This is a genomic window from Microcoleus sp. PH2017_34_RAT_O_A, assembly GCF_020737885.1.
Lineage (GTDB): Bacteria > Cyanobacteriota > Cyanobacteriia > Cyanobacteriales > Microcoleaceae > Microcoleus.
Map to the genome: position 1 here is coordinate 1 of NZ_JAEQDD010000030.1, position 57671 is coordinate 57671.

General features: G+C 44.9%; 43 protein-coding genes and 1 pseudogene (1 of these 44 running past the window's edge). 20 read left to right on the top strand and 24 right to left on the bottom strand.

Annotated elements, in window-relative coordinates:
• Positions 1–287: 287 nt before the first annotated feature.
• Positions 288–866, bottom strand: a complete 579-nt coding sequence (locus JGK11_RS12320) for a TetR/AcrR family transcriptional regulator (protein WP_293187024.1) — start codon at positions 864–866, stop codon at positions 288–290.
• Positions 867–1044: 178 nt separating this feature from the next.
• On the opposite strand from JGK11_RS12320, the gene JGK11_RS12325 reads away from it, so the two are divergent.
• Positions 1045–1635, top strand: a complete 591-nt coding sequence (locus tag JGK11_RS12325; protein WP_293187025.1) for a carboxymuconolactone decarboxylase family protein — start codon at positions 1045–1047, stop codon at positions 1633–1635.
• 126 nt (positions 1636–1761) lie between these two features.
• Here the strand turns inward: JGK11_RS12325 and JGK11_RS12330 are convergent, their stop codons facing one another.
• The 3 genes from JGK11_RS12330 to JGK11_RS12340 all read right to left on the bottom strand — a co-directional run bounded on the left by JGK11_RS12330 (position 1762) and on the right by JGK11_RS12340 (position 3565).
• Positions 1762–2025 carry a winged helix-turn-helix transcriptional regulator gene (locus JGK11_RS12330; RefSeq protein ID WP_293187032.1) on the bottom strand — a complete coding sequence of 88 codons (264 nt, stop codon included), beginning with the start codon at positions 2023–2025 and terminating at the stop codon, positions 1762–1764.
• 65 nt (positions 2026–2090) lie between these two features.
• The gene (locus JGK11_RS12335) at positions 2091–2768 is read right to left on the bottom strand and encodes a response regulator transcription factor (protein WP_293187026.1); all 678 of its coding nucleotides are present in this window, start codon (positions 2766–2768) and stop codon (positions 2091–2093) included.
• A gap of 59 nt (positions 2769–2827) precedes the next feature.
• The gene (locus JGK11_RS12340; protein WP_293199288.1) at positions 2828–3565 is read right to left on the bottom strand and encodes an L-histidine N(alpha)-methyltransferase; all 738 of its coding nucleotides are present in this window, start codon (positions 3563–3565) and stop codon (positions 2828–2830) included.
• Between the two features lie 312 nt (positions 3566–3877).
• Between JGK11_RS12340 and JGK11_RS12345 the strand changes: the two genes are divergently transcribed.
• Both JGK11_RS12345 and JGK11_RS12350 read left to right on the top strand, forming a co-directional pair.
• Entirely contained in the window at positions 3878–4345 is a 468-nt protein-coding gene (locus JGK11_RS12345; RefSeq protein WP_293187028.1) for a MarR family transcriptional regulator, read from the top strand.
• A 78-nt stretch (positions 4346–4423) separates the two neighbouring features.
• On the top strand, positions 4424–5014 hold the full coding sequence (locus tag JGK11_RS12350; protein ID WP_293187029.1) for a hypothetical protein: 591 nt from the start codon (positions 4424–4426) through the stop codon (positions 5012–5014).
• Between the two features lie 160 nt (positions 5015–5174).
• On the opposite strand, the gene JGK11_RS12355 is transcribed toward JGK11_RS12350, so the two are convergent.
• The 4 genes from JGK11_RS12355 to JGK11_RS12370 all read right to left on the bottom strand — a co-directional run bounded on the left by JGK11_RS12355 (position 5175) and on the right by JGK11_RS12370 (position 8937).
• Positions 5175–5378, bottom strand: a complete 204-nt coding sequence (locus JGK11_RS12355) for a 4-oxalocrotonate tautomerase family protein (RefSeq protein ID WP_293199291.1) — start codon at positions 5376–5378, stop codon at positions 5175–5177.
• Positions 5379–5500: 122 nt separating this feature from the next.
• Positions 5501–6682 (bottom strand): hypothetical protein, encoded by a 1182-nt coding sequence (locus JGK11_RS12360; protein WP_325315433.1) that lies wholly within the window; start codon positions 6680–6682, stop codon positions 5501–5503.
• Positions 6683–6746: 64 nt separating this feature from the next.
• A complete protein-coding gene (mobV, locus tag JGK11_RS12365) occupies positions 6747–7547 on the bottom strand; it encodes a MobV family relaxase (protein WP_293211855.1) in 801 nt (266 codons plus the stop codon).
• Between the two features lie 1138 nt (positions 7548–8685).
• Positions 8686–8937: a hypothetical protein gene (locus JGK11_RS12370; RefSeq protein ID WP_293211857.1), complete on the bottom strand. Its 252-nt coding sequence runs from the start codon at positions 8935–8937 to the stop codon at positions 8686–8688.
• 157 nt (positions 8938–9094) lie between these two features.
• Here JGK11_RS12370 and JGK11_RS12375 point away from each other — a divergent pair, with 157 nt between their 5' ends.
• Positions 9095–10732 (top strand): PEP-CTERM sorting domain-containing protein, encoded by a 1638-nt coding sequence (locus JGK11_RS12375; protein ID WP_293211859.1) that lies wholly within the window; start codon positions 9095–9097, stop codon positions 10730–10732.
• Positions 10733–10778: 46 nt separating this feature from the next.
• Here JGK11_RS12375 and JGK11_RS12380 read toward each other — a convergent pair whose 3' ends face one another.
• Entirely contained in the window at positions 10779–10925 is a 147-nt protein-coding gene (locus JGK11_RS12380) for a hypothetical protein (protein WP_293182994.1), read from the bottom strand.
• A 781-nt stretch (positions 10926–11706) separates the two neighbouring features.
• Here JGK11_RS12380 and JGK11_RS12385 point away from each other — a divergent pair.
• The 4 genes from JGK11_RS12385 to JGK11_RS12400 all read left to right on the top strand — a co-directional run bounded on the left by JGK11_RS12385 (position 11707) and on the right by JGK11_RS12400 (position 27554).
• Entirely contained in the window at positions 11707–19449 is a 7743-nt protein-coding gene (locus JGK11_RS12385) for a S8 family serine peptidase (protein WP_293211861.1), read from the top strand.
• Positions 19450–19898: 449 nt separating this feature from the next.
• Complete coding sequence (locus JGK11_RS12390) at positions 19899–22640, top strand: filamentous hemagglutinin N-terminal domain-containing protein (RefSeq protein WP_293211863.1); 2742 nt, start codon at positions 19899–19901, stop codon at positions 22638–22640.
• Positions 22630–24579 (top strand): ShlB/FhaC/HecB family hemolysin secretion/activation protein, encoded by a 1950-nt coding sequence (locus tag JGK11_RS12395; protein WP_293211865.1) that lies wholly within the window; start codon positions 22630–22632, stop codon positions 24577–24579. The genes JGK11_RS12390 and JGK11_RS12395 overlap by 11 nt, the downstream gene beginning before the upstream one ends.
• Before the next feature lie 176 nt (positions 24580–24755).
• Positions 24756–27554: a CHAT domain-containing protein gene (locus tag JGK11_RS12400; RefSeq protein WP_293211868.1), complete on the top strand. Its 2799-nt coding sequence runs from the start codon at positions 24756–24758 to the stop codon at positions 27552–27554.
• A gap of 74 nt (positions 27555–27628) precedes the next feature.
• On the opposite strand, the gene JGK11_RS12405 is transcribed toward JGK11_RS12400, so the two are convergent.
• From JGK11_RS12405 to JGK11_RS12420, 4 genes are read right to left on the bottom strand one after another with little or no spacing between them, the layout of a single operon-like run.
• Positions 27629–28351, bottom strand: a complete 723-nt coding sequence (locus tag JGK11_RS12405) for a DUF928 domain-containing protein (RefSeq protein WP_293191351.1) — start codon at positions 28349–28351, stop codon at positions 27629–27631.
• A 21-nt stretch (positions 28352–28372) separates the two neighbouring features.
• Positions 28373–30706: a CHASE2 domain-containing protein gene (locus tag JGK11_RS12410; protein ID WP_293207477.1), complete on the bottom strand. Its 2334-nt coding sequence runs from the start codon at positions 30704–30706 to the stop codon at positions 28373–28375.
• A gap of 29 nt (positions 30707–30735) precedes the next feature.
• The gene (locus JGK11_RS12415; RefSeq protein WP_293211871.1) at positions 30736–32211 is read right to left on the bottom strand and encodes a DUF1822 family protein; all 1476 of its coding nucleotides are present in this window, start codon (positions 32209–32211) and stop codon (positions 30736–30738) included.
• Positions 32212–32214: 3 nt separating this feature from the next.
• The gene (locus JGK11_RS12420; protein ID WP_293211874.1) at positions 32215–33870 is read right to left on the bottom strand and encodes a hypothetical protein; all 1656 of its coding nucleotides are present in this window, start codon (positions 33868–33870) and stop codon (positions 32215–32217) included.
• 82 nt (positions 33871–33952) lie between these two features.
• Here JGK11_RS12420 and JGK11_RS12425 point away from each other — a divergent pair, with 82 nt between their 5' ends.
• On the top strand, positions 33953–34228 hold the full coding sequence (locus tag JGK11_RS12425) for a hypothetical protein (protein WP_293211877.1): 276 nt from the start codon (positions 33953–33955) through the stop codon (positions 34226–34228).
• A gap of 469 nt (positions 34229–34697) precedes the next feature.
• On the opposite strand, the gene JGK11_RS12430 is transcribed toward JGK11_RS12425, so the two are convergent.
• A complete protein-coding gene (locus JGK11_RS12430) occupies positions 34698–34838 on the bottom strand; it encodes a hypothetical protein (RefSeq protein WP_293211879.1) in 141 nt (46 codons plus the stop codon).
• 61 nt (positions 34839–34899) lie between these two features.
• Here JGK11_RS12430 and JGK11_RS12435 point away from each other — a divergent pair, with 61 nt between their 5' ends.
• Positions 34900–35316 carry a GNAT family N-acetyltransferase gene (locus JGK11_RS12435; protein WP_293182976.1) on the top strand — a complete coding sequence of 139 codons (417 nt, stop codon included), beginning with the start codon at positions 34900–34902 and terminating at the stop codon, positions 35314–35316.
• 28 nt (positions 35317–35344) lie between these two features.
• Here JGK11_RS12435 and JGK11_RS12440 read toward each other — a convergent pair.
• Positions 35345–36941 (bottom strand): annotated as a pseudogene (locus JGK11_RS12440) (IS1182 family transposase).
• 88 nt (positions 36942–37029) lie between these two features.
• Here JGK11_RS12440 and JGK11_RS12445 point away from each other — a divergent pair.
• Positions 37030–37548 carry an LD-carboxypeptidase gene (locus JGK11_RS12445; protein ID WP_293183002.1) on the top strand — a complete coding sequence of 173 codons (519 nt, stop codon included), beginning with the start codon at positions 37030–37032 and terminating at the stop codon, positions 37546–37548.
• A gap of 107 nt (positions 37549–37655) precedes the next feature.
• Positions 37656–37910 carry a transposase gene (locus JGK11_RS32875; protein ID WP_363319686.1) on the top strand — a complete coding sequence of 85 codons (255 nt, stop codon included), beginning with the start codon at positions 37656–37658 and terminating at the stop codon, positions 37908–37910.
• 230 nt (positions 37911–38140) lie between these two features.
• Here JGK11_RS32875 and JGK11_RS12450 read toward each other — a convergent pair whose 3' ends face one another.
• The 3 genes from JGK11_RS12450 to JGK11_RS12465 form a co-directional block, all read right to left on the bottom strand.
• Positions 38141–39331: a transposase gene (locus tag JGK11_RS12450; RefSeq protein ID WP_293182974.1), complete on the bottom strand. Its 1191-nt coding sequence runs from the start codon at positions 39329–39331 to the stop codon at positions 38141–38143.
• Positions 39332–40077: 746 nt separating this feature from the next.
• Positions 40078–41169, bottom strand: a complete 1092-nt coding sequence (locus JGK11_RS12460) for a hypothetical protein (protein WP_293182972.1) — start codon at positions 41167–41169, stop codon at positions 40078–40080.
• 1183 nt (positions 41170–42352) lie between these two features.
• Positions 42353–42520, bottom strand: coding sequence for a hypothetical protein (locus JGK11_RS12465; protein ID WP_293197277.1), 168 nt, complete (start codon positions 42518–42520; stop codon positions 42353–42355).
• A 285-nt stretch (positions 42521–42805) separates the two neighbouring features.
• On the opposite strand from JGK11_RS12465, the gene JGK11_RS12470 reads away from it, so the two are divergent.
• Positions 42806–43345: a cyclic nucleotide-binding domain-containing protein gene (locus JGK11_RS12470; RefSeq protein WP_293182970.1), complete on the top strand. Its 540-nt coding sequence runs from the start codon at positions 42806–42808 to the stop codon at positions 43343–43345.
• Positions 43346–43500: 155 nt separating this feature from the next.
• Here the strand turns inward: JGK11_RS12470 and JGK11_RS12475 are convergent, their stop codons facing one another.
• Positions 43501–43911 carry a hypothetical protein gene (locus JGK11_RS12475; RefSeq protein ID WP_293211881.1) on the bottom strand — a complete coding sequence of 137 codons (411 nt, stop codon included), beginning with the start codon at positions 43909–43911 and terminating at the stop codon, positions 43501–43503.
• Here JGK11_RS12475 and JGK11_RS12480 point away from each other — a divergent pair.
• The gene (locus JGK11_RS12480) at positions 43888–44067 is read left to right on the top strand and encodes a hypothetical protein (RefSeq protein WP_293211883.1); all 180 of its coding nucleotides are present in this window, start codon (positions 43888–43890) and stop codon (positions 44065–44067) included. The genes JGK11_RS12475 and JGK11_RS12480 overlap by 24 nt on opposite strands.
• 1 nt (position 44068) lies before the next feature.
• Here JGK11_RS12480 and JGK11_RS12485 read toward each other — a convergent pair whose 3' ends face one another.
• Entirely contained in the window at positions 44069–44929 is an 861-nt protein-coding gene (locus tag JGK11_RS12485) for an FAD-binding domain-containing protein (protein WP_293182964.1), read from the bottom strand.
• Positions 44930–45135: 206 nt separating this feature from the next.
• Here JGK11_RS12485 and JGK11_RS12490 point away from each other — a divergent pair, with 206 nt between their 5' ends.
• The 3 genes from JGK11_RS12490 to JGK11_RS12500 all read left to right on the top strand — a co-directional run bounded on the left by JGK11_RS12490 (position 45136) and on the right by JGK11_RS12500 (position 48361).
• The gene (locus JGK11_RS12490; protein ID WP_293179512.1) at positions 45136–46365 is read left to right on the top strand and encodes an RNA-guided endonuclease TnpB family protein; all 1230 of its coding nucleotides are present in this window, start codon (positions 45136–45138) and stop codon (positions 46363–46365) included.
• A 159-nt stretch (positions 46366–46524) separates the two neighbouring features.
• Complete coding sequence (gene ribD, locus JGK11_RS12495; protein ID WP_293211885.1) at positions 46525–47697, top strand: bifunctional diaminohydroxyphosphoribosylaminopyrimidine deaminase/5-amino-6-(5-phosphoribosylamino)uracil reductase RibD; 1173 nt, start codon at positions 46525–46527, stop codon at positions 47695–47697.
• Between the two features lie 52 nt (positions 47698–47749).
• Positions 47750–48361, top strand: coding sequence for a hypothetical protein (locus JGK11_RS12500; protein WP_293211887.1), 612 nt, complete (start codon positions 47750–47752; stop codon positions 48359–48361).
• Positions 48362–48744: 383 nt separating this feature from the next.
• Here JGK11_RS12500 and JGK11_RS12505 read toward each other — a convergent pair whose 3' ends face one another.
• Positions 48745–49656 carry a PPC domain-containing protein gene (locus JGK11_RS12505; protein ID WP_293211889.1) on the bottom strand — a complete coding sequence of 304 codons (912 nt, stop codon included), beginning with the start codon at positions 49654–49656 and terminating at the stop codon, positions 48745–48747.
• A 98-nt stretch (positions 49657–49754) separates the two neighbouring features.
• Here JGK11_RS12505 and JGK11_RS12510 point away from each other — a divergent pair, with 98 nt between their 5' ends.
• The 3 genes from JGK11_RS12510 to JGK11_RS12520 all read left to right on the top strand — a co-directional run bounded on the left by JGK11_RS12510 (position 49755) and on the right by JGK11_RS12520 (position 54293).
• A complete protein-coding gene (locus JGK11_RS12510; RefSeq protein WP_293211891.1) occupies positions 49755–51458 on the top strand; it encodes an NAD(P)/FAD-dependent oxidoreductase in 1704 nt (567 codons plus the stop codon).
• Positions 51459–51822: 364 nt separating this feature from the next.
• Positions 51823–52305, top strand: a complete 483-nt coding sequence (locus JGK11_RS12515; protein ID WP_293211893.1) for an FxLYD domain-containing protein — start codon at positions 51823–51825, stop codon at positions 52303–52305.
• Positions 52306–52535: 230 nt separating this feature from the next.
• Positions 52536–54293 (top strand): ABC transporter ATP-binding protein, encoded by a 1758-nt coding sequence (locus tag JGK11_RS12520; RefSeq protein ID WP_293193542.1) that lies wholly within the window; start codon positions 52536–52538, stop codon positions 54291–54293.
• 233 nt (positions 54294–54526) lie between these two features.
• On the opposite strand, the gene JGK11_RS12525 is transcribed toward JGK11_RS12520, so the two are convergent.
• The 3 genes in view from JGK11_RS12525 to JGK11_RS12535 are tightly spaced (at most 19 nt apart) and all read right to left on the bottom strand, a layout consistent with a single transcriptional unit that may run on beyond the window.
• Positions 54527–55678, bottom strand: coding sequence for a Fic family protein (locus JGK11_RS12525; protein ID WP_293211895.1), 1152 nt, complete (start codon positions 55676–55678; stop codon positions 54527–54529).
• Between the two features lie 3 nt (positions 55679–55681).
• The gene (locus tag JGK11_RS12530) at positions 55682–55903 is read right to left on the bottom strand and encodes a hypothetical protein (protein ID WP_293211897.1); all 222 of its coding nucleotides are present in this window, start codon (positions 55901–55903) and stop codon (positions 55682–55684) included.
• A 19-nt stretch (positions 55904–55922) separates the two neighbouring features.
• Positions 55923–57671 carry the 3' portion of a pentapeptide repeat-containing protein gene (locus JGK11_RS12535; protein ID WP_293211899.1) on the bottom strand. The gene runs 315 nt beyond the window's last position, so the window shows 1749 of its 2064 coding nt (coding positions 316–2064); its start codon lies off the right edge, out of view — the gene reads right to left on this strand; its stop codon occupies positions 55923–55925.

Here is a 57671-nt window from a genome sequence, read left to right on the forward strand (position 1 = left end):
ATTCCTGTAGTTTTAGGACTGTGGACTAAAATTACTAACGTAGATGTCTAACATTGACTACTTTTGGGTAGCTTTGTCCATGTTTTTACGAGCGGTTTCGCCTTCACTTTCAAAAGTGACACGGTTCATTACAGTTTTGAAGATGGGTTGAGTAGTCACGATCTTTGGCTCACTACTAGAAAAATTTCCATACCTCAATAGTAGAGAAAAGCCCCAGTAAGCTGAAGCCCGATTCTTGCGCTGTTTTGTTGAAATCTTGCTCTTTCGACAAGGTTGGAGGATCTCACCTACACCTTGAGAAACAATCCCCGAAAATTGTTCTTAACGAACTCTTGAATCATCATAGGCGTTGCTCTCATCCGCGCTAATGCGAAAACTCCGATCGTGGCACTAAACAACACATCGACTCCGGCTGAAATAGAAATTGGCGGCGGTAGTTGCCCATCTAGCCGAGCTAGTTCTAAATGTTTGTGAAAAAAGTCTTTGATAAAAATTACGTCTAGATCGATCGCTTGTTGAAGTTCGGGAGTGGGAATTTCGGCAGACATCAACAGATTCACCAAAAAGCAACCGCGCCCCATCCCTTTGGTAGACGCAATTTCGATCGCATTATGGAAATAATTGGCGATCGCGTTAACGCCACTTTTATCCGTCTCAAACGCCAGTTTAAACTTTTGCTCGTACCGCTCGAAAGCCGCATAAAATAACACTTCCTTCGAGCCAAAGGCATTAAATAAACTGCCCCGCTTGACTCCCAGCAGTTGCGCCAACTCATCCAAAGATGTCGCACTATAGCCATGCTCCCAGAAATAATCGCAGAGTTGTTCTATGACAGCATCGGTATCGAACGATCGAGGGCGCGGCATGGTTATCGGTAGTTAGCTAAAAATTATCGATGTTTATTCTTGACGGGTTCGACAAAAACCTGTATTCTTGTCTATATCGACAAAAACTATTGTTTCATCAGTATAGCCCATCCGCAAGGGTTTAAGCCTGAGCAATTGTCGATCGAGTAATTATGCAAACAAATCGCAGGAGACAACCATGCCCAGACTTGCACCCAAACCCATTGCCGAACTCGCCACATATGATGAAATGTTCGGGCAACTGGAGGAATTTTTCGGATTTCTGCCTAATGACTATCTGACGATGGGACATAAGCCTGCGGTGATGAAGGCAGTAGTCGAACTAACTGGCGCAGTGCTGCTGACAGCGGGAAAAACCTCGATGACGCTCAGATTGCTCGTGATGTATGTTTCATCCCGTGCGGCTGGTTGTATGTACTGTACGGCGCATTGTGCGGGGCTAGCTCTCAAATATGGGTTGTCGATGGACAAAGTTCAAAATATTCGCGATTACCAGACTCATCCCAGTTTCTCGGCTGCCGAACGCGCGGCGTTGACAGTTGCTGATAAGGCTAATAAAATGCCCAATGCAGTCACGGATGAGGATTTTGGAGAATTGGGTAAATACTTTGAGGATGAAGCGATCGCGGAGATTGTCAGTCTGATTGCGATGATGTCTTTTTACAATAAATGGAATGATACACTGGCAACAACTTTAGAAAAACCACCGCTGGATCTGGCGGCGAGTTCTTTGTCTTGGTGGAATGCTGGCAAACATATTGAGAGCTAGGAAGTCTGTTGCGTTGAAACGAAATAAAAGTCCAAATGTTTTAAATTTGAATTCGATCGAGGGTCGGCTGTTGGGTTACGTGTAGGGACAGCAGCCTAAAGGTTATCTGTTAGCATTCAGCAAAATCTAGACAGCCGTTTTTCCCTCCGTGCCATACCAACGCACAGCGAGTTTGTAGAGGTGGTCGAGTGTCCCAGACAACTCTTTTCCGCGTTCAGTCAAGCTGTAGGTAACTTGAGGTGGAATTGTAGATTCATGGTGACGATGAACTACTTCAATCGATTCCAGTAATCGCAATCTTTCGGTAAGCACCTTCGTTGAGATGCCATCAACTTTACGCCTCAGTTCACCAAAGCGTAATTCGCCGTTTGTGTCGAGAATCCACAAAATGTAGAGTGTCCATGGCTATCTGCTGCCGCTCAACTTTAACGTTATAATCGAAATCTTCATCGCTGCTATTGCTCCCGCAAAGCATACCCGACACCCCGCGCGGTATGAATCAATCTTGGCTCGTTGTTTTGCTCCAACTTCGTGCGGAGATAGCGAACGTAAACCTCGATAATATTTGAGTCGCCCAGAAAATCAAATCCCCAGACATTTTCGATAATTAACTCTCTAGTAAATACTTGGCGAGGATGACTCAATAGGTATTGTAATAACTCAAATTCTTTGGCAGTTAAATTGATCGATCTGCTACCGCGATGGACTTCGCGAGTCCGTCGATTTAAACTTAAATCTTCAAATTGCAACAGATCTTCGTCGGTTTTTTGGGTGCGTCGCAGATGAGAACGGATGCGCGCGAGTAGTTCTTCAATACTAAACGGTTTGACTACATAATCATCGGCTCCCGCATCCAAACCCGTCACGCGATCGCCGACTTCATCTTTAGCTGTCAGTAAAATTACGGGGATAGATATACCAGTCGATCGCAGTCGCCGACAGAGTTCCACGCCTGTAAGTCCTGGCAACATCCAATCCAAAATCGCTAGATCCGGTGCCGCCTCCCGCGCCAAACTCAGTCCCGCCATCCCATCGTGTGCCACACTGACGCGATAACCCTCACTATCTAATTCCAGTTCGATAAATCGGGCGAGTTTAATTTCATCTTCAACCAAGAGGATATGTGCTGTCATTTTGATTTTTGATTTTTCATTGTGGATTGATTTTTCGTTGGATAGCGATCGCTTGGAATTTAAGGATACTCCCCTACAGTACATTGACGTTGACATAGCAACAAGCCAAACCAATCTTGTGGATCTGTCCAAAATTGTAAAGGTTTAAAAGCATGAGCCGATAAATTATCTACTAATGTTGGTAAATGAAACTTGCGAGATATTTCGGTGTGAATCGTTTCTCCAGCCTCGAACTTAACTCGATAGTTTAGGTTTGCAAAAGCTATAGTTTGAGTTACCAAACTGCGGAGATGCATTTCAAGCTGATGTTGCTCCCGATTGTAGAATGCTAAATGCTCGAATCGATCGAGTGCAAAATCACCTCCAAAGCGATGATTGAGATGGCGGAGGATATTGAGGTTAAATTCAGCCGTCACACCTTGAGCATCATTATACGCAGCTTCAATCGTCTCGATCGATTTTTGTAAATCTACGCCTAAGAGGAAAAATTCTCCAGGCTGGAGTGCCTGTTGAATTTGGGTCAGGAAACTGCTACGCTCTCGATCGGTTAGATTCCCTAGCGTACTACCCAGGAAAATCACCATGCGGTTCCCCAGTTCTGCTGGTGGCAATTGAGCCAGAGCTTGCTCGTAAGTCCCCGCCAAGCCGCACAGTTTTAAGTTGGGGTAGCGTTCCAACAATGCTAGAGCCGTACTCTTGAGAATGCCAGCACTGACATCGATCGGATAATAGTGCAATCGATCCTGCGATGGTATTAAAATTAATCCACCGAAAACGGGGATGCTCGATCGATTCACTCCCGATCTGATTGACGTTCATCTGGTGAGGGGCTAGGGGATAAAGTTAGGTGATCGCGGAGCTAAATTTGCCTCGATAATAACTACGATCCCCGATCGATCTGAAACACTCCTGAAGAGAAAATGAGAATTTGTTGAGAAACGCGGCGATCGAAACCCAGCGCGATTTAGTCTGTAGAGACTCGATCGCACTCGAGCGACCTAAATTACCTTCGACAATTCCAACTCACGCTTGCGGTCGTTTATGTAATTGATTGTTATAGCATAATTAATACATTAACTATTTGGCTTAATCACCAATACCTCGATCGAATGCCTAGTTCATCGTCCAATGCTAATTTTCTCCAGCAATGGAAATATGCTCTCGCTCCTCACAACTTGGGGCATCAACTGAAACTGGCATCTCAACTGATGTACAGAGATTTTCTAGAGCGGCTCGAACCTTACGATCTGACTCCATTTCACTATCTAGTTCTGTGCTGTCTATGGGAAGAAGATGGGATTACTACAACAGGTATTGCTGACAGACTCAAACAGCTAGGCGCAACACTAACCGGAGTCGTCGATCGCATGGAAGAGCGCAACCTAGTTTACCGAGAACGAAACTCAGCAGATCGCCGTGTCGTCCGCATCTGGCTGACGGAAGAAGGCAAAAGACTCATGTATATTCTGCCACCGCTTGGTGCAGATACCGTTAAAAAGGCAACTGCAAATATTTCCGAAGCAGAGCAGGAAATCGTTCTCAAGCTCCTCGATCGAATCATTCAGAACTTTTCTTAGCGATCCCAGCCTGATGATGTTGACTTTTGGACAATTACTTAATATATTAACTATCAATATATTAAGCAATCGATCCGCATGACTAAAAGCATTGCTGTCTTGCGGTTGTGCTGTTCTCGATCGAAGTACCTTGGAGGAAAAATGCCAAAATTGAGTATCCGTCAGAGAAACTGGCTGCTATCAGCGCATATTGGTTTTGCTGCGCTCTGGACGGGAAGCGTCTTGAGTATGCTGCTACTGTCGCTTAGAAACACAACATCAGTTAATGCCGACGTACTGAATGCTCTAGATTCAGCAATTAATCTTCTAGATGACTGGATTGTCATTCCTTCAGCGATTGGTTCCGTCATCACAGCAACATTTCTGTGCTGGATGACAAATTATGGATTTATCAAGTTCTATTGGGTAATTACTAAGTGGATACTAACGACTGGTTTGGTTGTATTTGGCACATTCTGGCTATTTCCGTGGGGGAATACTGCTGAAAAATTGTCAGGGCAGGAGGGATTACAAGCCCTGAATAATTTGGTTTATAATTTCGATGCCAAAGGTGTATTAATTGGAACTTTCGTTCAAGTTATTTCTTTGGTTGTGATTATTGCGATCTCAGTTCTCAAACCTTGGGGAAGAAGACTAGATAAAGCGAAGAGTCAAGTCAGTGCAGATTAGTAGAGCAGTTACGGCAGCAGCGTCGGACTAGATGGTGGGTACTTTCCACCATCTAGGTTTGGGGTAATTAAACAGGTAAAATGTTTGACATAATTCGTCAACGAGGCTTATAAAATACCAACCCTACAAAACTATCTAATTTACTTCAGCATCACTCTTCTTATGAGTTTTGCTGCTGTTTCCAATCATCTGTCAGGAGTCCTGCAAATCCCCAATCTTCTTCTGCAATCTCCTGAATGACGATGTGTATATGTTCTGGATTTTTGCCAAGAATCCGAACGAGAGAATCAGTTACTTCTTTAACAAGTTGAGCTTTTTGTGTCCTTGTAGAACCTGTGGTAATCTGAATATTAATGTATGGCATATTAATTTTTGCTACACCCTAAACGTGGGGATTAACTTTGTACAATGTTAGGAAAAAACAAAGTAGGTTAGGCACCAATCGCAATCTATATTACTGGTAATTGAGTACCTTTATCATCCCACTTAAATAACGATCGATTCACTACCTGCTTCGATTTCCAGCACCGATTCCCCTACTCGATCTTCATCCCCATATTCCCCCAACTGTTGAATTAACTTCGCTACCAATCCCGTCCATCCCGTCTGGTGACTGGCTCCAATTCCCGCGCCATTATCGCCGTGGAAATATTCATAAAACAACACCAAATCGCGCCAATGCGGGTCGTTTTGAAACTTCTGGGTACCCCCATAAACTGGGCGTTGTCCCGCTGGGTTACGGAGGAAAATCTGGGTGAGTCGCTGGGATAGTTCGGTAGCGACTTCCCACAGAGTCAACATTTGCCCCGAACCTGTCGGACATTCAACTTTGAAATCATCGCCGAGATAGCGATGGAACTTTTGCAGCGATTCAATTAAAAGAAAGTTCACTGGAAACCAAACGGGGCCGCGCCAGTTGGAATTGCCACCAAATAAACCACTGGTAGACTCGGCTGGCTCGTAATCGACGCGAAACTCGGTACCGTTGGTATAGAAGCAATAGGGATGTTCGGCATGATAGCGAGAAACTGCCCGAATTCCGTAATCGCTGAAAAATTCTGATTCGTCGAGCATCTTTTGTAAAATGCGTTGGAGTTTGTCTTTAGAAACGATCGCCAGTAATCGGCGCGCGCCTTTACCTTTGGTTTCCATGCAAGCTACATTACGGCGTAAATCGTGCCGATTTTTGATGAACCATTCCAATCGCTTTTTGAAATTGGGTAATTGCTGTAATGTTTCTGGTTCTAATATTTCTACCGCAAATAGAGGAATTAAGCCGACTAGCGATCGCACTTTCATTTCAATTTGGCGATCGTCGGGAAAATGCAACACGTCGTAATAGAAGCCATCTTCCTCATTCCATAAGGAATCTTCCATTTCCCCAATGTGATTCATCGCATCGGCAATATAGAGATAATGTTCAAAAAATTTGGTAGCAATATCTTCATAAACTGGATTAGTTTTTGCCAATTCTAGCGCGATTTTTAACATATTCAAACAATACATCCCCATCCAACTAGTACCGTCAGATTGGTCGATATATCCGCCCGTCGGTAGTGGCGCACTGCGATCGAATACGCCGATATTATCTAAGCCCAAAAATCCGCCTTGAAAGACATTATTACCCTCGGCATCCTTGCGATTTACCCACCAGGTAAAATTGAGCATCAACTTTTGGAAAACGCGCTCTAGAAACTGGCGATCGGATTTCCCATATAGCTTCTGTTCGATCTTAATATTTTTGAGCGAGGATAGCTTTTTCTCGTTCGAGTTCTTGTTGTGTTACAGCCCTTTGCCGTTCTGCAAGCATCTGGTTGATGGCGTCGGAACCAGTCTGTAGCAAGGCAATTGACTTAGACCTGTAATTGGTGGCAGTTTCTTCTGGTTCTGGTTCGGGAAGCCATAAGTTTAAATCTAATACAGTTTCTTGGGAGTTGACAGCAGTGTAATACTGTCGGATTTTTTGATGCCGTGCCGGCGAGAATTTGATGCCACGTTCGATGCCCAAGTCGGCAACGGCTGCGGCATAGCTGTCTTGAAGTTTGCTCAAGCTACTTCTTGTTCCTCCAAACTCCGTACTCCTGTAGCTGAGTTTTCCCTCATTGTTGATAGGTACCCAGAGACAGTGGATGTGGGGAGTGGCTTCATCGAGGTGCAGGGCGGTTTGAAGAATGTTACTCCCTACGTGTTCTTCGAGCCAGTTAGTTGAAGCTTCTGTCCATAGAACCAGTTGCTTTTGCTGCCAGTACCCATAGTCTTCCGGGCAAGAGGGTCTGAAGTAGCTGGGGGAAGCCCCCAGGAGGATGTCTGCGGCAATGACTTCATCTTTTCGGACTTTTTGAGAGCCAATTTTTGCCCGTGCTAGTTTTACGACTTCTTCAGGCGAAGTCTGGCCTTGCAAGATTTCAACAGTCCTGTTTGGGTCAGCATTGGGTACGGCTTTGGTTCGGCTATTATGTCTGGCCGCTGTTCTCAAACATTCGATCGATTTAAGTTTTCCAACTCTCAAAATGGCTTGTGGTGTACGAAACATGGCGGTGTCCTCGCCTTCCAAGTTTTGCTCGCTTTCTTATGCTTTTGACTTATGCTTTTGAGACTCTGTGGTTAAATAATTGCCAAGAAGTCGATCGTAACTTGGGCTAATTTCTGTGTCACTAAATCTATCCAAGTCGGGTCATTTTGTGGATGGGGGCGAGTTCACGGGAGAAGTCCCTTAAAGTCGATCGTAACGGGCATCACTGGTATAGCCCTTTTCTGTTCGATGAGGTACCCTTGGGGATTGGGCATAGGGCATCCATAGATCGGTTTGTACCCCGCGCGTGGCTTGAGAACCGCTATACTCCTAACTCATAGCAGCAAAAATAACTGCACTATCCAACAGCAAGCTGAACAATTGCATCAGTTATGATCTGCAAATTAGGCTTTTTGAGATAGGTTTTTCGATTCTGCGCTTTTGTCAAAAAAACAGGTATTTCGATACCCCCAAGTATTCGGTGACTGAAATGGTAAAAAACGGCGCAATGCGGAGTAAGTAAAGACGCGCAATATTTGCTTCCATGCCCCCCTGTAGTATTTGCCTGAATCTCGGTTTTTGGCAATGCCTACCTGCTATTCTATGCAATTTTTGATGGTCTGAAAACACCTGTATTCCTTGTGCTATATGAATATTTGGGTGTGTGGATTAAAATGGATCTAAGTGTAACGTTCATAGACAAAAGTACAACGTTCGCGGACAAAAATGAGATGAAAGTGTACGAAAATAGATGAACTGCGAACGAGTGTTGTAACGTCAAGTTTAGTGTAGTTTTAGTATTGGTAAATCTAGTTTGGTAGCAGTTTGGTAGTGTTCGATCGTAGTAAACCCGAATTTGGTTGCTGCTACGAATCGGTATCATTAAGCACATTTTCTTTTTAATATTGTGCAAATTGTCGATCGAAAAACCGTAGTTTCTTGTGGTACCCAGTGATTCCATTATTTTGAAGCAAGCAGCTTTTCAAGTTCGCTAGCGGCTAAACGTTGCTCTCTCACCCGACTAACTCAAATAGCGTCAGTCAAGCTGAGTAAGGCATAAAGTTTTGGATCGTTCTTGGCAGCTTGGGGGACTGAACGGTACAGAGGCGCGATCGCCTGTCCTCTCACGATACCCTCAGGGTCGGGCCAGATATAAACCTCAGATGGTGAGACAAACCAGCTTGCTTTGCAAAGGTTCAGCAGAATGTGCTGTTGGCAGTCCCCGCGAGAGGGAACCTGGTTGGGCGTAGAATACGTAGCGCAGCCCGTGAACTAGGAATTCCAACACCGCTTGCTTCAAAATTTTTCGCCCTTGAGCCATACCCGCAATGTCTAGAAATGTAATTGAATAATAATGACGATCGAATAATCGCTGTCGGTGGGAGAGTTCGCCGTTGGTGGACTCTCCCACCGACAGCGATTATCATTCTGGAACCTAGTATTGTCGTAGAAAACTCGGTTTCTGGACGGCGAGGCGTAAGTTTTAGTAAATTTTTGTAACAAATTGTCGCGTCAGCGCATAAAATCTCGATCGACACCCTGATAGATATACAGGGAACTCGTTTTCTATGCAAACAAGCAATGCCAACCCAACCATCGACTCTGAGGTGCAAGTGAAAAAATTAAAAAAAATGTTTGAACAAACTTCCTCTTGCGGGTTTGTTCAAAGTTGTCTGTCGCTGACTGCTTTTACTTTATTGGGATTTACCGCAGTTGAACCAGTCAGCGCCGCCAGTATCCATACAGGTTTTGCCTCCTATGCCATTACAGACCTCGGCCCCGGCAACACTTACAGTATCAACAATCTCGGACAAGTGGTAATGGGTAAAAATGGTGTGGGTTGGATTTGGGAAAACGGTCAATTGACTGAAGTTACCGACAGCACTTGGGCTTACCAAATCAACACTTCCGGTCAAGTTGTGGGCCGCTATCTCAGCGAAAATTGGACGGATAATGCCTATTTGTGGGAAAACGGTCAAAGGACAGACCTCGGTTATTTTGGCGGCATTAGTAGTAGCGCTAGTGACATCAATGATGCTGGGCAAATAGTTGGTAAGTTTAACATTGCCCAAGATAAATTTAACCCCTTTTTATGGCAAAACGGTACAATGACCGATCTCGGTACTCTTGGTTTCAATGGTGGGGCTATGAGTATCAATAACAAAGGGCAAGTAGTTGGTTATTCCGGTCTTGTTTTCGGGATAACTCATGCTTTCCTGTGGGAAAACGGCAGGATGAGGGACTTGGGAACTCTGGACGGACACAACGACAGTATTGCTTACGATATCAACGATTTGGGACAGGCGATCGGCCATTCAGCAGATAAGAACACTCAGCAAAGTAAACCTGTTATCTGGTCAAACGGTAAACTTACAGAACTCAAAACTCTCGGTGGCAATGTCAATTACGGGGTTGCAATTAATAATAAAGGACAAGCAGTCGGTTTTGGTAACACAAGTGTCAATGGCAGCCTCAGTCACGGTTTAATCTGGGAAGACGGGGAAATGGCTAACCTTAACAGTTTGATTCCTGCTGATTCTGGGTGGTTTTTACAGCAAATCAGCGGCATTAACGATCGCGGTCAAATTGTCGGTCAAGGGATTAACAGCAAGACTGGTGCAAATCATGCTTTTCTGCTCGATCCCATCAGCGGTAGTTCTCAGCGCAATCCTGTATTACCCGATCGTTTTGAGGATGGTTGGCATATTTTTAATAATGTAGCAAATCGCCTGTGGTTTGACCCGCCAACCTCGGCGGGTTTTGCGTTCAAAATCGGCGAGGATATTGTTGGGTCAAGTCCGATCGCATTTAATCCCAAGCCAACCGAACCATCGCTATTTACGAAAATTCTCAGTTTGCCCAGCGGTATTGATGCTGACGAACTTTTTTCTATCGCAGTTGGCGGTCAAGAAATCGGTAAATTCAAGCCTAATGAAATAGTGGATTTTGTGGCTTTGCTCGGTTACGGCGTATCGGAGTTTAGCGTACTCGGTATCGATGCACCAATCGAGCCGACTAACCCTCTAGCATTCCCAATAAAATTAGAATCAAATCGGGATAAGTTCTCGTTTAAAATGCGGGCGATCGATGGTGCTGAACCTGTTCCCGAACCTTCAGAAATTGGAGGGATAGTAACTGCGGCTGCAATTTTCGGCGGCTTGTTATGGAAACGCAAACGCAGCGATCGAAAAGTGCAAGTCAAGTAATCTTTTGCGGGGGCGATCGATTATATTTAATTAAGCTGTTTTACATTTAAATCGATCGGGCTATCTCGGCAAGGCTTGCGGTTTCAGCACTCAAAAATCCCAGTTTAAATGCGAAACAGCTTAGGGTTTGCTGAATAATCGATCGCCCGCAAAGAACAAGTGCGATTTCTGGTATCCCCTTGACAACTGCCATACAGGCTTAACTTATTACCCATGGGTAGAGGCTGTGGGTACGGTGGCAGTTGCGGTTTGGCAAGGTTGAGGGTGCGCCACAACAACGAAACTTCGCCGTGTGGGGGGCGGTTCGGCAAGGTTGAGGGCGCGCCACAACAACGAAACTTCGCCGTGTGGGGGTAAGTTCCGGTTCGAGAATGTTTTGGCGAGATCCCTTGCTGACCCCACTTCTCCCGGCTCCATTCTCCAATTTATAAAGTTTTATGAAGATTAGGCAGCGTTCTGCATAAAACTAACGCCTGCTTCCAGATAGATAAGTAACGGCCGATTTTTGAGGGTGACGGGAACTCTACCTTTAACCCTCGCTGGCTGTGGGACTCGTGCATCAACAACAGAAACTGGGTTTTTTGCCCTGCGTGCGATCGCTAGAAATTGCCAGGATTGTTTTATAAAATGCCACTAAAAATTCTGTCTTACCAGTTGACAAATTGCAAATTACCAGCGTTCGATCGAACTTATACAAAACAGGAGTAAAAACTCAAATGGTTTGTCAAATCTTCATAAAGCCTTCATCAAGTCTTTATCAAAATATCGATTGACAGGAGAGAAAAAATGCCTAATAATATAGTTCGTCAAAAATATTTTCATGATTCATCCATTAAAGCCTCATATTATCATTCTGAGTGAGGCAAAGCATCTTAAACGACAGTTTAAGTATTAAAAATTCGCCATACCTGTATTTATTTCCGGGTCGTTGTTTTTTGATAAACCTAAGTTGATTAAGGAAAGGGGTGTATAAAATGTCCAATATTCAAATCGGTAGCCTCAACGATAACTATTTCTCGATCGGTTCTACGGATAACACCGATCCTAAAGATAGCTATTTTTTCAGTCTTCCCAGGATGGGTAGCGCCCGCATCTCCGCGATCGGTGTTAGTGGCGATATCAATATGGAACTGCGCGACAAAGAAGGGAAGGTAATCAAAAGTATTTCAACTAGCGACGTAAAAGCTGGAATTATTAACATCGATAATTTAGGGGCGGCGGATTATATTTTAAATATTTCTCCTGTTTCCGGCTACACAAATTATCAAGTCAGTTTAACTGCCGATGGTAGAATCGATCCGTTAAGCGGTTTGGGGGTTGATGCGGGATTTTTTGTCTCGCAAAAAAGTGAAGTAGGCTTCGATTTTCTCAACGATGGCGGCAGATATCAAGGGGAAATAGCTATTTTTAGTCTCGATGGTATGGAGCGATTTGCTTCAGATTATAAGGAATTTATGAAGGAAGCTGCCAGACGATCGCTGAGTAATTCTGTATTGGGTCATATCACGATTTCTGAATCCGTAGAGGGGGGAAATCCTCTATTTCGGGGCACTTTGGGAGAAGAAAATTATAATAATGAGCCGTATAAGGGCGTGAAGACATTCGCCACAATTCCCGGAAAGGCTTATGCTGTAATGTTGGTGCCAAATGGTAAGGTGCAAGAGATTTTTGACAATCCGGATCTTGGTGGAGATAAGCGCCCGCTGTTTTCGTTATCTAGTCTCAACCCAAATGATGCTTGGTTGTACGGTCAAATAGCGGACGTTGATGGTGGTGGCTTGGTATTTTCCCTAGAGGATCAGCGGGTTGATACGGGTTCGGATGGCGATTATCAGGATGTTATTTTTAAGTTGACAGGTGCGATCGGCAAAGCGGTATCGTTGAAAGAAGTAATTAATCCTGCTAAGGATTGGACTACTTCTGAGGGCGGGAAGAAATTTATCGATTTTCTCAAATCTAATCCCACAATAAATACGCCGCCGAAAAACTTACAGTTCGATTTAAAAGCCATTTATAAAATTGGTGAAACGATTGAGTTAACAAGTGGAAAAGTGGTCGATGGTAATGGGGCGATCGACCTAGACAGAATAAAATTATCATTGCGAAAAGCAGGCGATGAGTGGACTAATTTAGCAGATGCAACGAATTTTACAGCCGGCAGTCAGGGGTTGGCAACTTTTAGTTATTCTTTACCTGCTTTAGGGGCGGGGAATTATGAATTAAGGGCGATCGCCTATGACAAAGCAGGCGCTACCAGCGAGACGGTACTCAAAAGCTTTAGTGTCAAAGAAGCTACAGTTACGCCAACTCCGACACCGCCAACTCCGACACCTACGCCGCCAACTCCGACACCGCCAACAAATACAGCTCCTAAAAACTTGCAATTTGATGTTTTACCTGCTTACAAAGTGGGAGAACAAATCAGCTTTACAGGCGGTAAAGTTTACGACGCCGACGGTGTTGATAACCTGGAAAAAGTAGAGTTTTCTAGAAAGAAGGAAGGCGGAGAATGGATGAAGGTTATTAATGCTGAAAATTTCATCGCTGACAGTCAAGGCTGGGGAACTTTTAGCTATTATTTGTCGGATTTAAGTGCAGGGGAGTATGAGGTAAAGGCGATCGCCTATGACAAAGCAGGCGCTACCAGCGAGACGGTACTCAAAAGCTTTAGTGTCAAAGAAGCTACGGTTACGCCAACTCCGACACCGACACCGCCAACCCCGACACCTACGCCGCCAACTCCGACACCGCCAACAAATACAGCTCCTAAAAACTTGCAATTTGATGTTTTACCTGCTTACACAGTGGGAGAAACAATCAGCTTTACAGGCGGTAAAGTTTACGACGCCGACGGTGTTGATAACCTGGAAAAAGTAGAATTTTCTAGAAAGAAGGAAGGCGGAGAATGGCTCAAGGTTATTAATGCTGAAAATTTCATCGCTGATAGTCAAGGCTGGGGAACTTTTAGCTATTATTTGTCGGATTTAAGTGCAGGTGAGTATGAGGTAAAGGCGATCGCCTATGACAAAGCAGGCGCTACCAGCGAGACGGTACTCAAAAGCTTTATTGTCAAAGAAGCTACGGTTACGCCAACTCCGACACCTACACCGCCAACTCCTACACCGCCAACTCCAACTCCGGTTAACCGATCGCCAGAAAACTTGCAATTTAGCCTGCCAAATATTGCTAAACCCAATGAGGCAATTCCGCTAACAAATGGCAAAATTTTTGATGCTAATGGAGCTGATAATTTAGCCAAAGTAGATTTTTGGTTGCAGAAAGATGGGGGAGAATGGACGGATATTAATGATGTTACTACTTTTACTCCCGATAGTTCCGACAATCGTTGGGCAACTTTTAATTACACGTTGAGTGGGTTATCGGCGGGTAGATATCGCTTGAGGGCGATCGGCTACGACAAATCTGGTGCAGCTAGCAATGAAACGAGCAGCACTTTATTAGTCAATAGTGCGCCGGGGGATTTACAATTTAGAACTTTACCTCTCTATACCAAGGGTGAAAAAATTAGCTTTAGTGGCGCTAAGGTTTTTGATACAGAAGGAGTCAGCGATATTGCTAAAGTCGATTTCTGGTTTCAAAAAGAAGGCGGTGAGAAAATTGAAATCGCTAATGATGTTACTGAATTTACCACTGACAGTGATGGGTTCGGCCGATTTAACTTTAGTGATAATTTGAGCAGTTTAGCACCGGGGCGCTATCAATTATCGGCGATCGCCTATGATAAAGCAGGTGGTGCTAGCCCGGTTGCGAGTCAAAAGTTTGCGCTGATTAGCGATCCGGGTGAAGATGGGTTGTCTGATGAAGTCAGATTGGCGATCGTTGGTGCTGCAAATATCGACAGTTATCCGCCAGAAGCTTTAGCAGAAACAAAGGAATGGGTTGTATGGCTGACACCCGGACAGTCTTCCCAAGAATTAGCAGCTAGAATTGGGGCGATCGATCGGGGAGATACCGGCCACATTCCCAACACTTTTATCTGGGAATTTCCACAGGGAAGAAATCCGAAAGAGGTGGAGGCTCAGCTAGCAACAATCGGAGGAGTAGAATATGCTTACCCGCAGGTTCCTGTCAAATTAAATTTGTTGTACGAGCCGAAGGAAACTTTATACAAAGACCAGTGGAATTTAAAAAACGCGAATCTCCCCGCAGCTTGGGATGTAATTAATCCTGCAACTTCTCAAACAGTGCGGGGAAGGGGTACGACTATTGCAATTGTGGATGATGGCTTGGAATACAAGCACCCAGATTTAGCAAGCCGGTACAACCCTAATTTGAGTTGGGATTTTACTGATAAAGATAGCGATCCATCGCCAACATCCACAAAGGGCTTTACAGCCAATCTTTCACAACCAAAAGTAAATGGTTGGAATAGTATTAACTTCTCTCTTCCTGTAAATTTGACAGGGATGGTAAAAGATATTCAGGCTACCTTCGATTTCAGTCAATCTCTACCACCTAATTTACCAAAAATTGAAGAGTTGCAAGTGTCTCTCTACAGTCCTGACAAATCTGCGTTCAGCCTTTTCTATCGACGCCCTATTTCTCCTGCAAGATGGTGGTGGCCCGGTCTGGACGATCTGAAGTTTTCGCAAAAAGTTCCGCTAAAATTGACTGGAAGTAGCTCTCAAAGTTTCAATCTAAATCAAGGTCAATTTTATGGGAGTTATGCGGGCGGGAATTGGCAATTAGAAATTAAGAATCCCAACCCCGATGAGTATGATGCAGACGAAATGCGCCAGCTTAGCCAAGAACTTTTGAAACGCTGGACATTACAAATTAACACTGCTAACCCTCACGGAACTGCGGTTGCAGGAATTGCAGCAGCCAGTGAAAACAGTAAAGGGATTATGGGTGTAGCTCCTGAATCGAAATTAGCAGGGCTGCGACTATTTGGTAATACAGAGCCACTAAATTACGAGGCTGACCCTTTAGGAAAACAGATTGCTGATGCTTTATTCGATCCTCAGACACAACCGGGACAATCTAATCGCAATCAGTCGATCGATATTTTTAATAACAGTTGGGGTCCTGAATACATGAGGCGGCAACCTTTAGCTCTGCAAGCCTTGCAAACAGGAGTTACCAAAGGTCGAAATGGGTTGGGAAATACCTATGTATTTGCGGGTGGGAATGAAGGGAACTTTAACGGGAATGTCAATTATAATAGTTTTGGTAGTTCCCGTAATGCGATAGCGGTAGGTGCAATCGATCGAGCAGGAAATCACACCACTTACAGTACACCCGGCTCGGCAATTTTCATTTCAGCATCCTCCGACAATAACGATCCTAATAACGCACAAGGGATTACCACAACAGATATTTTTGAAAATGGCTCTGGTGGCTATGATGACGATTTTGGAGGAACTTCTGGGGCCGCGCCTGTGATTTCTGGAGCGATCGCTTTGATGCTGGAAGCTAATCCTAAACTAACTGTGCGTGATGAGCAACATATTTTAGCCAAGACGGCTCAGAAAAATGACCTCAATGGCAAAGATAGCGAAGGGAAACCCAAATGGGAGCAGAATAAAGCAGGATTTTGGGTGAGTTACGAACAAGGCTTTGGTGCGATTGATGCCGCCGCTGCGGTTAAAGCTGCGGTTAATTGGACACCTGTAGGAAAGCAAGTTTTAGTGACTTCTGACTTGGAGAATGTGATGAAAGCGATTCCTGATGGTAGTGTAGCAGGAATAGAAGCTAAGACTACAATTACCAAGAATATTATTATCGAAACAGCAGAAGTAATTCTTGCTGCTGAGCATCCCGAGTGGCGTGACTTTACAGTGAAACTAATTTCATCAGATGGCACTGAATCAGTATTGGCAAATACCATGCCTGATATCCCAAAATCAAACACTAGCGATAGATTATCGCCAGATTCAAAAGAGTGGAAATTTATTTCAGTCCGACACTGGGGTGAGTTATCAAAAGGTGAATGGAAGTTGCAAGTTATTGATAAAAGTGGCAACGAATTGAAAGGTAATTGGAATAGTTGGAAGCTCAATCTTTACGGATTGGAACTAGACGAGTCACCCAATGTTGTTACCAATACCAAAGACAGCGGGCCAGGAAGTTTGCGAGAAGTTTTAAATTGGGCTAATAGCAATCCGGGCAAGGATACAGTTATATTCAAAGTTCCTCCTACAGATCCTGGTTACAACACCAGCAACAACGCTTTTACCATTCGGCCGCTATCGCCACTGCCGCGGATTACCGATTCAGTGATTATTGATGGAACCAGTCAGCCGGGATATTCAACTCGACCAGTAATAGAATTAGATGGCAGTAATGTACCAGTGGATGGTTTGTATATCACTGCTGGCAACAGTACGGTTAGAGGATTAACAATTAACCGTTTTGGTGTTGATGCTATCAGATTGCGTGATAATGGCGGCAACATCATTGAAGGAAATTTCATCGGTACTGATGTAACTGGTACTCAAGATTTAGGTAACGGCTATAGTGGCATATCAGTTTGGTCTTCTAATAATATTATTGGCGGTCAAACGGTTAAAGCCCGAAACGTCATTTCTGGTAACGATAGCCTTGGCATTTACATTGAGGGAGCAAATGCTAGCAATAACCTCATTCAAGGCAACTATATCGGTAGCGATCTCACGGGTACTCAAAAATTGGGAAATACAAATGGTGGTATTGTTATTTTGGGTGCCTCTAACAACACTATTGGTGGGACAGCAGTTGGGGTATCAAACTTGATATTCGGTAACGGTAAAAACGGTGTCTATCTTAGAGGTGATGGCTCAACTGGCAATGCTATTCTATCTAATTCTATTTCTGGGAGCGATCGCTTAGGAATCGATCTGGGAGATAATGGATTGACCGTGAATGATTTAGGAGATAGCGATACAGGTTTTAACAACTTCCAGAATTTTCCTGAGCTGACTTCTGCTATCTCTAGCAATGGGAATACGGCTATTAAAGGTAAGATAAATAGCACTCCCAATACTACATTCAGAGTAGAGTTTTTCTCTAACAAGGTTTTAGATGACTCTGGTTTAGGTGGTGGTGGCTATGGAGAAGGAGAGAAGTTCCTTGGATTCCAAAATGTAACGACTGATAGCAGTGGTAATGCGGCTGTCGCCATTAATTTACCGTTGGCTGTTCCCATCGGTCAATTTATTACTGCTACTGCTACTGACGCAAATAATAACACTTCGGAGTTTTCTCAAGGAATTGCGATCGCAGCTAATCCAGCATCCACAGAACTATTTACCGACATTAATGCTACTTTGGAAGGAGTTTTCTACAGTTCGGCAGCTTGGGGAGATTACGATAACGATAGCGATCTAGATATTTTGGTGACAGGCACAAACGGTCCGAATTCTGTAGCCAAAGTTTACCGAAACGATAGCGGCAACTTTACAGATGTTAATGCTGCTTTGAGTGGAGTTAAGAATAGTTCGATTGATTGGGGAGATTATGACAGAGATGGCGATCTCGATATTCTGCTAACAGGTTTGGATAATGCCTCAAACCCAGTCTCGAAAGTTTATCGGAACGATGGCGGTAATTTTACGGATGTCAGTGCTAACTTGCAAGGAGTTTGGAATAGTTCAGCAAATTGGGGAGATTACGATAATGATGGCGATCTCGATATACTTCTGACAGGTGGTGCCATTATTTCTGGTTCCTCGGTTAAGATTGCGAAGGTCTACCGTAATGACAGCGGTAGTTTTACAGATACAGCCGCAAATTTACAGGGAGTTTGGCAGGGTTCAACAGATTGGGGTGACTACGACAAAGATGGAGATCTCGATATTCTCATAACTGGTAATTCTGATGGTTCAGTTTCAGCAGATATCTCTAAGATTTATCGCAACGATAATGGCAGTTTCACAGATATAGGTGCGCCATTAACGGGCGTTTTTTCGGGTGATGCAGCTTGGGGAGACTATGACAATGACGGCGATCTAGATGTACTTTTGACTGGTTTAACGCCGAGCAATTCATCTCCGGTTGCTAAGATTTATCGCAATGATGCTGGCAGTTTCACGGAGATTCAAGCGGGCTTGCAGGGAGCTTATTATAGCTCTGTAGATTGGGGAGATTACGATAATGACGGGGACTTAGATATTCTTTTGACAGGTGCTTCGCCATCCAGAATCTCAAAACTCTACCGCAATGATGGCGGCAGGTTTACCGATATTAGTACCAACTTACAAGGAGTTTTTGGCAGTTCAGTAAGTTGGGGAGACTATGACAACGATCGCGACTTGGATCTGCTTTTAGCTGGCAATCGCTTGGGTTCTCCCTCTGCTAGTACCAAAGTTTACAGAAACAACCTTTTAACTGTAAATAGTGTTCCGGTAACACCTGCTGGACTGATCTCTTCAGTTAATGGCAATTCTGTCAGCCTAAACTGGAGTCCTGCTACTGATGCTGAAACACCGCAAGCAGGTTTGACTTATAACCTGCGAGTAGGAACAACTCCTGGAGATTCAGATATTATGTCTCCGATGGCTAATAGCAATGGAACCCGTAAAGTAGTTCAAATGGGCAATGTCAATCAAAACACAAATTGGACGATGAAAAATCTTAAACCAGGTACTTATTACTGGAGCGTACAAGCAATTGATACTGCTTTTGCAGGTTCGACATTTGCTACGGAAGGGAGGTTTACAGTTTTAGGTGTAGGTGCAATTGGAAATATAAGCACTACAGTTACACCTATTTCTTAATAATATCCGTAGTTAGATCTGTAGGTTGGGTTGAACGAAGAGAACCCTCCGCTAAACGCTCCGCCCAACATCAACTAGAAGAAGGTGTTGGGCGAAGCGGAGGGCTCATTCTTAAACCCAACCTACTTATGTGAGCGTAGTCGAAGGGTCGAAATGCCTACTTCGACTACGCTCAGTGACCAAAGCACCTTAGCGACTGCTATATCTTCGGCTCTTTGTGTTGTAAGATAACTAGGACTTGCATATAAATACTAAAAAAACCTAGTTTTTTATGAGTATTCAAGGTCGGGAGTGCCTTATTTTTGTAAAAAAAATCGGTTTCTGCCTCCAGGACTAATCATCTTAATATTTTCATCGATCGCCCGTTTTTATATCCTGCATCCCCCGTGAAAAATAAAACAAAATTAAAAATATTCTGTATTCTTTTTTACATTTGTGGTTTTCCCACTTTGGCAACTGCCCAAATTGTCCGGGATGACACTTTACCGCTCAACTCCACCGTCACCCAAAACGATAACACCTTCACCATTGAAGGCGGCACAGCAGCGGGTCGCAACCTGTTCCATAGCTTTCAGGAATTTTCCGTCCCCACTGGTGGCACAGCATTTTTCAACAACGCTGATACGATTCAAAATATTTTCACTCGCGTCACTGGCGGGTCAATTTCTAACATTGATGGCATCCTCCAAACCAACGGTAGCGCTAACCTATTTCTCCTCAACCCCAACGGCATTATTTTTGGCCCGAATGCCAGCCTGAATATCGGTGGCTCGTTTCTAGGCACTACAGCCGATCGCATCAACTTCGCTGACGGCACATCATTCAGTGCTACCAATCCCCAAACAACTCCTCTGCTAACTATCAGCATTCCGACTAGCTTGCAATTTGGTCCGAATCCCGGTCAAATTGTCGATCGCTCTGTAGCCGTTTCTGCTGTTGAAGACAGTGGCGAAGGAAATCAGAACCCCGTAGGTTTAGAAGTTTCACTCGGTCAAACTTTAGCGCTAGTGGGCGGCGACATAGCGCTTCCAGGTGGACTTTTGACAGCATCGGGAGGCCGAATCGAACTTGGCAGTGTCGGTGCTAACAGTTTAGTTGGCCTGACTTTCAATGACTCAGGTTTCGCTTTGGGATATGCAGGTGTCCGGGACTTCCAAGATATTGAATTGTCACAGGGTGCTGTTGTAAGTGCTAGCGGTGAAGGTGGCGGTACTATTCAAGTACAGGGGCGGCGGGTGGTACTGACGGAGGACTCAGGAATTCTTTCTCAGACTCGCGGCAGCCAAGACGGGGGTACGGTTTCGATTCAAGCAACACAGTTGATCGCTGAAGGTGGTGGTTATGTAGATACGACTACCTACGGGGCTGGCAGAGGTGGGAATTTATCCGTCACAGCGACAGATTCCATAGAATTGAGTGGCACTAATGCTGATGGCAATGGGCCCAGTGGCTTATTTGCTCAAGTTGATGTTGAAGAGGGGCAAACTTTACCGGCAACAGGAAATGCCGGAGATTTAACGATCGCCACCGGTCGATTAATTTTACGAGATGGGGCACAGGTAGGCTCAACTACTTTTTCAGAGGGTTCCGGGGGAAGGTTAACTGTCACTGCTTCCGAGTCTATAGAAGTGACTGGGCGATCGGCAGATGGTCAATTTTTTAGCGTTTTGGCAACTCAAACTGAGCCTGGTTCTTCTGGCAATTCACAAGATTTGACCATTTCCACCAGAGAGTTGATTTTGCGAGATGGAGGTGAAATTTCATCTTCCACCAATGGTACGGGGAATGCAGGCAATATACTCATTCAAGCGTCCGGGCAGATTGTTAAAGATCGGTCTGGAATATCGGCTTTCAGTTCAGGTAGTGGGCGCGGTGGCAATATCAGCATTGAAACAGGGCGCTTAATTGCTCAAAATGGCGGTCAGGTATTAGCAACAACTCAAGGTAGCGGGCAAGCAGGGACTTTAACTATAAATGCCACAGAATATGTTGAACTCACTGGAACGGCTACAGACGGCTCTCCCAGTGGCTTGTTCACCCAGTCCACAGGGAGAGCAATGGACTCTAATGCTGGCAATGCAGATAACCTAACCGTAACAACGAGGCGCTTAACTGTTCGGGATGGAGCTGCAATATCAGCAGATACTTTCGCAGGTGGAAAGGGAGGTTCTCTTACAGTCAATGCCTCGGAGTCTATTGAAGTGACTGGAACTTCCGGCATCGTTCCAGAGATCGTACCAGGAAGAGCTTCTCCCTTAGTCAGGATAGTCAGGGCTGATGGGCGCTTGCCCAGCCGTTTGACAGCAGCGACAACGGACACCGGAGAAGCAGGGAGTGTAACGATTAATACGGGACTGCTGAGGGTACGGGATGGGGCAAGTGTTGCTGTAGATGGGAGCAGGGGTACGGGCTCTGCCGGCAACCTGAAGGTAACAGCCAGCAACATCCGACTAGACAGAGGAACCATTACGGCAGAAACTAGATCCGGTGACTTCGGCAATATCAACCTCCAAGCGTCCAACTACTTACTGATGCGCGACAACAGCAACATTACCGTTACCGCCACCGGCGATGCTAGGGGCGGCAATATCAACATCAATACCAGAGCCTTAATTGCCGGTATCAACAGCGACATCACCGCCAATGCCGTCAACCGCGAAGCCGGCCGCGTCGAAATTACAGCCCCAGAAGGCATTTTCGGAGCCCGATCGCGCCGCCTCACAGATCCCGCCTCCAATCTCACCAGCGACATCACCGCTACCTCCCTGGCCGGCCCGCAACTCGACGGCGAGATACTCCTCAACACCCCTGAAGCAGACCCCACCCAAGGCGTGGCTAAGCTACCAGAGACGATCGCCAATCCCGACGCGATCGCCCAAATTTGTCCCAATCAACGGAAGCCGGGAGAAGACAGAACCTTTACCAGAACCGGGCGCGGGTTGCCTGCCAATCCAGGGGAAACCCTCAGCGGCGGCTCTGCAACCGTCGGTTTAGCTGACGCCGTACCGCCTGTCGAAGGGCGATCGAGAACTGCCGCACCCCAGCAAGCGGTTCGCCCCGCTTCTCGCCCCATCCAGGCAGCCCGAGGTTTGGCGGTTAACAGCAAAGGAGAAGTCATCTTCACTGCTTATCCTGCTGCGGTGCCGCTGCAAAGTCCCGTTATTCCCCACCCAGCCTGCGATGTTCAATAACAGAAACCGGAACAGGGGCGATCGCTGGCTGCCGTTGAGTGCGGGCTTGTTAGCAAGCAGCTTGGCGGCTTGGCCGCTGAAAGCGGAAACTCTTCTGCTGCAACCAGCAGGAGACTTGAATGCGGGCGGCCCAGACTTGACGGTTCAAGTTCCCAATCCCGCAGAACCTCTAGAACCGCAAACCACTCCTTCCCGGCAAAACCCGCAAAACCTGCCACCTACAGAGCCCTCTCCCACGCTGGAAGAAAGAAAGACTGAACCCGATTCCGATACCGGTGAAGCTTACGAATGTTCTATCCCAGTGCCGCCAGCAGATCGTCGATCGCCCGCAACTCCAACGGCAACTCCAACGCCGGAAGATAGCAAAACTGATGAGGCGATCGAGGCAATCTCGATCGCTAATTTTCGCTTCGTTGGCAATACTGTTTTTAGTCAGGAAACTCTCGATCGAGAAATTACCCGACAATTTTTAGAATTAGACAGCACTACTAATCGATTTCGAGAAGGACAAATTACTTTCGCTCAATTGCAGCAAGTAATTTCTGAAGTCACTAAGTTTTACAACCAAAGAGGATATATTAACTCTTTTGCCTACATTCCTACTACCAGCGAAGAACCAAATCAAAGATTGCAAAATAGGGGCGTTCCTGGAGAAGTTATTATTAAAATTGTCGAAGGCGGATTAGAATCAATTCGAGTCAGGAGGCGGACGGGAAGGCAACGCCTCAACCTCGATTATGTATGCAGCCGTTTGGCGATCGCATCGCAACCTTTACAAGTTTCTCGCCTGCTAGATGCTCTGCGATTGCTCGAACTCGATCCATTAATTAAAAAGATTACCGCTGAATTGATACCCGGTTCGCAGGTACACAGAAGCAGTTTAGAAGTTAAATTCGAGGAGGAACAAACTTTTAGTGTCGAAGTAGCGATCGATAACCGCCGAGCTCCAAGCGTCGGTACTGTCCGCCGCCAAGTGCAACTGAACGAAGCAAATTTATTGGGCCGGGGAGATGATTTGAGCCTTGCTTACACGAATACCGACGGCAGCAATGCTTTCGATTTAAGTTATACATTGCCCTTAAATCCGAATAACGGTACGATTAAGGTAGCAGCAGGAACAACTGCAAATCGCGTCGTCGAACCGCCTTTTGAAGATGTCGATCTCAGAGCAGCGGCGCGATATTTAGATATTACGATGCGCCAACCTTTATTGAGGACTCCCAGACAAGAATTTGCCGTCGGTTTGACTGCAACTCGGCGGGAAAGTGGCACTTCAATTTTAGGCGAAGATTTCCCCCTCTCTCCGGGAGCCGATGAAAAAGGGCGATCGCGCATTTCGGCCCTGCGATTCTTTCAGGATTGGACGGTGCGAAGTAATGAAGAATTATTAGCGTTTCGATCGCAATTTAGCTTAGGATTGAGTGCTTTTAATGCTACTGTTAACAGTGAAGCTCCTGACAGCAGATTTTTGGCATGGCGGGGACAGGCGCAGTGGGTTCGCCGTTTGGCAAGAGACACTTTTGTCTTTGCCAGCAGCGACTTGCAATTAGCAAATAGAGCGCTTTTACCTCTGGAGCAATTTGGTCTTGGAGGTTTCAATAGCGTGAGAGGCTACCGGCAGGATCTACTTTTGGGCGATAACGGAATTTCCGCATCAGCCGAGTTGCGATTTCCGATTGTTGGTAGGTCCGATCGAGGGTTAGGAGTCGTTCAAATTGCTCCTTTTATTGATGCAGGCACGGTGTGGAACAGCTCCCGTAGAGAGGATTTTGACCCTCAAACTTTGGTATCTGTGGGGGCGGGACTGCGGTGGGAAATGAGCGATCGACTTGCAGCAAGTTTTTACTGGGGCATTCCTTTAGTTGACGTGAATTCGAGGCAGAGGACATGGCAAGAAAAAGGGTTACATTTTTCAGTGCGATCGAAGTTTTCTTTTTGAAACTTGCGCGCCAAATTACAAGAAAAAATTTCAGGTTATTTGTTCTCCTATTTTTAACAGTATTGTTCTCTTTTTTAGCAACAAATGTCCGAGCTAACCAAATATTTAATGGGGAAGTAGGAAAAACAGAAATTACTCAACAAGATCGTGCAAGGACGATACAAGATCGTGTAGGAATGATACAAGTTCCTGTAGGGTTGAGTGCTACTGCCCTCCAGCAGCGAGAGGGAAGTGAATCGGAAAAGTTAGCGAGGGAACGCTATGCGGCGGGAGAATTTGAGGAAGCAGCAAAATATTGGCAGCAAGCTGCGGCGGCTTTTGAAGTTAAGGGAGATTGGTTAAATCAAGCGATCGCCCTCAGCAATCTTTCGTTAACTTACCAACAGTTTGGACGCTGGCAAGAGGCAGAAAAAGCAATAGAAAAAAGTTTGAGTTTGTTGCCGCAGGAATCAAGAGCAAATTCGCCAGCAGAATTAAGGGCGATCGCTCAGACTCTTGATATCAAAGGCAACGGGCTATCGGCTCGGGGGCAAGTCAATATTGCTTTAAAAAGTTGGCAGCAAACTGCTAGTATTTATGTTAAATTAAAGGATGAGTTCGGGTGGAAGCGCAGTTTAATTTCTCAAGTCAAAGCCATGCAAGAGTTAGGGCTTTACGAACAGGCCTGTCAAACATTAATACCCGCGATCGAGGTGGATAACAAAGGAAAATTTGCCCTGCCCGATCGAACTTGCTCGCAGTTAACCGACAGCAAAAGTTTAGATCGATTACAAGGGCTTTTACAAAAACAATTAAATCCAAATTTTAAAAGCATCCAATTAACAGGAAGTCGCCTACTCGGCGATGTTTTGAGGCAGCTTGGATTTTTAGACAATTCACAGAAGTTTTTGGCAGCAGTCGATCGAGCCATTACTCAAGAAAAATCTCCTCAAGAAAAAGCTTTGGTTTGGCTGAGTTTAGGCAATACTTACGAAGCTTTGGGGAATAGAAATCGATTTCTAGCTGAGTCTGGAGACAACAATTATATAAATTATTACTCAACTGCTTTAGATTACTATCGAAGAGCGATCGAGGTTGCTGGAACTTCCTTTATTAAAATCCAGGCAAGGTTAGATTTATTCAGCCTTTTAGTAGATCCAAAAATTGGGAATAAGATAAATCTCCGAGAAGCAGAAGAGTTGCGGTTGGCAATTTTATCTCAGTTGAGTCAGCTACCGCCGAGCCGCCATAAAATATATGGTGAAGTTAGCTTGATGAATAGCTTAGCTAACCTGAAAAATGAAGAATTAAAAGCTGCAAATAACCCACCTAATTTCAGGGCTGAAAAGTCAGAATCACTCTCTAACTACTGTTTGCCCGATTCCTTAACTGTTTCTGAAAGCTTGTCTCAAAATACTCAAGATTTATCTTGGAGAGAAATTGTAAATCTGGGAGCCCAAGCTGTCAAATTAGGTAAGGATTTAGGCGATTTAAGGGCAACAGCCTATGCTTTGGGTAATTTGGGCGGAATTTACGAACAGAAACAGCAATGGTTAGAGGCCCAACAATGTACGGAACAAGCTTTACTTTTGTCGCAAAATGTTCAGCTAAATTCGCCGGATCTTGCCTATCAGTGGCAGTGGCAATTGGGGCGGATTCGTCGGGATGGGAAAGAGAGAGATATTAAAGGTGCGATCGCGGCTTATACGGCTGCATTTAATACTTTACAGTCGGTACGCAACGATTTGCTGCCGATCGGTCGGGACGGACAGTTCGATTTTCGCGATCGGGTAGAACCAGTGTATCGCGAATTGGTAGATTTGTTGTTGCGGCGCGAGGAACCGAGTCAGGAGAATTTGAAGCAAGCCCGAAATGTCATTGAAGCCCTTCAGGTAGCTGAATTGGATAACTTTTTTAGAGATGCTTGTCTTCAGGTTAAAACTAAACAAATTGATGGGCTCGATCGAACAGCGGCAGTGATTTATCCAATTATTTTAGAAGATAGGTTAGAAATTATTGTCTCCCTACCCGATCGACTATTGCACCATCGCCCATCCGATACACCTCGCAGAAAAGTTGAGACTCTTCTGAAAAACTTGCAAGGCGAATTGAGCGAAGCAGATGCACCTGCTGAAGTTACAAAAATTTCTAAAATAATTTATGGGTGGTTAATTAAACCTTTTAATAAATATCTCGAACAATACCCTGAGTTAAGAACATTAGTATTCGTCCTAGATAGCAGCTTCCGCAATATTCCAATGAGCGTCTTATCTCATTATGATGAAGTTACTAAAAAAGAAATTTATCTAATCGAAAAATATGCTATTGCCCTAGCACCAGGGTTGCAACTCATCAGTCCTCATTCTTGGCAACCAGAAAGGTTGAAAATTTTAATTGCAGGCTTGAGTGAAGAACGGATTTTTCCTGGGAGAAAAGCTTTCCCCGCTCTTAAATATGTAGATCGGGAGTTAGGAAATATCAAACAAGAGGTTTCTAACAGCGAAAAACCGCTGATTAACCAAGATTTTATCAAAAATAGCTTAAGAGAGCAAATTAACTCTTTTCCTTCCTCAGTGATTCATATAGCAACTCATGGTGAATTCAGTTCAGATCCAGAACAAACTTTTATTGTAGCTTATGATGGCGTGATCCAGAGTAAAGAGTTAAGTGATATACTCAGCAGCAAGCGCGATCGCAAAGATAATAATATTGAATTATTGGTTTTGAGTGCTTGTAGAACAGCCAAGGGCGATCCTAGAGCTTCATTAGGGCTAGCTGGAGTCGCCGTGCGATCGGGAGCGCGCAGTACATTAGCAACATTATGGTATGTTGACGATGAGTCTACGGCGGAACTAATGGTTAAGTTCTATAATGAACTAAAAAAACCTAATGTGAATAAAGCTGAAGCGCTCCGCCAAGCCCAATTATCACTTCTAGCAAAAAAATCCGATCCCTATTATTGGGCTCCTTTTGTTATGATTGGAAATTGGTTGTAAGAATAGTCTTTTTATACCGAGGCTACCAGACACTATATAACGAGGGTAAAAAACCCGGATTTGATATAAATCTTTTAGCGAGGCAGTACCGGGCCTAGTATCTTTTCTTCCTTCAACTTTTCCAAATCTATCGCTTTCAAGATGTTCGCCCAGTCATCAGGGCGACTGCGAATTTGTGCCAAGTCAGGCATATCATACCAAAGCTGGTTAGCAATATAGATTGCAGCACGATTTTCTCTTGTTGCAGCCTGCAACTGAGCGTCAAGATTTCCTCGATCGACCCGTTTTACTAAACCTGTATGAAAAACTGCATTAGACCCCGGTAATGTTTGAGATGAACAGTAAAGTCGGAAATACCAACGATAGGTTTTATTTACCTCTAAAGGTTGTCGATCTTTGGGAAGGTTAACACTAACAATTCCCGGAGTTTCAGGTAGTTTGAAATCGATTTTGTAGACGCGATTTCCTCCTGCATCTTCTAAAGAAAAAGTTCCATAGCTGACGCTTTGACTTCTGTAGGGAACATAAAACCACAAGGTAGGGCGATCGGTAATTGTCGAGACTAAAAAATCTGGACTGTTAGGAGGTAAAAAAGGGGTAAAAGGTAAACCTGCTGTCTCTTCACAAGGCCCGCGAGTTCCTGTGGGCTTTCGATCGGTAGCTCTATCACTTACGGGTGGTTGTTGGGTTTCAGAAACTACGATACCGTTTAAATTAAGTTGCACCTGTCCCAAAACTAAGCAGTTTGTCACGTTAATAACCGCCAGCGTCCAAGCGCAGGTGAACAGAGTTTTCATATAGGTATCCTGTAGGAGCTGCTATGAGTCTTTCCTAGCATTGTAGACTATTAAACATCCGCTAGCACCTAACAAAGCAAATCCTGATGGTACGAGGGGTAGCACGCATCCTGATTTCAGCAAGCTAAACCCGCAGCTCCCAGATAAAATAATGAGTAGCGCTCCTTGAGCTAATCCTAAATGCAGTCGTGATTGAAGGTGGATAGCACAAAAACCCCCCACCACAGACCAAAGCAAAATCAAAACAGTATCACCCCACTGAGGTAAAAACCACATCAGGGGTATGCGATCCTCAACGGCAGTAATAATTTGACTGACCCTCTGAGCTAAAAACATTAAGCTAGGAATCTCTTGGTTGTAAGGTGTGTTATGGTTTGCGTTGTTTCTAGTTGGATCTGTAACACCAATTAAAACAATTTTATCCTTGATATCAGATGGATTGACCTGCTCGTTGAGAATTTGCATCAGAGTTACTCGCTCAGCAATGTCAATGAGCGATCGGCGCGATCGATAATTCAAGATTATTTGAAATCCACCTAAGTTTTCTTTTTGATAAAAACCTCGATCTGTTTCTAAATTTTTGAAATCAGTTTTGCCGATTTTCCAATAATTTTCTCGAAACTCGACTGGCAGCTTGGAACTCCGATCGGCAGTATTATTCGGTTGGTTTTGCAAATAGTGTAAAGCTAGTTGAAAACTTAGCGAAGATGAGGTTTTGCACTGAGAAGACGGGTAGGGCTTCATAGCCAATAAATGTCTCCGGATCGCGCGATCGGAATCTTCTACAATATCCCCAAATCCAGGACGAGCGTCGGGCAGACCGGGAGGCGGTGCAACCCCTTCTAGAAATTTATCCCAAGGAAACATACATATAGGAATTACCCGCTCGTGCTGCTGTAAGTATTTAATTAAATCATCACGTCCTTGTGCTTGTGGAACATCTCTATAAATATCCAAGCCAATAGTTCGCGGTTGGTGCTTATTTAATTTTTCTAAAACCCGAACTATTGTTTTATCGTGTAAGGGATATTCATTATTTAATTGCTTAAAATCATCGGCAGTAACTTCAACAATTAATAAGCGGGAATCCAGCCCTTTATCCGGCATTATCTGTGCGATTCGATCGAAAGCTGTTTTTTCTAAAGGTTCTAACAATCCTAGCGATCGCACTCCCACGACTGTGCCTGTGACTAACACGCTAGCTACCAATACAGTCCGAAGGTTGCGCCAAATCGAAACACGCTGACGCTCTTCCTCATTTCCCTTCAGCAACTCATCCCAACTTGGAGGCTCAACAGCAGGGTGTTCGTAAACCATCGGCAGCCAACTAGCACAGGGATAATCACCATCCATCATCCCGTGTAGGCTTTCTCGCGCCTTCCTAACAGAGTCCCGCAAAGGCTTCTTTTCTCTAGCAAATGCCTCTAGAAAATATTCCAAAAACTTCTGAGCGACTTCATCCGGCACTCGCTCTCGCATGGCAATTACAGCAGGAATTTGCAGCGAAGCTAGTTCGTTGACTAATCCCATGCCGTCACAAGAATTAAAAATTGCTAATTTCAACCCGTGCTTAATCGCATTTTGTAAACCATACTTTAAATCTTCAATTGCTATGCTTTCAGTTTCACTGAGAGCAAGCTTGCCCTGGCTGTAATCTGAATTGCTAGAGCTATGACCTGCGAAAAATAAAATGTCCCAATTGCGCTTCCATAACTGTTCGTTGAGCTGGGTGCTGCGAATAGCTATTACAGCCTCTATCTCGGCATCCCTTTCAATTAACGATTTCCAATACTCTAAATCTGCCTGAAGGTTTATGTCTGTATGTCCTCCCAAAACTACCAGAATTCTGACCTTATTTTTAGAGTTAGTTGGTTGGTAATTACCAAGTGTATTAGTTAACCTGCTGAAACTAGGCTCAATTTTCAATTCGTCAAGTTTATCCCAGAGGTGCCAAGGCAAACCCCAGAAATAAATATCATCTGTTTGAATCATCAATCTGACATTGCCTTTCTCAGCACTCAATACTTGTAATAACTTATCCCTGACAGACTGAAAAAGACTGTCCCCAGAATTCAACCAAGTATTAATACGCGCCTTCACTTGAACCGCTAATTCTTGAACCGAACTTTTGGTAATTTGCCCTTTTTTATGTTCTAATTTGCGATAACAACCAAAACCGCGTACAGTCCGCTCTAATCGCAAATCCTCATAGGCTTTCAGAAAATCTTTAGCCGGTGGCAACCGCCCCCTACTTTCAGCCATAGCCGAGTGAATGCTATCGCCAATTCTTAGGGCGACAGGATAGCGCTGCTCGCTGTCAACATCCCCTATTTCCAAGATTACGAGTTTGCTCATAGCTTTTGACCTTCCAAATACCGATCGAGTTAAATAGTAAAATCTTCTGTGACGCTAACTTGCTGCAAAGCAACCTTCACCTGAAAATAATCGCCGAGATCCGCCGTAAATTCATATTCAAGGCTATCATTAACCATATCCGTGCGTTCTTCCCCGAAAATTTCGCCTCCTTCATCTAAGACAAGAAGTTCGAGATTTGGTGGCAGAGTTTGCGATCGCACGGGGCTTACTCGCAAGTGAACGTTCGTTTTATCGCTTCCTTCCGGAAACAGCGTCACTACCAGCACGACGCGCTCGGTATCAAGTCGCATTTCCAAATTAATAATCTTACCAACTCTCAAACCCGCACTGGCATTTTTAGGGTCAATTTTTCCCAAACTCACAGCCGCTTGACGGCGCAAGATATCATCTTGAGTTGTTTGTAACAAATCAGTCAATGCTGCGATCGCCTCCGCATTTCCCGGTTCGACGCGACCTAATAATTCGGCGACCCGCCATTGATTCCCTTTATTGCGCTTATCCTTCAACAGTTCAATCAGCGTGGGAATTTTATTATGGCTGCTAGAATAACCGTCCCGATACCTCTGATTTCCTTCTAGAGCATAAACCAAATTAGGCTCTAAAGTTCCTAATTTTTCTACTATTCCCTCCACTGTCTGCCATCCTTCGTGCAAATAACTCTTGACCCGGTGAACTAAATTTTCTCGATCTTGAGTGGAGAAAATTAATCCGCTTGCTACCTCCTTTTTCTCCAAAATCCCTAAACGCTTTCCATACAACAATTGTCTCAATTCATCATTTGCCAAAAATGCAGCCCACTGCTCAAATGTAACTCTCAGTCGGGGAGAATATATTGATGAATCGCTCAAAAGCTGTAATAATTTTGCAGCCTCTCCTTCAGATAAACTTGGCAATGGTGAAACTTCTTGTTGCAAGTTTAACCCAAAAGTAAGTTGCATCACCGTAAGGGATTCTGTTAACTCCTCGATCGCTAAACAATAAGTCCGATCGCCCGCATTGTATCTGCCGTCATTCTTTAGCTGGCGGTGCGTCGCAAAGCCGCATAACTCTATCCAACACTCACCATCATCCCCATCTAAATTCACTTGTACGGGGAGATAATAGTCAGCACTCCAGTTAGGAATATCCACCCATTCCTGCGGTACGCAAAACTCTTCTAACTCTCCCTCATCACTGGGAATTAACACCAACCTAGTCTCGCCAATTTGAAATGCAGTACCATTCACCACTTCCCAAATACTAGCAATATCCTGACCGTGCCAGACTGAAGGTTGAGGGAATGCTTCTTCTGCCAGCCATTCCGATAACCAGTTCAAGAATGTTTTTAAACAAACACCATTGAGATAAGCATTGTAGCGCGAAATCGGATTAGAATGATGTTGGGCTTGGTGCCATACAAATTCTCGATCGGCTTCGTTAATTGTCAATTGCAAACGGTCAGACTCATGAAAAGCAAGAGGTTGTAATTGGTTGAATTCAAACATTTTTTATTCTCCTTTTTTAAAAGTAGTTAAAGTTTCCAGGAATTGTTGAACGATCGCATCAATAACTTGAGAGCTAACTTCGCAATTTATCGATAAATTCAGAGCGCGACAAGCAGCTAAAAATCGAGGTTTATAAAACTGCACTAGCCATTTTTCGACATACTCCGTCTCCCAAACATTCAGCAATTTTATCAATTTTGCCAGTAATTTATGCTGGGCTTTAGAGATTGTAGCAGCTAGCTCTAATAAATTCATGCCCAGCCGATCGGCAATGTTTTCTTCTGCTAGCTCCTGGCCGTACCGCAGCCGCAAAACTTCTTGCTGTTGAGAGTCAAGTTCCCCGATCGCTTGAACTAATGCGGCTGGTATGTACTCGGATGTATGGGGCGCACGGAAGTCTTTCTTCAGCCATCCAACTACATACTCAGCAACCCATTGATGGGGTTCGGACAAGTTTCCCAATGTTTCTAATAGTTGAATTTTCATTCTTTTGACTTTTCTCGAAATAGATGTTTGGTCTACCCCTAGTCGAATTTCTAGTTCTTTTTGCTTGAATCCGGCACCGTAATAAAGTAATAGTATTTTATGCTGCTCTGGTTGAAAAGTTTCTAACTTTTCGCGAAAAGCCGAGTCAAGTAGGCGGTAATTTTTCCATGCTTGGTTATCCGTACTTTCTATTTCATAGATAGGTGGTTTTCCCACATCTGGTTCACCCAACAATTTGTCACGTTCTCCCTCTGGAAGCTCTTCTAAATATTGTGGATAATTGATGAAATTGGGGTAATTTTGTAACGCAAGAATGCACCTTTTCATCCAATCTTGCATTTTCTCTGCGCTGATGTTTCCTCCCGCCGAGACTTCATGTGGCGCTGAAGGCAGAAACTTTTCTGCATTGTAACATTTCGCTGCTGCCTGAAAATCTTCAATGTCAGCATCCAGCCATTTTTGCCCTCTTTGCCGAATTGCAGGATTATTAACCTTATTAAAGTAATAAACTTGTTTAAAGTATTTCCGTGCAAATTTAATTTGAGAAATATCGGGTTCTCGATATCCAGCTCTTTCCAGAGCTTGCTGAAGATCTGGATCGCTTTTTTTAGCTAGCAGCCGCCAGCGCGAGAACTTACCGATACCTAATTCAGATCTGATAAATTTTATTAAACTTTGCTTAACGTATGTATCTAAAGAGGTCTGATGAGAAATATTATAGGACTTTAAAAGCCTCAAAAGATTGTCAAAATTGTAAATAAAAACGCGAGGACAGTAGAGATATTCCTCCCAAGGGCGAACTTTTGACTGCGACCATACTTCAATAGCAGCATAGTAGCAGCTTTTTTCAAAGTAACTAGCTAAGTGTTCTAAAGCTAGTCTTTTCCTATTGTTTGGTTCCCAGTTTTCGGCAATCTGCGATGGAGCATCAATCGCTATCTGCCTCCAAAATTCGGCTATATTTTTACTTCGATCGGGCTGGCTGCACAACTGTGAAAGTTCCTGATTTCGTTCTTGGTATAACTCAAAGTTGCGTTTCAGTTCCGCAGAATTTTGCCACCGAATCGCAGAGCGACTGTTGTAGCTTGCCAGCACGAAATACGTAAAAAAACTCTCGCCGTTATCTCGACGATAGGGCAATTTGGGCATACTTTCCTGAGAAGGGTTGGGCATCTTAGCTGATTCTCGAATAACAACAAAGGAAAAATTGATCCGGGATTTTTTAGTTGAAACTTGACTTGCCTAGTTGGAAGCTATGCCTGAGCTCGGGCAGCTACTCCATCGCAGACTGTTCGCCGGTAAGGGGTTGGAGATGCTGCTGGGTGGCAGCAGGAAAGGTGCGATCGATTTGAGCATAGAGGCTGCAAGAGAACTGGGGTTGGAGATGTTGCTGGGTGGCAGCAGAAAAGGTGCGATCGATTTGAGCATAGAGGCTGCAAGAGAACTTTGGAAGCTTACTACTTACTTATTGGCACCGCCAGCCGACAATTATGCAGGTGGCTTTGAGTTGGAGACGCAGAATTGTTTCTGAGGAAGGCACTAGGACATCAGTCCAGTAGAACCTGCTGCATTAGGTCCCGACGAATTTTTTGTCGGGCGTCGAACGCTGAAACAACCTTTTTTCGTTGAGAATCATTCTACTGGACTGGCGTTCCAGCAGTGTATCTATTGCTTGCCCCCGTGCTGAGGCTGAAAGTGGGGCTGGTGTCTAACTCTTGAGACATAACTGCTTGAGTTGGAGTTACGACAGGCGAACTTCCCGACGCTTTTCTCCAAAAGTGGGGCGCTAGATCTCACAGGTAGTCCCAGAAGAGCTAGCTGATTGCCTCGGTTATTGCATTGTCCTGCGATCGACCGCGATCGCCCTTCGGTTCAGGAGCGCGATCGTCTCTAGCCGCCAGCTAGCTCGATCGCTCTTGCTTATTCGTCTCTTGCTTGTTCAATTGAACGACTATCGAGCAATTTGCAGAAATTTGCAGACATAATTTTGAACATTTTAGCTAAAAAATAGCCTCAACTTCAGAGATAAATTTACGCTGATTGTCTAAGATGTTGATAACTACGAAAATTGCCGATCGCACAAATTTATTTGCATATTTTTGAACTATGGCATTTCTTTTCTGTAGATTACTATCTGGCATTGCCCTATTCTGGAAACACAAATGTCAGGACGTGAAATCTCAAACTGTATGGAGATAAGGGATGAAAGACACTTTGGACATAAAAGTCCGCAGAGGTGAGGTATCAGATGGAGAAATCCTGTGCTACTTGATTAACGCTTTAGCAGATAATCAAGCATTGCCAAGGCCTGATCCTGAAGCACGTCTTCGCCTGAAATTTCAGGCTTTTGACCCCTCCGCATCTTTTAATACGTGGTTAGCGGAAGTTGATGGTAAACCAGTTGGTTATGCTGTAACATTCTACACCTATTCCACTGTTTTAGCCTTACCATCCTTACATTTAGAAGATATTTTTGTGTTGCCGGAGTATCGCTTACTTGGAGTAGGAAAAGCGCTGTTTGCTCATTGCGCCAAGATAGCGCTGGAACGGAACTGCGGTCGAATCGAGTGGCTAGTATTGCACTCGAACACGCCAGCTAGGGCGTCGGTTCAGTATTAGGAGTTGACAAAAAAAGGACTTTATGAAATTAGCCAGTGCATGAGTTCGACTCTATGCCTGGTGTAATTGGCCGAACCTTATCCATTCGAGCAATGACATGAAGATTATGGACAACAGCGACTCGCCGTAGATCGAAGAGATTTTTCCGCAGTCCAATATAGCGAGCACGGTTCCCCTGCCAATGCCCAATATGAGCCAGAGAGTGTTCAACTGTAGTACGTTTTCTTAAGTCTATTCGACCAATAGCAGTGGATTGACGCGCTCGCAACTCTTGCATTAAGGCTTCATCAGGATGAATTGATACAGTCCGTCCTCTTTTACTATTCGTGCAACCAGCTCTGTGAGGACAAATTGCACATTCATTCTGAGGAAAATGAACAATCTTTCCGGGTTCAAATGGGATACTTACCTGATTGGGACAGCTAATTAAATGCGTATCCCAGTCAAGAAAAAAAGAATTTTTATCAAACCGTCCAGAATTTTTGACCGGCCACGCCTTGCAAAATATCTGTAATTTATCATCCCGTTGTGTCACCCAATGACTGGATAAATAAGCCCGATCAATATGTAACTCAGCTAGGTGAATATTTTGAAATTTTAAGTCACGTTCTAGGTCAATTGTAGCAGCAGATTCTGGAGTATTGGCGCGTGTCAACGCCACCGCACAAACTACACCACTCTCTAAATCTTTGAGGATGTGGCGTTTATATCCATCTATTTTCTTAGACTTGCTTTTCCGTCCATGTCGCATATCTGGGTCTTCAATAGAAATGCGACGGTATGAGGCTACTCCTTTGCTTAAACTCGGAACGCCTTGTGAGTCGAAAGTTACATTTTGGGATTTAATCACTCGGGCAACATCCAGAGTCTCTTGGACTACTTCAAATTCATCACTATCAGACTGGCTTTGCATCCATTCTTCCACTGAATCTAAGCTACTTAGGATAATTAAGAGTGCATTTTGACGTTCTCCTGGGTCATCCCAGTTTAAGTTATGTGGCTGTTTTTAAGCTGGAACTATTAAGGATGGGTGCACCTGCTTCCAGGGCAATTTCTGCTGGCTCCCGCCCCTGCACAGCAGCTATCATACTCACCGCCTTACGTAAAGCATGACCCAAGAGATTATATGTATCTTCGACTTTACCGGCTCCCCATAACGGGGAAGAATCTAAAGCCGCTTTGAGTTGACATGAGCCAAATCCACCTTTTTGTTTGGCAATTTCTACGGTGCGGTCAATTAAACGTTGGTCTAGTTCTTTTTTAATTAAGCGATTTCTGAATCTCACCAAAGTGGCTTTGCTAAAAGGGGGAGTTTCACAATTGAGACAATCGAGAACTAACTGCCAACGTTGATCCATGAGCATTTCTTCAATTACTTCATCATCAGAAATGCCTAAGTAGGCTTGCAAAATAATTGCCAGAGCAATTTGTGCAGGAGGAACTGGACCCTGACCTACTGTGCTGTCTTTAAAGATTGTAGCAAGTTCTTGTTGAAACTCATCATTAAATATGAATGAACGGTTCAGTCGAAGAAACGTGAATAACTTGGCTCGTTTAATCCGTTTGATAATCAACGCTTCTGTTGCTGAGAGTTCAATTGGAGGATGCCATAAGTGAGGGCGCATAAGGTTTCTTACTTCTTTCTGATTGTGAGAATTTAACAGGCTTTTCAATTCACATATCATTTCCAGTTTTTTTTGTCAACTCCTAATACTGAACCGACGCCCTAGGTATCCGAAACCTTTTATTGGCATGAGTGACATTACCACTCTATGCTGGAATCTTTGGCAAAAGGCTAACATCCCGACCATTTATGGTCTAAATTTGCGCCATTTTGCTGAAGATACACAGCTATCCGAGTTTGGGCAATTTCAAAAAACACTAGCAAGTTCCCAGGAGTTTTCCGGGTTCACGCGAAAGCCAATCCAAGAATTCCAAGTTTACCGTTCAGGACGTATGTCTGGACTTTTAGTAGGAGGTAATTTAGCTGTGATGTGCTGGCTATTAGGTACGGCTTTTGCTCCTGAAATTCCCAACGGAGCAATTTTGTTTTTAGAAGACGACATTGAAACCAACGGCTACTATTGGCAAATGTATTTAACCCATCTCAAGCAAGCTGGTGTATTTGAAAAAATCAGCGGTTTAGTTTTTGGTCAAGTGGATAAGGGTACTGTATTTCAGCCGAAATCGTCCTTTAAAGAGATTTTAGACATTGTTATAGAATCCATTTGATATCTTTTTAGCGATCGCGTAGAATCAAGGCAGAGTAGGTAAATTCAAGTAAATTGGGGCGCAAAATGGGGTATTCAAGCGATTTGACAGACTCATAGTGGGAAATTATCGAGCCATTATTACCCCAAAAAAAGAAAACTAGACCTCTGGTGTGGACAAAGCGACAAATCTTGAATGCCATATTTTATCAGCTCAAAAACGGTTGTAATTGGGCTGACTTGCCCAGAGATCTACCACCATATTCAACTGTTTTCTGGCACTATCAGAATTTGTGCGAAGAGGGTGCTATCGATCAAATTATGACCAAATTACATCAGAAAGCACGCGAACAAGTCAAAAAAAACCAGAGTGGACAACCCTGATCATGATTGACTCTCAAGCGGTGAAAAACACGCTTTTATGCCAGTATTGAGTCGAAAGGGTTTTGTTTTTACAAATGCACAAATGGCATCAAAAGACATCTAGCAGTGGACATATTAGGCTTCCCCTTCTTTACTCACTGCAAATACGGCTAGCGTATCTGACGACCAAGGTTTGATTGAAATGCTCACACTTGACACTCCCCAGCCTAAAGGCGTGGGGATTCTTTAATCTACGAGCCAACTTGCTTAGACAGGATTTCTCCAGCCAAAGTAGAGGTCGATTCTCCCAAAGCGTTGCTTGCGTCAAGCGCAAAGGTTCCGGTATGCCCTACCGTACCCAATCCTCGACTCAGGATATTTCTAGCTGCGTTAAAATCTCTATCCATTACACAACCGCACTTACAAAGATGAGTTCTAGTGGATAGTGTCTTCTTGACAATTGCACCGCAACTAGAGCATTCTTGGCTAGTATACTGCGGATTTACCGCCACCGTTACTTTCTCAAATACTTTAGCAAAGTATTCAATGCAGACCCGAAACTGATACCAAGATGCGTCATTAATAGACTTAGCCAGACAATGATTTTTTACCATATTTTTAATCCTCAAGTCTTCGTAAGCTATCAAGTCGTTAGACTGAACTACGCACCTTGCAAGTTTGATTGCATGGTCTCTGCGTTGCCTACTTATTTTGAGGTGGCGTTTCCCTAAAATCTGTCTAGCTTTGCCTCTATTTTTTGAACCCTTAACTTTTCTAGAAACACGACGACCAGAACGTTTGAGAACTTTCTCACTTTTTCGGAGGAATTTAGGATTTTCAACCATTACACCGTTTGAATCGGTGTAATATTCCTTCAAACCAACGTCTAATCCGATGGTATTTCCAGAAGGCTCTGTGTTTTCCTTTCGATCGACATCGACACAGAATTGGACATACACGCCGTCTGCACGTTTTACCAATCTTACCCGTTTGATTTGGGTGATTTGATAGAAATGCAAATCCCGTGTTCCCTTTAATTTGAGTTTACCAATCCCTTTTTTGTCGGTAAATTTGATTGACTTCCTGTCATCCGCAAGTTTCCATCCAGTTGATTTATAGTCAACTGAGCGACAGTTTTTCTGAAATTGGGGATACCCTTTTTTCCCGACCAGACCTTTTTTACAGTTGTCATAGAATCGGGAGATAGCAGACCAGGCTCTTTCGGCACTAGCTTGTCTAGCTTGAGAGTTAAGTTCGTCGGCAAACGGGAAATTTTTAGCCAGCACGGCACAATATTTGTTTAAGTCGTACTTATCTATTTTTCTATTGTCCATCCAATAGCGCAAACAGCTATTGCGGACAAATTGTGCTGTACGAATCGCTTCATCTACTGCTGCAATCTGACTGGATTTTCCGTAAGCTTTGAACTCAAAAACTAGCATGGCTTTGCCTCCTACCTTATGCTAGATCTTTCAGCACAAAATGGGCTGGTATTGTAACAAAGGTTTACAACTAAAGCCGTCCTAAAAGGACGGGGTTTTAAACCCAATTTCCTGATAACATTGATTACTTCAAATCTAAACCTTCCGATTTGCCGATATAGGACCATCTTGTTAGACAACGGCTATCACCCTGACAAGCTGACTCAAGCACTGTCAGCGATTTACCCTGAAATTATGACTAAGATTCAATTTGAACTGTCTGCCAAACCATCAAAAGCCGAAAAAGAAGCTTTCATGGCAATCTGGATTTGTGCCTGTTGTGGCTAGATGGGTCATCGAAAGATCAAATGCTTGGGTGGAAAGGTGTAAAAGCTTAGTCAAAAATTTTGACCGTACACTTAAACGTTCTAATGCCAAGCTTAAACTGTGTTTTATTAGGCTGATGATTAAAAGATTAGCTGCGACACCTGTCACCTAAAGATCTCAAATTGGTTCTATATAACCACTGAAACTAAGAGGGCCCAAGCCCAACAACGTCCGCGAATCTTTCGCTAGATCCGCTATATACAACTAAGTGTCCTCCAAATTGCCATGTCCTCCGATGGTAGAGAAAGGCTATTGCTGTGTCCTCCAAATTGCGATATCCTCGATTGCTTGAGATTTTCTACCATCAAAAAAGGTTGACTGTATTCCTACAGCCAACCCCGCGCTCATTTAATTGTTATGCGTTTGCTTAAACAGCAAAACTATCTGGCAATATTCGGGAACGTATAGCCAACACCTAGTAACAATCCCACGTCAGTTCCGTCGAGAAAACCAATATTCAGTCCTGCTGTGGCTGTAAAATTGCTCGACAGTGGCACATCTATACCTCCCGAAATCAGGAAGCCAAAATTACCGTCATCGCCGGTAGAAAATGCTACGCCAGCACCTAAATAAGGAGCAGCGGTAATCACAAAATCATCGCTGACTTCGACGGCCTCTCGGGATACAAAATCGTAGGTGACTGGAACTAGAACAGTTAGATTGTCGCGGAACAAAACACTCGGTCTCACCGAGAAATTGTTCGTCAAACCAATTTTGCTAAGAATCGCAAAAGAAGTGTCGCCTAGGGCTGAATCTCCGCCAAAACCGATGTTACCGCCAATACCAATGTAGCTGGGCCCTGAACGGGTAGCTCTGCCCGGTTTGACGGTTGTACCGCCCGGTTGAGCCAATATCTGAGGTTTGTCTGAGGCTGTTGCGGGATTCTGGGCAACTTTCGGTTGGTTCGTCAGGGCTGAGGCGGAAGTGCTGACAGGGTTGCTCAACACTTCTTGTGTTGTTTTGACTTCTTTTTCTTCCTTGGATGCTGTCAGTTCTGAATTAGGTCGATCGGCCACAATCTGGGATTTTTGCTGAATTTCAACGCTATTCTCAGCAATTTTCGCTGTTTCTGCCGATTTTTCGGTTTCAGCAGCAATGGATGTAGGTGTATTTTGCTCAGTTGCTGGGACAGCAATTTCCGATGTTGCTGCTGTGGATTCTGCCGGTGCTGCCGCAGATGCTTCCGAGTTGACTGCCGGTGCGGAGGCTGCTGGCTCTGCTGCTGGTGTTAGTTCGATCGAACTGATAGAATCAATTTTTGTATTGCTAGCTGTTATTTCGGCATCAGCTTTCACTGCTGAAGTTGCCGCCCGCGAGGAAATTTGGTCAATATTTTGAGTTGCCGCATTTGCGGTTGTAGCGATATCGGGCAAGTTGCCGGTTTCAGCTTTCGCTGACATGGTAGTGCAACAAACTGCTAAAGCTGCAAGATTTATTAACGCAAAAGTAGACTTGGAAAATAGACTATTCATCAGAAAAATGGGTTTGAAACCCCGTCCTTTTAGGACGGCTTTACATTTTAGTTTTAGGTTGGTGTTAGGGGTGGAATTACCGACCCCTAATCTATCTACCGCCGGGCGAACTACTAAATGCCGGGTGCTTTTGCCTCGAACACTTTCGCGCCTGACAATTACCGACTGACATTGTTTGTTCGCGATCGCATAACAAGTGGCGATAAGCCCATGTGTATATTTCCCTTCGCTACTGACTATCACAGAGGTTACAGATTAGGGAGGCGTCCAGTAACGTATGAATGGTGTACCACCACCAGATAGTTCAGTTTGGGTTTTTAGCCCGTAAGCTAGACACTGTTTTAGTCCTGAATCAAGAAGGTGGTAAACCTTCCTCTTTCAAGCCCCATGCCTTGATAGCTGGGGTTAGTGACAAGACACTCCTCATTGAATGGTGTGTTAAAAGTTTGACACTCCCTGGCGTGAACGCGCGGGGATTCTTGGTTCACAGACATACCTTAAAATTGTCCATCCTTTCGGCAATACTTAAACCAAAAACCCGTTCGATAGAACCTGTGTTTTGAGCCTAAGAAAGAGCAATCCCAGAGGGCTTATCTCCCCAAGCGAAGCGAGAGTCTCCTCTCTTCCGTGTGCCCCACGGTACGTTTAATCTTCAAGATTTTAGTTTTCTGGTCTGGGTTACGTTAGTTACCCTAGCTATGTTTTTCGTGGTGTTCGCCACCCACTAACTATTATTATTTCCCGACCAGTCGTTTGAGCTTGGTGTCTCATGTGTATCGGCGGTTATTCTACCTGTAGTATTACTCTACTATACCATCTTGAACAAGAAATTTAGATAATTAAATCCGTGCTAAAAGGACGGGGCTTTAGACCCAACTTTCTGGTAAGTGTTTGAGGGCTCTAGTCGAGACCTTTGCTGAAAAATGACACAAATATGAGTTGTGTTGTTCCTAGATTGGCACTTAACCCTCTTAGAGTCAACTCTCTCTGCTGATTAGATTCAAGAACCGAAGGCTAGTCGATCGACTAATTTTAATTTACAGTTCGACGATCTAAAAATCAATCCTAGGGGAGAGTTCACTCTTGATGGTGCTTATACCACTTTTGCTCAAAAAAAGCAACTGCAAACAACCTCGAAACCACGAGCTTCATCAGTCAGTCAGTCGATTTTAGATTTTAGATTTTAGATTTTAGATTTACTTGCAGCTTCTTGAATCACCGGAGCTGGAAGTCGATCGCGCGCGCAGAGCATTCTACAATGCTGTACATGAGGGCGCTGCACCCGCCCGCCACCACAGTGGAAAAATCCGGCTGCGTGAGGGCGCACCGGCTCGAAACGAATATCCAGCAAGGTTTGACAACTGTTTACTGTTTAGGGAATTCGGGGGTCTAAATTGGGGCAGTTGGGCGAGGGCGATCGGCTCCTGCACAGTCCCGGACAAGTCATGTAGAATATCATTGATCCTACAAACAGTCGTAGCTCGATCGTGTCAAAATTATTAGATATTATTCATTATTGTGGAAAATTCAATGTCTTAGTAAAGTTTAGCCTTCGCGATCGCTCAGTATCTGACGACCTAACAGCACGCAACTAAACAAGTAAAAAATAAAAAGTATCTGTTCTCAACCTGACTTTATGAGCAAAGTTCTAGTTATATTAGGCGAATTGAGCGATCGCGACATCGATTGGATGCTCGCCAACGGCAGCCGCACCACAGTCCCCCCCGGCACCACTCTCATCGTCGAAGGTCAACCCTTAGACGCACTGTACATAGTTCTGGATGGAACTTTGAGCGTTGCTGTATCATCTTTGGGCGACAAAGAAATTGGAAAAATCATCTGCGGCGAAGTGTTGGGCGAAATGTCTTTTGTAGACGGGAGGCTTCCTTCTGCTAGCGTCACGGCAATTGATGAATGCCTCATCCTGTCAATTCCGAGGCGGCTGCTAACTGAAAAACTAGAGCAAGACGTGCTGTTTTCCCTGCGATTTTATCGGGCGATTACTAAATTTCTGTCGTCGAGACTGCGGGGTACAGTCAAACGCTTCGGCGAAGATACTGATTATTTAATATATCAAGACCCCCACGACGATCGCGCGATCGGGCAAAATGTCGAAAATCCTGATTTGGCTCAATCTAGATTTGAATGGCTGTTGCAGCGTTTGAAGGAGACTTGAAGTCAGTTGACAGTTGACAGTTGACAGTTGACAGTTAACAGTTGACAGTTGACAGTTGACAGTCAGCAGTCATTAGTCATTAGTTAGTTGCTACAAATTCTCTTCGGATCGATGCCCGATGCCCGATGCCCGATGCCCGATGCCCAATTCCCCAATTAAAAAACATATTTTTCGGCAACGCGCCAATAGCGGGAAAAACGCTTCAAATCAATGTAGCCATCGTAGCGGACAAAAGGTTCGGGTGGCAAAACTTCTACTGGAAACTCCCTCCTAATTTCCCGGCAAATATCCTCAAACCGAGGGCTGGGACTTTCCGCTGTAACGATTTGATTCGCACCGGATTCTTTAGCAAAAGCGATAACTTCGGCAGCGACATCGCCGCGCCGAATAACTACCGGCAACTCTAGTAAACATTCATAAATAAACACCATTCGCTTGAGACTTAACTGCCATTCATCGATCAGTGCATCGTCCCAAACCCAGATTGCTTGTGCTTCTGGGTGAGCTTGGAAAGCTGGGCATTGTGGACTCAAGCAGTCGCCGTGCAGCCAAATAATCGGATTCATAATTTGGGAATTGGGAATTGGGAATTGGGAATTGGGAATTGGGAATTGGGAATTGGGAATTGGGAATTGGGAATTGGGAATTGGGAATTGGGAATTGGGACTTCTTCCCTCTTCCTAATGTCAACTGTCAACTGTCAACTGTCAACTGTCAACTGACTTAATTTTTCCTTTTTTTCTGAGGGCGTTGCCAACTTTGAGAACCGCCCGTGCGATCGACCTTTTCGCCATTGGGAAACAACTTGCTCTCCAAATATTCGTAAGTTCCCTCAAAATCGCATTGTCCGTACAGGGGACAATCGCGACAATAAACTGACTTAGTGTAACGTTCCAGATTTTCCCGATTAAAAAAATAAGCCTTGTGACTAAAAGTGCTCGCTACCCACTGCCAAGAAAGATTGTTGCTTGCCGGATCTCCATCTAGCAAATGTTGCAAAAACCAGCGAGCTCCAGCTTGCCAGCGCACGCGGCGCCAGTGTACCAAATAACTAGCCATCCACATCCGCTGGTGGTTGTGCAAATAACCAGTTTCCCGCAACTCGCGGCTGAAGCTGTCGATGCACACTAAACCAGTCGTGCCCTCGACGACATCCTGCGGCAGAGTGTCGCTGTAATCTTTGGTAGTGTAACCAGTTTTGTATGGTTCCCGGTCTTCCCAAATCTTTTTGCCCAATTCGGCGTACAGCCGCTGCCAATAATCCCGCCAACCCAACTCGTTGACGAGTTTCACTGCATCTTGTGGATCCTGCACCTTGGTGAGTACGGCATCTCGGACTTCGGCAAGACTCAAAACGCCGTAGCGCAAATAGGGCGACAATCGCGTTACTGCACCGTTGAGAAAGTTACGGGTTGAGGAGTATTTGCTGGGATCGACTTGTTGCAGCAATGTCTCGGCTGCTTGGCGCCCGCCTGTGGTTGGGGGTACGTTGCTATCCCGGGCGGTGGTTTGGGGGAATTGTTCGCGCACGTAGGCTATTAATTCGTCGCGGCTGGCAAATTCCCGCTTCATGTCCTGACTCATGGTTTTTTGTTAAGCGCCTGCTATGGTTTTTTAACTTTTGAGGGGGTTTGGGGGAGCGATAAGTCCCACGCTGTACCCGTTGGGTCAGCGTTGGGATACATGGACTCCCCCAAGCAAATTTTATCCGGTCAATCCCGGTAAAATTTGCCAGCTAGATGGACTAATTTTATCAAGAATGTATATAATGCTAAAGAGAGGTAAAAACAATGCAGCATCAAGCCGTCAAAGTCAGACTGTATCCGACAACTGAACAACAAGAGATACTATCTCAGCACTTTGGATGCTCTCGCTGGTGGTGGAATCATGCACTCAACTTGTGCATTGAAACCTACAAAGCCACGGGTAAAGGCTTGACTCAAATTGCGTTGAACAAACTCCTACCAAATCTCAAAAAACAAGAAGAAACACAATGGTTGTCGGAGTGTTACTCTCAAGTTTTGCAAGCGACTACGCTCAAATTGGTAACTGCTTACAAGAACTTTTTTGAGTCGAGAGCTAAATACCCTAGATTCAAAGCCAAGAAAAATAGGCAATCAATCCAGTATCCGCAGTCAGTCAAAATTGTTGATGGTTTCCTCAAGTTTCCTGGTCGTGTCGGCATTGTTAAAGTCAAGTTACATCGACCGATTGAAGGAATTATCAAAACTGTAACAGTCAGCATGACCCCTTCAGGAAAATACTATGCCTCTGTGCTGACAGAACTCGAAGGAGACAAATTAGTTGCTCACACCGATGGAAAAGTTGCAGGAATTGACTTGGGATTGAAAGATTTTGCTGTTGTCAATGATGGTATCAAGACATCCAAATACCCGAATCCTAAGCATTTAGCAAAACATGAACGCAACCTGAAAAGAAAACAGCAAAAACTAGCCAGAAAGGAGAAAGGAAGCAGGTCGAGAGATCGAGCCAGGAAACTGGTTGCTAGGGTTCACGAACGAATCAGCAATGTCCGTCAAGACTACTTGCATAAGCTATCCAGAAAGCTTGTTGACGACAACCAAGTCATCGTAGTCGAAAACCTTCACGTTAAGGGCATGGTTCGCAACCACAAACTAGCTAAAGCAATTTCTGATGTAGGTTGGGGGATGTTTGTCAATTTCTTGCAGTACAAACTAGACCGTGAAGGTAAAGTGTTGGTAGAGATTGACCGATGGTTTCCTAGCTCGAAACTCTGTTCAAATTGCCACTATCAGGTGAATGAAATGCCATTAGACGTTAGGACATGGACTTGTCCTAGTTGCGGTACTCATCACGATAGGGACGGAAACGCCTCAATAAATATCAGAGCAGAAGGAATCAGAATGCTATCGGTCTTGGGAACCAGGACTGCTGCTGATGGAGGGGATGTGAGTCCGAAGCTGGGACGTAAGTCTAAGCTGACGCAATCCCCAATGAAGTCAGAAGCCCACGCTGTACCGAAGGTCAGCGTTGGGTAGTTCACAGCTATTTGTTTGGGCGTGTGGGGTCGATCGCCATTTTAATCGCCTTTCAATCCTGATACCGTAAAGTTTGGCTCAACAATCGATCGTCGGCTGGCAGCTAAAATTAGCATTAAAGTTCAGTACACTCAGGGATAGATATCATAGCAAAATCTCATGGAAACTTTTGAGGCGGACGCCAAACCGATCGCCAACTTAGCTAATCGACAGCAGCAAGGTACAAAACAACTGGATAACGAAATTCAAGAGTTCGATCGAGCCATGATGCGCCGCTGCATAGAATTGGCCCGCCGCGCCCTCGGCAAAACCGCACCCAACCCCCTCGTCGGTTCCGTAGTTGTCCGAGACGGTAAGATTGTCGGCGAAGGGTTCCATCCCGGTGCCGGCCAACCTCACGCCGAAGTGTTTGCACTCCGGGAAGCGGGGGAACTTGCCGCCGGAGCGACTGTTTACGTGAACCTGGAACCCTGCAACCACTACGGTCGGACTCCTCCCTGTTCCGAAGCTTTAGTTAAGGCTAAGGTGGCAAAAGTAGTGGCTGGAATGGTCGATCCAAATCCATTGGTAGCTGGCACTGGGCTGGCTCGATTGCGGGATGCTGGCATTGAAGTGGTGGCGGGAGTGGAAGGGGAAGCTTGTCAGAAACTCAACGAGGCTTTCGTACACCGGATTTTGTACCGCCAGCCTTTCGGAATTTTGAAATATGCGATGACTTTAGACGGTAAAATTGCTACTACTACCGGTCACAGCGCTTGGGTGACAGGCGAGGAAGCTCGGAGCGAGGTACATCGGGTGCGTGCCGGCTGCGATGCGGTGATTGTTGGGGGAAATACGGTGCGTCTAGATAATCCCAAACTAACAAGCCACCAGCCTGACAGAAACAATCCCTTGCGGGTGGTGATGAGCCGCTCTCTGGATTTGCCGAAGTCGGCTTGGTTGTGGGAAACCTCCTCGGCGGCTACTTTGGTACTGACTGAGCCTGGGGTTAAGCCGGAATTTCAGGAATTTTTGATCGCCAAAGGGGTGGAAGTTGTGGAGTTGTCACCGCTGACACCGACTAATGTGATGACTTATTTGTACGATCGATCTTTTATGTCTGTACTGTGGGAGTGCGGTGGCACTTTGGCGGCTTCGGCAATTGCTGAAGGTGCAGTGCAGAAAATTATGGCTTTTATTGCTCCTAAAATTGTCGGCGGCCAAGGTGCTCCAACTCCTGTGGGAGATTTGGGCTTTTCAGCAATGACTGATGCTTTGACTTTAGAGCGGGTTTCTTGGCACGCGGTGGGTGCAGATTGTGTGGTGGAAGGCTATTTTAAAATTAAAGATTGAAAGTTAAAAGCGAGTCTTTTTAGTTTTAATTTTTAACTTTATAACTCCTTTTATGACTGAAATTCTGGTTTGGAGTTTGATGGTTGGTAGTCTCGGCTTGGAGGCTGGGATTCTGGGTGTCTTGGTGAGCCGCGAGCAATTGGCTGCGGGGCAAAAATGTGATGAGGAGGAGGAAGTTTTGACTCGGTACGAATCTCAAGAAGATAATTTGACTGCGCCTGAAAATGCGATCGCAAATGGCAATCCAAAATCCGATCGCAATCCTGATGATTTGACAGTTTGGGAGTACAAGATTGTCCGGGCTAGCAGCGATTTATTTCGCAATCCGGCGATTTTTCACAAGCTGTGTCGGGAAGAGGCGGAAGTTGGCTGGGTTTTGCTCGAAAAGCTCGATGACAGGCGGGTGCGGTTCAAACGTCCGATCGCGCTGAGGGATGCCCCGAGGTCTAATTTACCAACGTTTGACCCTTACCGCAGTCATTACGGCCCGATGTCCAATGCGATGACATGGGCAGTGGCGATCGTGTTTTTGAGTGCGATCGTCCTTCCTGCTGTTTTGGGCTATGCTTTGGTGTCGGCTACTCTCACCAGAAGTCGCTCTAATTGGCCTCCGACACCGATTCAATCTGTGCCTTCTCCCGGCGGGCCAACAACTAATAATTGAAACCTCGTAAAGAAGGAAGAAGGAAGAAGGAAGAAGGAAGAAGAAAAATAGAATTGTTTGTTTTAATATCGAGTCCGGTCAAAAAAATACAATTAGGTTTGTAGTGAGGACTTTAGTCCTTCCTTTCTCGTCTGATAAGGCTAACAACAAATAATAATATCAGCGATTAACCGGAGACGATATATAGCCCTTCTCAGATAGATGAGGTATGACTGACAGCTTATATAACCACTAAACTAAAGAGGGCTGAAGCCCAACTACATACCTCATCTTTTTGAGAAAGGCTATAACTAACAAACAAGCAAAATTATTGAATCATGAATTTTACTTTAATTCTGCCTTCTGCCTTCATATCCGGCTCCCTTCGAGTGTAAACCATCCTATCATACAAGTGGCGTGGGAGAAGGAGCGGATAGCAATCTCAAGTTGTAATCTGTATCGCCTTGAAATTGAGAAACGCGGACGAAATAAGTCCCCGCAGGCAAAGCCCCATTGCTTACAACTCTTTCTGAAGCCGTACCTAAATTGTTAGATGAAGCAATAATATCGTCTAATCCAACTACGCCGTTACCATTGAGATCCTGAATTAATTCTACATCCACATCTGCACTCAAACCATCAACAGTTGCACTGAAAAGACTGGGAGTATTGAGGATGAAACTGTAAATATCGGCTGGTTTGGTAGCACTCAAAAAATCGTTGTCAGTTAGACTGTCTGTGAGAACACCTAGGTTTTGGGCTGCGCTCAAATCGTCGGCGGGAACGGGGAGAGCGCTCAACAATCCTTCTTGTTGACCGAATTGAATGTAATGGTCGATCGCACTTTTAACTGCGCCACTGCTGACTGCCGATCCTATTACCGGATATCTTTCTAGATAAAAGCTGGGATCGAAAAAAATGCTGGCTTTGCGGTTTTCAAATTGACCGACTTTCAAGTAGTGTTCAAAGGCGCTAAATTGATTGGTTTGGACTGCTGTTTGCACATCCGGGTTGCTTGTCAGATAAAAACCCACATCGAAGAAAGGGTTGGGGTTCCGCCGTTCAAATTGACCGAATTTAATAAAGTGCTGGGCGCCGGAAAATTTGTTTTTTTCGGCTGACACTGCGACATCTGAATTGGTGTCTAAATAATAGCTGGCGTCGAACAGGGCATTAGGGTCACGATTTTCAAATTGGCCAATTTTTTGGTAGTGATCGAAGGGGGTCGATACTGTGCCTCTGGCGACTGCTACGGCGACATCTGGGTTGTTTTCGAGATAAAATTTGCTGTCGAACAGTGTTCTGAGGGTTAGCATTATTAAAAAATCTCTCTGTACTTTAATCTGGAAAGTGCATAATCAAATTCGATCGAGAATTCAGTTTACATCATTTTTTTTGTGAGGGCGTCTCAATTATGGCTAAATCTGCACTGATGGCAATGCTGCGCCGCGCTGCGAGTATTGCCCAAAAGTCAAGGGAAACAGGCATTCCGGCTGATGAATTACTGGGGATGCTGGACGATCGCACTCCCAATTTTCCCATATCTCGGCGGCACTTGCTGCATGGGGGTTTAGCGGCGGCGGGAGCCGTTGCTGCTGCGACTTTTACCCGGGAGGGAGAGGGGGCTTTTGCTCAAGCGCGCGGTCGATCGCCCATTTTGGTTGTGGGTGCGGGGATTGCTGGTTTGACGGCGGGCTATCGCTTGCGTCAGGGGGGCGTGCGTGCCGATATTATCGAAGCAAGCAACCGCGTGGGGGGACGGATTCGCACGGCTCCTAGGGTGGCTGGAACAGCGATTTCGGCCGAGCTGGGAGGAGAATTTATTGATAGCGGCCACACTACTTTGATCTCGCTGGCGACGGAATTGGGTTTGCGGGCGATCGACTTAGTTAACGTACAGCGGGGATTGGTAAAGGATACTTTTTTCTTTCAAGGGCGACGATTTTCTGTAGCGCAAATAATCGCAGATTTTGCGCCGCTAGCCAGTAAAATTAATGCTGATTTAAAGTCAGTTGGAGATGAATTTAGCTATCAAGATTTTACGGAAGCTGCGGAAAGATTGGACAATCTTTCGCTCGCTGAATATCTAGAGCAAGGTAATACTAGCACGGTTATCCGGCAGTTGCTGCGCGTTGCTTACACGACTGAATTCGGCAGGGATCCCGAGGAACAGTCGGCGTTGAATCTGCTGTTTTTAATCGGTACTGAACCTGACAGTTTTCAATTGTACGGCAACAGCGACGAGCGCTATCAAATTGATGGCGGCAACAGTCAAATTGTCAACCGTTTAGCGGATAGGTTGTCTGGTTCGATCGAGACAGGGACGGTTTTGGAAGCGATTACTCTGTTACCCGATGGCCGCTATCGGGTAAATTTGCGATCGGGACAAAGCGCGATCGATCGCACTTACGAGCGAGTTTTATTAGCTTTGCCCTTCAGCACTCTCCGAGACGTTAAAATTAACGTGCCTTTGCCGCAACCGAAGCGTAGGGCGATCGAGCAGTTGGGCTACGGTACTAATTCTAAGTTAATTACCGGCTACCGCAGCCGAATTTGGCGAGATACTTATCAATCGACTGCTTCTGTGTTTACCGATTTAGGATTCCAAAACACCTGGGAAGCTACGCCTTTTGCTCCTACTGCTAACGCTTTAGTTACTGAGTTTACAGGAGGAAAGCAGGGTTTGGCGATCGGTAGCGGAACTCCCGAAGATCAAGCACAAAAATTCTTGGGACAATTTGAAAGAGTTTTTCCCGGAGTTAGAAACTTGAGAACCGGCAAAGCTGTTCGAGCTTTTTGGCCGGGAGAACGTTTTTTTAAAGGTTCTTATTCCTGTTATTTAGTCGGACAGTGGACGCAAATGTACGGCGTAGAAGGCGAACGATTTGGCAATTTATATTTTGCTGGCGAACACACTTCGCTGGAAAATCAAGGTTATATGGAAGGCGGTTGCGAAACTGGACAAAGGGCGGCTCTTGAAATTTTGCAAGATTTGGGTTTGACAAGTTCTGCTGAGGCTTTGAATACTCGAAGTGCGAGCAGTTTGAACCAGCGCCGTCCCAGTCGGAAAGTTCCCGGAGCGCGGAATCTTCGGAATAGGAAGCCGAGTATTAGATAATAGAAGTTGAACAAGGTTTGTAGTGAGGACTTTAGTCCTTCTTAGAAAGGACTAAAGTCCTCACTACAAACTAGAAACAGATCCGGAATACAACTTATCAAACAATCTCCTCCGGGTTAATTCCCCGATCGCGCAAATATTCAGCTAGGCGATCGGCTCGTTGACGTTCGCGATCGGCGCGATCGCGTTCTGCTCTTATCTGTTCTACACCCCACAATAGCAGATTTTCTGCGTGCGGACTTCAGTCCGCAGCTTTATAGCGGACTGAAGTCCGCACTACGAACCTTTTTTTGTTATGGTACTCTACCGGACATGATGTGAATTATCTTGTACAAATAATCTCATAAAATGCTGAATAAAGAAGATGAATTTTTTACATTTAACAGTGATTTTATCAATCTTGCTAATCTCGCAAATCTCAGCTAGCCCTTTGCTGGCAGATTCTACAAATACCAAAATTCAAATTTCACAAATTGACGAGCCGTTTTGCTACATGAAAACCCCCGACGGCAAAACCGTAGACTTAGGGAAACTTTGCGAAAAACCGCCAACTCCTAAAACCGCTCAAACTTGCGTTGCTGGTGCAAACATGGCGGCAAAAGTATCAATTGCCCAGGCAAATTATGATGGCAAAATTTTTAGCGGTAAAGTGTTCAATCAAGGCTGCAAAACAATCAAGAATGTGAAAGTCAATTATGAAGTTTTGGACGAGTCAGGTAATTTAATTGACAACGGATTTATCGACACTCAACCAGCTACTCTTGCACCCGGAGAGTCAGCCGCCTTTCGAGGTGCAGTTGTCGCCGGGGCTAAGGTGCAGGCGACTCATGCAGACGCTCAGGAATGATTGTCGAGTGTTTAGCCGATCGCTGCTATCATATTCTGGCTCAGATATCTCTATAGGTTACGCAGAGATCCCCCTAAATCCCCCTTAAGAAGGGGGACTTTGAGAAGAATCTTGTCCCCCCCGCATCGAAGGGGGGTTAGGGGGGATCTCCGGGTTTCAAAATACCCTATGGGGGATCGAAATGCGTTAACCCTAATCTCTAAAAACAGAACTTGCGAGGGCAAAATATCTTGAAAGCTCGATCGACATACTGGCAAATCTTACCCTACCTCCGTCCCCAAAAACAAACCATCGGTAAAGCATTAGCTTGTACCGTAGTCTTTACCATATTTTGGCCAATAATCGCGTGGCTGGTTGGTGAAACCGCCAAATTTATAGGTAAAGGAGATTTAAAAGGGTTTGCTCAAATTGCTGCACTCAGCGCCATCATATTTCTAATTCGTGGTATCGCCCAGTACGGTCAAGATACGCTGATGGCAAAAGCAGCTTTGACTATTGCTTTAGAAATCCGCAAAAAAGTTTATGCACACCTCCAAAACCTCAATCTCGGCTACTTTGAAACTGCCAAAACCGGAGATTTATCCTACCGCCTCACAGAAGATATTGACCGCATTGGCGAAGTCGTAAATAAATTTTTTCATCAATTTATCCCTTGTGTTTTGCAGCTAATTGCAGTCATGGGATATATGATTTATCTTAACTGGCAATTAACTTTGGGTGCATTAATCATTGCACCGTTAATGGCTATATTAATTGGCTGGTTTGGCGAGAAACTGCTCAGTTACTCGCGAGAAAGTCAAAATCGGATTTCTGATTTATCCGCTTTGCTAACAGAAGTATTCAGCGGCATTCGTTTAATCAAAGCATTTGTGGCGGAAGACTACGAAATTGCCCGCTTTGCAGAAGAAGCCGAACAAAACCGCCGCGCTAAGTATTTGTCAGAACGCATAAAAGCACTCCAGTTCGTCGTAGTTGGCTTTCTGGAAGCGATGAGCGTGATTTTGCTGTTTTTCCTCGGTGGTTGGCAAATTGCTCAAGGAAATCTCACTGGTACGCAATTTATCAGTTATATCGCCGGAGTAGCGCTGTTAATCGATCCGATCGCAATTACCACTGCAAATTACGGCGATTTTAAGCAGGGAGAGGCTTCTAGCGATCGCATTTTTGAACTTTTAGCCATTCAATCAACAGTCGTCGAAAAGCCTGGTGCGATCGAACTTCCCCACGTTACCGGAAAAGTCGAATACCGCAACATTAACTTTGCCTACCCCCCTCAACCCCCCCTTGATAAGGGGGGGCTAGGGGGGGTTCCGATTTTACAAAGTATGAGTTTACTCGCACTTCCCGGAGAAGCGATTGCGCTTGTCGGCGCATCCGGTGCGGGGAAAACTACGTTAGTAAACTTGTTACCCAGATTTTACGATCCGCAAGCCGGACAAATTTTAATTGATGGGATTGATGTTCAAGATGTGACATTAAATACGCTGCGCCGACAAATCGGAATTGTACCGCAAGAAACTATTTTATTTTCGGGTACAATTGCTCAAAATATTGCTTTCGGTCAATCTTATTATGAACTGAAAGATGTACAGAAAGCTGCGGAAATTGCTAACGCCCATCAATTCATTACTGAGTTTCCCGACGGCTATCAAACTTGGGTAGGAGAAAGGGGTGTAAATTTATCGGGCGGACAAAAACAAAGAATTGCGATCGCCCGTGCAGTCTTGCTAAATCCGCGAATTCTGATCCTCGATGAAGCGACATCGGCGCTAGATTCGGAGTCGGAAGCTTTGGTGCAGGAGGCCTTGGAAAGATTGATGCGCGATCGGACTGTGTTTATTATCGCCCACCGTTTGGCGACTGTGCGGAAAGCCGATCGCATATTAGTTCTCGAAAAAGGTAGAGTGATGGAATCTGGGACGCATGAGGAATTATTGCAAAAGGGCGATCGATATGCTCGTTATTACGCCCAGCAATTTAGTCAGTAGGCTACCTTAGAAACCGGGTTTTTGGCCGAATCTGCTGGTCTCAACGAAGTATTATCGAAAAAACCCGGTTTCTGACTACTCGCGCGTAAATTTGGGGGTGCGATCGCACCGCCGACCACCGGCTAAATAGGCGTTATTTTTCCCAACCTACTTCCGTTATTTTTAGAGTCATAACAGCTAAAAACCTTGCAAATTCGTAAAACACCCCTCAAATAAGTGGCTCAATGCCTAAATTAACTTCCGCTATTTTCCGAAACAGATTCCCTTATTTTGAAGCAAGCAGCAATCCACTCCTCAGCTAGCGCGTAACTGCGGACTCTTGCCCCAGAACCCGCCCAAACCGGATGGATCAAACTACCTTCAGTCCACTCTTGCAGCCATTCGCGGGCCGTCTTGTCTGAAACCCCAAACCAGGATGCAACATCTGAAACGTCGATCGCAAAAGGATTTTCCACTCCATCCAAAACCCTTGCCAAAAGTCGGGTGAGGAGTTGTTGAGAGCGACGTGGCAATGCTTCCCAGGGTAGGGCATCAGGAGAAGCACCTTGATAAAGAGACTTAGCTTTAGCTTGCAATTCATCGGCGGCACGAGCCATCGTCTCCACGAAGTAAAGCAGCCAGGGCGTGTGGTCTGGGTCGTGGCGACCTTCGTAGAAGTTCACCGGCAGTCCCATTTGCAAAGAGCGGTAATAGCGATCGCGATCGGCATTAAAATACTCATCAAACGAGAAAAACCCCCGCATTCGGTAGCCGGAACGCCACAGTTCAGCAGTAGCCAGAAGTCTGCCGGTGCGACCGTTCCCGTCGTTAAATGGATGGATACTGAGAAAGCGGTGCGTCAGAATAGCTGCACGGATGGGGGCGGACAATTCTGCTGCTGTCGTTGAAGATAGCCAATCGACTAATTCCCGCATCAAGGCGGGTACATCCCCCGGTTCCGGTGGCCCGTAATCTATCGCCCGCGTGACTGTATCTACTACAGGGCATTCTGTAACGCGATACTCGCTTTTGCTGCCCCGCCGCCCGCGACCGCGCACGATGACTATTCGGTGCAGTTCTTTGATAAATGCTTCTGTAATGGGAGTTTGGGCTTCTGCGAATTCTTCAACGCGGTCAAGGGCACGCCAGTAATTTCGGACTTCCTGTTCCGCATCACTTCCTGTGCGCGAACTCCTTGCTATCGCCCGTCGCACCGCCGCTTCATCCAAGGGATTACCCTCAATTTGTGTCGAGCTGCGTGTACTTCTTTGCAGAGCATCGTGGCGCAGGCGTAGAGTAGTATCAGGTGGCAGCGGTAACACCTCAATGACAGCACGCGCACCCTCGATGACTCCCAAATGCGTAACGAGATTGTGACTGTATGAGAAGCGGGGAATAAAACTCATGGGCTAATAGTTCTGAAGTTCCTGGTCAATTTCTTCAACAGTTCTGGATACATGACGGCTGCGGATTTCCGTAAGCAATTCCAACACTTTACGCCGCCCGCCTTGCGGCTTTTCTGGTATAATCACAAACACTTCAACCTCTTCACCCACAGAACCAGGTGGCACTTGAATTTCAAGTTTATTTCCTGCAAGAACTTTGGTTGTAATCCGTATTGCTGACTGCATAATTCCTCCTTGGCGATGATTAATTTTCCACAGCCCCTAAAGCTTTGAGGGTGGCTTTTTCAACTTCCGTTAAACCCGTAACTCCGGTAATATTCATGTTTTCATAAGGTCTGTCACTTTTCAGTATTTTGAGGCACTCACCCGTCCCAGCATCCCAAATTATAATTGTGCCATCCCGACAGCAAGCAGCAATAATTTTTCCATTTGAACTGAAGGCAACTGAGTTAATTCTACTGGTATGACCTTGCAAAATTTTTAGACATTCACCTGTACGGATATCCCATATTCTTACCGTTCCATCTACACTTCCACTAGCAACTATTTTACCAGAATAACTAAAAGCAACTGAACGTATCCAATCAGTATGCCCCTGCAAAATTTGGAGGCATTCACCACTCTTGACATCCCATAATCTTACTGTTCGATCGATACTTCCACTGGCAAGTATTTCACCGTTCTGACTAAAGGCGATTCCGCGTGCCCAACCCGTATGCGCCTGCAAAATTTGGAGGCATTCACCACTATGGATATCCCACAGCCTCACCGTTCCGTCAAAACCTGCACTGGCAAATATCTCGCCCAAAAAACTGAAAGCAACCGAGTATACAAAATTGTTATGCCCTTGCAAGGTTTTGAGGCATTCGCCAGTAACGATATCCCACAGCCTCACCGTTTGTTTATAACCTGCACTCGCAAGTATTTCACCATTTGGACTGAATGTGATCGACCGTACTTCATTGCCAAATTCTGGCAAAGTATGAAGGCATTCACCACTGCGAATATTCCACAGCCTCAATGTTTCGTCATAACTACCGCTGGCAAGTATTTCACCGTTTGGATGGAAGGCAACTAAGTGTACCCGATCGAGATGCCCCTGCAAGATTTGGAGGCACTCACCAGTGTTGACATCCCACAGCCTGACTTTTTTCTCGTCATCGCCGCTGGCCAGCATTTCACCGTTGGGACTGAAGGCGATCGACATTACTTGATTGCTATACCCTTGCAGTGTATTCAAGCATTCACCGCTGTTGATATCCCACAGATTCAGCGTTTGGTCGTAACTACTGCTAGCAAGTATGTCACCCCCAGGATGGAAGGCAACTGACCCTACTTGATTGCTATGTCCTTGCAAAGTATTCAAGCATTCACCAGTGCGGATATCCCACAGCTTTGCAGTGCGATCGTAACTTCCACTTGCAAGTATTTCGCCATTTGGGCTAAAGGCGATCGACCGTATTTGATCGAAATGTCCCTCCAAAGTTTTGAGACATTCACCGCTACCGATATTCCACAGCTTCACTGTTTTGTCGCCACTGCCACTAGCAAGTATTTCACCAGTAGAATTGAAAACAACTGAAAACACATTTTTAGTATGTCCCTCAAATATTTTTAGACATTCACCACTGTTGATATTCCATACCCTTATTGTTTGGTCACCACTCCCAGTAGCAAGTATCTCACCACCAGGATGGAAAGCCACTGAAAATCCCACTTTAGTATGGTCTTGCAAAATTTTGCAGCATTCGCTAGTACGAATATCCCATAACCTTACCGTGCCATCAAAACTCCCACTGGCGAGTATATTTCCATCAGGATTGAATCTGACAGACATTACTGATTCGGTATGTCCCTGCAAAACTTTTAAACATTCACCAGTTTTGACATCCCATAACTTAATTGTTTTGTCATAACTTCCGCTAGCAAGTATCTTACCATCAGAACTGAAGGCAACTGACTCCACTACGTTGCTATGTCCTTTACAGGTCAA

What these genes read in the sequence shown, in the direction of transcription:
- JGK11_RS12320 (WP_293187024.1), bottom strand. Translation starts at nt 866, where the DNA reads ATGCCGCGCCCTCGATCGTTCGATACCGATGCTGTCATAGAACAACTC.
- JGK11_RS12325 (WP_293187025.1), top strand. Translation starts at nt 1,045, where the DNA reads ATGCCCAGACTTGCACCCAAACCCATTGCCGAACTCGCCACATATGAT.
- JGK11_RS12335 (WP_293187026.1), bottom strand. Translation starts at nt 2,768, where the DNA reads ATGACAGCACATATCCTCTTGGTTGAAGATGAAATTAAACTCGCCCGA.
- JGK11_RS12345 (WP_293187028.1), top strand. Translation starts at nt 3,878, where the DNA reads ATGCCTAGTTCATCGTCCAATGCTAATTTTCTCCAGCAATGGAAATAT.
- JGK11_RS12350 (WP_293187029.1), top strand. Translation starts at nt 4,424, where the DNA reads ATGACTAAAAGCATTGCTGTCTTGCGGTTGTGCTGTTCTCGATCGAAG.
- JGK11_RS12355 (WP_293199291.1), bottom strand. Translation starts at nt 5,378, where the DNA reads ATGCCATACATTAATATTCAGATTACCACAGGTTCTACAAGGACACAA.
- JGK11_RS12360 (WP_325315433.1), bottom strand. Translation starts at nt 6,682, where the DNA reads ATGCTCAATTTTACCTGGTGGGTAAATCGCAAGGATGCCGAGGGTAAT.
- mobV (WP_293211855.1), bottom strand. Translation starts at nt 7,547, where the DNA reads ATGTTTCGTACACCACAAGCCATTTTGAGAGTTGGAAAACTTAAATCG.
- JGK11_RS12375 (WP_293211859.1), top strand. Translation starts at nt 9,095, where the DNA reads ATGCAAACAAGCAATGCCAACCCAACCATCGACTCTGAGGTGCAAGTG.
- JGK11_RS12380 (WP_293182994.1), bottom strand. Translation starts at nt 10,925, where the DNA reads ATGGCAGTTGTCAAGGGGATACCAGAAATCGCACTTGTTCTTTGCGGG.
- JGK11_RS12385 (WP_293211861.1), top strand. Translation starts at nt 11,707, where the DNA reads ATGTCCAATATTCAAATCGGTAGCCTCAACGATAACTATTTCTCGATC.
- JGK11_RS12395 (WP_293211865.1), top strand. Translation starts at nt 22,630, where the DNA reads ATGTTCAATAACAGAAACCGGAACAGGGGCGATCGCTGGCTGCCGTTG.
- JGK11_RS12400 (WP_293211868.1), top strand. Translation starts at nt 24,756, where the DNA reads ATGATACAAGTTCCTGTAGGGTTGAGTGCTACTGCCCTCCAGCAGCGA.
- JGK11_RS12405 (WP_293191351.1), bottom strand. Translation starts at nt 28,351, where the DNA reads ATGAAAACTCTGTTCACCTGCGCTTGGACGCTGGCGGTTATTAACGTG.
- JGK11_RS12410 (WP_293207477.1), bottom strand. Translation starts at nt 30,706, where the DNA reads ATGAGCAAACTCGTAATCTTGGAAATAGGGGATGTTGACAGCGAGCAG.
- JGK11_RS12415 (WP_293211871.1), bottom strand. Translation starts at nt 32,211, where the DNA reads ATGTTTGAATTCAACCAATTACAACCTCTTGCTTTTCATGAGTCTGAC.
- JGK11_RS12420 (WP_293211874.1), bottom strand. Translation starts at nt 33,870, where the DNA reads ATGCCCAACCCTTCTCAGGAAAGTATGCCCAAATTGCCCTATCGTCGA.
- JGK11_RS12425 (WP_293211877.1), top strand. Translation starts at nt 33,953, where the DNA reads ATGCCTGAGCTCGGGCAGCTACTCCATCGCAGACTGTTCGCCGGTAAG.
- JGK11_RS12430 (WP_293211879.1), bottom strand. Translation starts at nt 34,838, where the DNA reads ATGCCAGATAGTAATCTACAGAAAAGAAATGCCATAGTTCAAAAATAT.
- JGK11_RS12435 (WP_293182976.1), top strand. Translation starts at nt 34,900, where the DNA reads ATGAAAGACACTTTGGACATAAAAGTCCGCAGAGGTGAGGTATCAGAT.
- JGK11_RS12450 (WP_293182974.1), bottom strand. Translation starts at nt 39,331, where the DNA reads ATGCTAGTTTTTGAGTTCAAAGCTTACGGAAAATCCAGTCAGATTGCA.
- JGK11_RS12460 (WP_293182972.1), bottom strand. Translation starts at nt 41,169, where the DNA reads ATGAATAGTCTATTTTCCAAGTCTACTTTTGCGTTAATAAATCTTGCA.
- JGK11_RS12470 (WP_293182970.1), top strand. Translation starts at nt 42,806, where the DNA reads ATGAGCAAAGTTCTAGTTATATTAGGCGAATTGAGCGATCGCGACATC.
- JGK11_RS12475 (WP_293211881.1), bottom strand. Translation starts at nt 43,911, where the DNA reads ATGAATCCGATTATTTGGCTGCACGGCGACTGCTTGAGTCCACAATGC.
- JGK11_RS12485 (WP_293182964.1), bottom strand. Translation starts at nt 44,929, where the DNA reads ATGAGTCAGGACATGAAGCGGGAATTTGCCAGCCGCGACGAATTAATA.
- JGK11_RS12490 (WP_293179512.1), top strand. Translation starts at nt 45,136, where the DNA reads ATGCAGCATCAAGCCGTCAAAGTCAGACTGTATCCGACAACTGAACAA.
- ribD (WP_293211885.1), top strand. Translation starts at nt 46,525, where the DNA reads ATGGAAACTTTTGAGGCGGACGCCAAACCGATCGCCAACTTAGCTAAT.
- JGK11_RS12500 (WP_293211887.1), top strand. Translation starts at nt 47,750, where the DNA reads ATGACTGAAATTCTGGTTTGGAGTTTGATGGTTGGTAGTCTCGGCTTG.
- JGK11_RS12505 (WP_293211889.1), bottom strand. Translation starts at nt 49,656, where the DNA reads ATGCTAACCCTCAGAACACTGTTCGACAGCAAATTTTATCTCGAAAAC.
- JGK11_RS12510 (WP_293211891.1), top strand. Translation starts at nt 49,755, where the DNA reads ATGGCTAAATCTGCACTGATGGCAATGCTGCGCCGCGCTGCGAGTATT.
- JGK11_RS12515 (WP_293211893.1), top strand. Translation starts at nt 51,823, where the DNA reads ATGAATTTTTTACATTTAACAGTGATTTTATCAATCTTGCTAATCTCG.
- JGK11_RS12525 (WP_293211895.1), bottom strand. Translation starts at nt 55,678, where the DNA reads ATGAGTTTTATTCCCCGCTTCTCATACAGTCACAATCTCGTTACGCAT.
- JGK11_RS12530 (WP_293211897.1), bottom strand. Translation starts at nt 55,903, where the DNA reads ATGCAGTCAGCAATACGGATTACAACCAAAGTTCTTGCAGGAAATAAA.